This is a genomic window from Sphingomonas sp. GC_Shp_6 (genome assembly GCF_026540835.1).
Classification (GTDB): Bacteria; Pseudomonadota; Alphaproteobacteria; order Sphingomonadales; family Sphingomonadaceae; genus Sphingomonas.
In genome coordinates, this window is record NZ_JALNUO010000016.1 from 1 (window position 1) to 57,671 (window position 57,671).

Below are 57,671 nucleotides of genomic sequence, written 5' to 3' on the forward strand. Positions count from 1 at the left end.
TCCAAGGACGTCGACGTCGATAGCGGTCAATCCGCTTTCGCCCAGACCTTGCCGCTCAATATCATCCTCACTCCGCCTGATTGCAGTCGCTTAGTCGCGCGGGCATACGATGCCACGATGTTCATCGAGCGAGCCTACCTAAAGCGAGAGACACTATCCGATCGCGATTTGGGGCGGCTTCGGGCCAGCCTTATCGATCAGGTGCAGCGCTATGAAGAGGCAATACGGGGTTACTCGCCCGATAAGATGCAAACACATGGGCAGCCGTTTCTTACTGGCCTTCGCCAGAAAGTCGCTGACGTTGAAGCGACGATAGCGAGGCGTGAAAACGGCAGCTAAGCGAATATTTGGTCCGTAAGCTGCCGGACCGCTCCCCACCACGACGCGACATCCGAGATCGAGCAAGCGGACACCGGAAGCTGCCGTTCGGCAACGCCCACTTGCGGACAGAGCCGCACCTAGCTGGATTGTTCTGATGCAGTGGAAGTTCGGGACAAGATCACGATCTTATCCGGGTTATGATTGCCATGTTGCGCTTGTGCCTCGGAGCGATATCGTTCCAAGTGCTCTCGAACGTACGCAATTGCCTCGTCCCGACTTACGGAGCGACCTGCGTCCTTGGAGACGTACGGATCAGGGATGAACACGTAACGGTCTACGCCGCCCCATGTTGCGGTAAACCGGATCTCTCCATCGACAGCATCAACCGTTCGCATCGAAATCCTGCCTCCTCCTCAGGCCAGCGCATTGTTACGCTGCGTCCAACATCATGCACTGCTTAGCCCGCGCATATCGATGTCCGCGATCCACCAACTCAAGGCGGTCGGCGGCTGGTTAACGCGCGATGTGTGGCTCGTCAGGCGCCATCAACGCCTTCACCCGCGCTTTCGTTTGTTCGTAGACACAGACTACGTAGGCGTAGCCTTCGCCGGTCCCGCCGAGCGCGATTGTTTCTTTGTAGCTACACTCTGCATCCCTAAACGCGATCCACGCGCGCTCTGCGACGATCAACCGCTTTGGGATCTCGGGATTATACGGCGCGGAATGCGGCCCCGGATGGTTCAAAGTGTTCAGCGCTCCGGTATAGACGTCATTTAGCCGCCGGTTGGCCGCTGCTATCGCCGCCACGGTGCAATTCGAAACTCCCTGATTGTTGGGATTGCTGTCGGAGCACGCTTTGAGCTTGGCATCGATGGCGGAGAAGTCCGCCGGCGACTGCGCCCGCGCTGGACTGCAAGCGAGCGTTGCGGATACAGCGAGGACGGCGAGCGCAACGCGTTTCAAGGTGGTTCTCCCAAGTGAGACGAGCAAGTGGCGCTTGCTACCGCGAAGCTGAATGCTTTCTGATCGGGTTTATCAAAGGTTTCAGATTAGAATCCTTTTCGGGAACGGCAGCTATCGCCAGCTTCCTCCTGAAAGCTGCCTGTCCGTTCCCCACCACGTCACGCCGTTCCCGATCGGCGGAGCCGCCGTCAAAAGCCGCCGTCAAAAGCCGCCGGTCGGCATCCGCCCACTTCCAGTCGTCAGGCCCGTCGTGCCCGGTAGGTCGCCATAATCGCACTTGCTCCCTTCCACAGGAGGCGCGCGGCCAGAGCACAGAAGATGGCAGCCAAAGCGGGTCGGGCGAACTGGATCAATTTCACCGTGGCATCCAGGCCTGCCATGCTGGCGAAGCCGTTTTCGTGCCACCCAACAAAGAACGCAAACGCAATGCTACATGGCATTTCGAGCCAAAATCGGCGTTTGCTCGGAGTGGTTCTGCTGATCACGAGCGCAGGCAACCAGAGAAGCGGCTCGACGAACGGCATCACCACGGCACCGCCAAACGAATACCAAAACGCGAATGATGGATCGATCACGCTCGCCTCTTACAATCTTCGTCCCCGAAAGATGCGCCAGAAGCGGACGGACGGCAAACCACCAAAGCCGGATGAAGAGTGCCGATCCGCATGGGCTCCGCCCTTGCGCCATGTTCTCCATATGTTCTAATTATATCGGCGGCGAAAATGAGCGTGAGTCGGATCGATGGAGCTACCAACCTGCAACGATAACGCCCTGCGCGCCGCCGCCGAGGCCGTTTACCGTTCCTGCTATCCTACGGAAGATTGGACTCCGGTCGGCTTTGATGAAGCGGAGCGATACGAGACGGTCCATTATCGCCAAGCGATCGACGCGGCCCGATCGGTCCTTGGCTCCAACCACCTGTAACGATCGACAGATGCATGGGCGTGGCGACCAATGAGGATCAATTAATTTGGAAGGCCCTCGTCGCGTTGGACGAGGTTTGCCACCGTGCCCATGAAGGCGCGATCCAGCCGACATTCGCCCTCCGCTTCGTCCTCGCTTTCCTGTTTTCACGAAGCGACGGGGATAGGCGTTCCTATGATATGTTTTGGAAGGAATGCCGCGACCCTCGGCATGGCCAAACGCAGGCGGATTACTGTCGGGGCACGTATACGCGCACGGCATGGAACGGCATCGTTCCAAGCCTCGGCATACCGCAAACGATCGACTTCATGACCAAGGTAGCAGAGGTTCGGCGGGGCAAGCGGAAGGTCGATTGAAGGTCGCCGCCGCGTTCGCACTTGCGCTCTGCCGTGCACGCGACCTGTGAGCATCCCGGAATTTTTGGAGCAAAAATCCATAGGCATAGGTAAGCACGGCCGTCAAAAGTTCTAAGACATCGTGTCTAAAACGGCCTACAATCGCAAAGCAGTCGATCTCCTACAAAGGCCTTAGGTCTACCGATACGTAAGTGATGGCGCGCCCTATGAAACGGCAAATCGCTCGATAGTGCCGATCATCAACATCGACTTGAGCACTAACCGACGCTCTACCGTTTGGCGACGATCGGAAGTATGCTTCACCTAACGCTACGGACGGTTCATTCGGTAGCTTTATGGTGACTGCCCTTTGACAAAGCCGACCTGCGTCGTCTTCGGTTATAGGTTCAGGCATCGGCGTAGCACGAACACCGCTAGCTGCGTCCTTGGCGTGAAATTGAACGGCGAACTCACGCCCACTGGCATCTTTACAGGCCACCTGTAAGGACGGATTTGTTGAAGGCCGGTCCGACATTGAAAGCAATGTATCGGTATCTAAGTCAACGCAATTGCGGTTTGTATCCATAATATCGTTTATACTTGCGGCAACCTGTACTTTGTAGCGAGCGGCATTTTCAGCAAAGCTGAAATCCAAGTCGCTTGGCTTGATCGTTCGTTTTGCGGGTGGCGTTGTGGTAATCTTGACCGGGCGTTGAACGAGGGAGCTTTCGGCTCGGCCGGGCTTCTCACGATCGCGTGCGTCGAAATATTCGAAGGTCCGCAGCGTGCCGCCCATCAACAGGCAAATGCCAATCACCGTAAGCCCCGCCGACCGATCCACGCCTTCCCCCTCCATCAAAGCCGATGCACCGGCCGATCCATAGCCTCCAATGTCCCCATAACGGGGACGTTGGCAAGGGGGCTTAGATCAAGCGCTGCTATAACGGCGGGGCAGCGAACTTGCAGCGTAGTTGGGTCGTCTCGGCTGAATACCGCATTCTTATCGATGCATTGGCCAAGGTGCGGAGGGATCGCGGTATAAGCCAGCGCGAGTTAGCTCGTCGTTTGAGCAAGCCGCCATCGTTCATCAATAAAATAGAACTTCTAGAACGCAGACTGGATATTTTGGAATTTGTCGTCATCGCCGAGGCGATGGGTGTACCGGTTGCTGATTTATTAACGGAACTGCGGTCGAAGCTTCCGAAGACCGTGAGCCTGTGACGCTGTTTCCAGTTCCTTTCATATTGATCGGCTTGAAGCGCTAGATGCATCGTATTTGGTCGCTAGGAGCCTCAACGAGAGGTCCGGTGCTCCTTTGCCTACAAAACCAAGGCTCGTTCTGATTGGAGCTGTAGGGCACCTCATAGGGCCCTGCTACGATGCCAGTGCGCGGTAGACACTAGCCCGAGCGATGCCGAGCCGCTTAGCTATCTCGCTCGGGCTAACCCCTTCGGCCTTCATCGCATTCACGGCGACGGTATCGACCGACCGCTTCCGTCCAAGGTACTTGCCCTCGCTTTTCGCCTTGGCGATCCCTTCCATTTGTCGCTCCTTGCGCAGCGCTGTTTCGAATTCGGCAAAGACACCTAGCATTTGCAGGAAGGCAACGCCCGCTGGCGTCGAAGTGTCGATAGGCTGTTCCGTGGCACGGAGGTAAGCCCCTTTGGCCTTCAACGTCGCCACGATCGTTTCCAGATCGCGTACCGACCTTGCAAGGCGGTCGATCCGAGTCACCATGAGCGTGTCGCCGGTACGAATGAAGGAAAGAACCGTCTCCAATTCCGTTCGTCCATCTGTCGTCGTGCCCGAGCGCTTTTCCGATCGAACGATCGTGCAACCGGCAGCCTTCAATGCCGCTTCCTGGATCGAGCAATCCTGCTCTGCGCTGCTTGCCCGTGCATATCCGATGATGGTCGTCATGGTGACTGTCCCAATAGGCTCTAGGAGCCGCCTAGGTATGTCTCATAATGCTCGGAGTCAAACCCTAAAGAGACGAGTCCATTGTTTCATGACGCTGTCTCGTAGGGGTATACCGATGGGGACACAAAGAGGGCTGGATTGGTCGGAAACTGCATCGGTATCGCCTTGCCCACGCAACGCGATACGATAGCTATGTTGCCGCCTACGGGGAGGACGACGATGACATACAGGTATGCGGTACTAGCCGGCTGCGCCGCACTGTCGGCTTGCTCGCCATCGACCGATATGCCGCTGGCCTCCAAAGCAAGTGCGGAATTCCATAGCAGGCTGAATGCAGGCCAATACGCCGCGATCTATGGCGCCACCGCCCCCGCGTTCAAGGCAGCTACGCCGGAGTCGAAGTTCACGCCGATATTAGAGGCCGTGCATCGCAAGCTCGGCTTGTTTAAGGATGCGAAGGTGATTGGCTGGAACGACACGGTGAACACGAACGGGCATTCGCTGTCCATTCGGTGTGCTGCCAATTACTCGAAAGGCCCTGCCGAAGAAGCGTTCGTGTTTTCCTTCGACAAGGACAAGGCTGCCGTGGTGGCGTACAACATAAACTCGACGGCATTGATTTTGCCGTAGGGGATGGCGGTGCCGGTCGCTCGCATAGATCAGCGGTTACGACCCGCATACGGTCCATGCCAGCGACGTAGAGGCGGGACGCTGTGGGCGTTACGCTAACGGCGCGCCATGGCCCCGGTACGAATATGAAACTCGAAAACTTATCCTGCTTACCAAGAGCGAGAGCCTAATTACCGTTGCATTGGCACCGGCGCAGCGGACCTCCCCGTTCTGGGGCTGCCCAATGCTCCATTCGATTTGCTAGCATTGTACAACCAGGGATCCATCGATAGCTGCTTCTCAAAAGCATTTCTTGTGGCATAATTATCCCGCTACAAATCTAAAGGACGGCTGTATGGTTGCGAGCGAGCTTGCCATTGGGGTTATTGGAGAATTTTTAAATACTGGCTTGAAGCGTGCGATATCGGCGCCCTTTCAGCGCATATCACGTCTCCAGAAGGTCGATCACGCGGCGCGGTTGAAGGCAACGACAGACCCGCTGATCGTAGCAGCTTTAGACGACTACGTCCGTGTAATCGGTTCATACCACGGCACTTACACGACGGCCGTTGACGGGTTCCTGACGGAACTTGAGTCCAGCGGCATTGTTGAAGTCATGATTGAAAATGCCCTTATCGGCCGTTCCTCGCCGAATCTTTTAGTATCCTTTTCTCAACTACATCGGTCGCACTTTCCCGGCGAACCGGACCCAATTAGCTTATACTCTAGCATGATGGCTGCATTTACCGCGTCAATGCGGGAGTCGTCGCATGATCCTATTGCATTTGTGTTAGCAAGATCAATGCAAGCGGAACTTCGCGAGCGCCTTGATAATATCGACGCATGTCTCGCATCGTCGTTACAAGTTTCCGCTGATAAGCGCTTCGATCAAGAAAGTCACCGAGAATTGCTGCTTCGAGTAGCACGCGGACTGCAACAATCATATAAGACACTCCGTATTGAGACAAACCGAGGGCCACGCAACGTTGAAATCAACCGGATTTACGTACCGTCGAGCCTTTCATTTCGCGAGAAAGAGGCGGTAGATAATCGATTAACGAAGCTCTCCAAAATTTTCTCTCAATTCGACCCGCATCACCGGAAAGCGCAGGCCGTTACACGCCATCGCCTGGAGGAGGACGTTAAACGTTTTACCTATGGCGAATTTGCTGACATGTTTCGTCGCGCGGTGGTCCTGGGTGATCCGGGAGGTGGTAAGAGCACCCTTTGTCAAAAGTTCTGTTATGATATGGCAAAAAGTTTTTCGCTTTACCTTCAGTTTGGTGCGCAATCGACAACTTCGGCAAGTCAGAGGCGGTTGCCTATTAGGATAATTCTTCGGAAGTTTGAACAGGCCAGGTCCACAGAGCCTCAACTCACCTTGCTAAACTATATAGTCAAAGATATGCTTAATTATGTAAGCAGCGACATTTTATCTATTGAGCAGACTATAACACATCAACTTCAAGCTGGATCGGCAGTTCTTGCCTTTGACGGCCTAGACGAGATTCTCGATACCTCAATGCGGCAAGAGTTCTGCGATCTTGTTACAGCGTTATGCAATCAATTTCCCTTATGCCCCGTCCTTGTAACTTCTCGATTTGTTGGATACGACGATGCGCGGCTTGCAGATGAGTTTGAAGAGTTTGTTCTAGAAAAGTTCGATGATCCAGAAATTGAGTCATACGTTGGTAAGTTTATGATGGTCGTTGGCGGCAAGACCAAGGCGGAAGCGAATTCTTCTTCATCAAGGTTTATTGAACAAACAAAGGATGCGGGTGCTGATTTGCGACGCAATCCACTTATGTTGGGGCTGATGGGATGGTTGTTCCTGAATAATGACGATATTCCATCAAACAGGCCGGAAATTTACAAAGAGTGTGCGACACTCATGTTCGAAAGATGGGATCAAAAGCGCGGAATTATCGCCGATGACATGAGCGAATTTGACCGATCTCAACTCTTTATCCACCTCGCATCACAGATTTATGGTCACCCTAAATTAGCTGCCGGTGTTTCGAAAGAGTGGCTTCAAAACTCGCTGCGCAGCGCTTTTTTCGAGCTGTACGAGAGCAATGCGAAGGCGTTTGCATCGTCAAAGACATTTGTAAAATTCATTACTGGACGTGCGTGGATAATGTCTGAAGTGGGTGGAAGTGTTTTTGCTTTCACTCATCAAACCTTTTTAGAATACTTTTTCGCTAGATATTTAGAGGATAAGTTTGATGCAATCGCGATGCTATTGCGCGAATTGAAGCCGCGTATTATTAAGAGTGAGTGGAATGAGGTCACGCACTTGGCCTTGCAGATTAAAACATACAGAAGTTTGCGAAAACAGGAAGAGGCGCTCGGCTGGCTAACTGCCACAATTAAGTCGAGCAGGAATGCGCTACAGCGGCAGGCAATACTAAGCTTCTCGGCGCGATCATTAGAGTACCTTAATCCTGCAGAAGCCAAAATCTCTTCTTTCTTAAACGACGTATCACCGATAATTCTCGAAAGAGCATCAGAAGGTAAAGCGGAATCATTGGCGTTCTTCGGATTGGCAGCACATGCTGCAAGAGACCGTCGTTCATTTATACATCAAAAGATTACTGAATTAATCAAAGCTGCATTCATTTCGAATGCCAATGGACCACTTCATCTTGCGCTAACCCGCTACATTGGAAACCAAGCGATGTATGTTCGTCAAATGACGAGCGACAACTACGCCACTCATCTTCCCACAGATCTGCGTATTGATTTAATGGAGCAGTTGTCTTGCTACATAATCGATAAGTCTCTTCAAGATGAAGCCTATGCAAGAATAGCGTGGCAGTGGTACGCGCATGTAAGCGATACGACTATCGGTGAAAACCGGCTTTCTCTAATGTACAATAGTCCTTATCTCGGTTCATTCGGCGGAATAGACGGTCTGTCAAGCGTTGCTATTCGTGCTTCGGACGTAATGAATTACAATCAAAGGCATTCTGTCCTTAGTAAGGAGGCGGCGCGGAAGATGATGTCACAGTTAGGTGGCCAAATCGTCTCCCTACTTCCCCTAAATCCGAGTTTATTCAACACCGGAAATACACATGGCCGAGTGCATGTCGACTTTTGGAAGCAGGCGGTGTCGAATGTTGATGATGACAAGGTAGCGTTAGGGATTTGCGTTGTAGCTTTGCTAAATGCTGAACGGACGGTAGACGCCCGGCTTTCATCGAAAGCTCCAGCCAAAGCCGATGTTCGTGATTGGGTTGAAAAGTGGCTTAAAAAGTCAAATTTCGCGAATAAGCGACGTTTTCAAGAATTGGCTCGGGTACTAGACGGTGGCGATTTCCTGTTTGCGGATCGTCAGCCCGACGGTACTATCCACAACGAGGAGCCTGCATAATAGCACAAAGCCATATACTTCTCGCTAATGAGCAATGATCCGTGTTCATCGACGCCCGGATGGCGTCAAGCGCTAACGAGAACGCCTTTCGGTGCGCCATGCGATGGCAATTTGGCGCACCGGAGTGCCAAATCCGTTAACTTCGTCTTTGTGCCCGCAGCCAGCGTATGCACCGGCGGTGTGTGGTGAACCTCGATATATCCCAAGCCTAGCTCGCCGTAGGCTCCATTAAAATCGAAGCCGCATACCTCACAAGACAACGATCCCGCCGCCGCTGCCGCCTTACGCTTCTCCCTGACCAAGATTGGATCGCGTTCATAGCGCTTGTGGAGGCGCATGATGAAGCCGCCCTCTCACCCTCATAGGGATCGGCAACAGGGAGCCTGGAAATATCGTCGGCATCGGCCAACCCAGCCGCTAGGCGAATTTCCTCTGCATCGGCTGCTAAGAGCTCTCGACGCCCCGCAAATTCCGCTCATACGATCTTTTCGAGCTTGCCGCCCAATTGCATTCCCACCTTGCCCTGTATGGTGAAGGCAGGATCAAGCGCCCGCAGATTCATCATTTTAAGGTAGACGCCATTCTCATTCCGCGACGTAGGGGTGGCGCTTACCCCGTTAAGGCGATGCAGCTTGTTCAGGAGCGCCGATAGCTCGGCCACGGCGAGGCTGCTCTTGTGGGGCGGATTAGCTGGATTGGTGAGGTAAAGATCGAGAGCAAGAATGAGTTCGTCGCGCGACCAAGGTGGATTGCGAGGCGGCTTATCCATGCCACCAACGTATCGCGCGTTGAAGCATTAGGCGAGCAAATCCCACCTGCTCCTACCGCGAGACAAAACTGTGAGACAATCTCGCCCTACTCCCTGCTAAGTCATTGAAAAGCTTAGCCTGGTGACCCCTACGGGAATTGTCACCGCCAAGGGGTATAGAAGCGGCATCGAGATAAGCCGACCGGTCGCAGCAAAAAATAAATCTGGTGGATCAATCTGCTACGTTCTTATGCTACGTAGCGGATAGCCTTCCGGCACCTAAGCCTTTGAAAACAAAGGGTTTTTGTAAAATGGTCGGGGAGACAGGATTCGAACCTGCGACATCCTGCTCCCAAAGCAGGCGCGCTACCGGACTGCGCCACTCCCCGACGCGAAGCGGGGCATAGCGGCATGTGCGGCGCAAAGGAAGCGCCCGTGGCTCATCGCAGCGGGCGTTTTTCGAGCTTTCTCGCCAAGGTCCGGCGGTGCATCCCCAAGCGACGGGCGGTTTCGGAAACGTTGAAGTCGCTTTCGGCCAGCGTCTTCTGGATACGCTCCCATTCGAGCGTCTTGATCGAGGTCTGACGGTCGCCGATCGGGGTTTCCACATCACCCGCCCCGCGGCCGAACGCGGCCTCGATATCGTCGGTGTTGGCGGGCTTGGCGAGATAGGAGGTCGCGCCGAGCTTCACCGCCTCGACCGCGGTGGCGATGCTCGCATAGCCGGTGAGGACGACGATCGTGGTCTCGCCGTCGCGCTCGGCCAATGTCCGGACGCAGGTAAGGCCCGAGGCCTGGCCGAGCTTCAGATCGACCACCGCATAGGCCGGGATCTCGGCTGCCAGCAACGTTTCCAGCGCCGCCGGGTCGCTCGCCACGCCCACGCGATAGCCTCGCTTTTCGAACGAGCGTTGCAGCGTGCGTGCGAAGGCGGCGTCGTCCTCGACGATGTAGAGCAGCGGCTCAGCGGCCATGGCGGCGGTCCTCGGGCAGGGCGATGGCGGCGAGCGGCAGGCGCAGCACGACTTCGGCGCCGCCCTCCGCCCGATTGCGCGCCGTCACCGATCCACCGAGCTTGCGCATCACGCTGGTGACGAGGAACAGGCCGAGGCCTGCGCCCGCGCGCGCCTTCGTGGAATGATAGGGCGAGCCGATCCCGGCCAGGATCATGGGCTTGAAGCCCGGCCCTCGATCGGTGACGGTGATCGTCAGCACGTCGCCGTCGCGGGCGAGCACGGCCGCGATCGCGTCGGGCGACACTTCGGCGGCATTGTCGAGCACGTTGAAGACCGCCTGTTGCAGCACGGTATCCGAAACGATCGGCACGTCCTCGCCAAAATCGTCGCGATAATCGGCATGCGCGAAGCCCCGCGCGGTGCGCCAATCGGCGAATACGCCGCCGAAGAAGGAACGCACGCTCGCCGCCGCCGAGGCCTCGCCGCGCGCTTCGCCCGCCGCCAGCAGGATTCCGGTGACGATCGCCTTGCAGCGTTGCACCTCGGTGCGCATCTCCTCCACCTCTGCCGCCAATTCGGGATCGCGTGCGATCCGCGGCGAACGGCGCCAGTCGCCGAGGATTACCGCCAGCGAGGAGAGCGGCGTGCCCAGTTCGTGCGCGGCGCCTGACGCGAGCAGGCCGATGCGGACGATATGGTCCTCCTCATCCGCCTGCCGCCGCAATTCGGCCAAATGCATGTCGCGCGCGCGCAGATTGCCGTCGATCCGGCGGACGAACAGCAGCAGCAGCACCGCCACGAGCGCGAAGCACACCCACATGCCCTGTACGTGCAGGTGGAACAGCGTGTCGGTATAGCCGACCGGCAGCGCCAGCGGACGATAGGCGACCGTGAGCAGCGCGAACGAAGCGGTCGTCACCCCCACCACCACCCAGGCCGACCAGCGCCGGAGCAGCACCGCACCGAGCACGACCTGGAGCAGGAAGAGCGAGACGAAGGGGTTCGTCGCCCCGCCGCTGAGATAGAGCTGCGCCGAGAGCGCGCCGATATCGAGCAGCAGCGCGACAAGCAGTTCGGTGTTGGCGATGCCGTGCCGCCAGTGCAGCCACATGATGCTGATCGCGTTGAGCGCGGCTAGCCCGGTCAGAACGCTGAGCATCGCGGTCATCGGCAACGCGACGCCGAACGCGAAGCGGGTGAGCAGGATCGTGCCGAGCTGCCCCGCGATCGCCAGCCAGCGCAACTGCATAAGCTGCAGCATGTTGCGCGACCCCGCCTCGCCGGGAGGAAGCGGCGCGGTCATCGCGGTCGGCGAAGCGCGAACAGGGCGGCGAGCGCGGACATGATGGCAAGACCATACCATGTCAGCGCGTAAACGAGATGGTTGTTGGTGAAGCGGATCACGGTGAGGCCGCCGACCGGCTGGCCCGGCCGTTCGGGGCCGGCATCGGCGTCGACGAAATAGGGGGCTGCGGGCGCGATGCCGCGCATGTGGGCGACCGCGGCGACGTCGCGCGAGAACCAGCGATCATGCGCGGGATCGTTGCTGCGCAGGAAACCGCCGCCGGGCTCGGTGATGCGGAGCAGGCCGGTGACGCTGGTCGGGCCGGCCGGAGAGGGTGGCGCCCCGTGCCCCGCGACGAAGCCGCGGTTGACGAGGACCACGAACCCGGAGGGGGTGCGGAGCGGGGTCATCACCCACCAGCCGGGGCCGCGATCGGTGCTCGCCTGGACGAGCGTCTGGCGCGTGCCGTCATAGATGCCGTCGACGCGAACGTGACGATAGGCGTCATGCGCCGCGTCGATCGCGGGCCACGCGGCAGGGCCGGGCGCCGCGGCGGGCGGCGCGTGCACCCGCGTCTCGACTGCCGCGATCAGCGCCAGCTTCCACGTCCGCCGGTGCACCTGCCAGGTGCCGAGCGCGACGAACCCCGCCAGCGCCAGAAGCGCAAGCGATGCGGCGACGATGCGCCGCACCGGGCTCACTCGATATGGTCCATCACCTGCGCCGTCGGCATCATGTTGGCGTTCATGTGGTACATCACCCACAGCGAACCCGAGAGCGAGATGCCGACCACGACGAGCGTGAAGAGCAGCGCCATCATCGACCAGCCCCCCTCCGCCCGGCGGTTCATGTGCAGGAAGAAGATCATGTGGACGATCACCTGGACGATCGCGAAGCCCATGATGACGAGAGCGGTGGCCGCGTTCGACAGCGGATGGGTCATCACCAGCCAGAACGGGATCGCGGTCAGGATCGCGGCGAGGACGAAGCCGATCCAGTAACCCTTGCGCGAGCCGTGCGCCTCTTCGTCGTCATGATGGCCATGCGCATCGACATGGCCCGGGTTGGTGTCGTGATGCGCGCTCATCGCAGCATTCCCATCAGGTAGACGAAGGTGAAGACGCCGATCCAGATCACGTCGAGAAAATGCCAGAACAGGCTGAGGCACATCAGTCGCCGCCGGTTGGCGGGGATCAGGCCCTTCATCTGCACCTGCACCATCAGCGTCACCAGCCAGATGATGCCGAAGGTGACGTGCAGCCCGTGCGTGCCGACCAGGGTGAAGAAGGACGACAGGAACGCGCTGCGCTGCGGCCCGGCGCCTTCGTGGATCAGGCCGTGGAATTCGTACATCTCGATCGAGAGGAAGGCGAGGCCGAACAGCGCCGTCACCGCAAGCCAGCACTGCGTGGCGCCGCGCTTGCCGTCGGTCATCGCCAGCATCGCGAACCCATAAGTGATCGACGACAGCAGCAGCATCGTGGTGTTGACTGCCACCAGCGGCAGCTCGAACAGCTCGCGGGGGCCGGGGCCACCCGCATAGCTGGTGCCGAGTACGCCATAGGTGGCGAACAGCATCGCGAAGATGAGGCAATCGCTCATCAGATAGATCCAGAAGCCGAGCATCGTGCTCGCGCCCTCGGGATGGTCGTGCTCCTCCACCAGATGGAACACGTCGCGGCGTTCCTCCGCCGTCGAGCCCGTCGTGTCGGCTACGGTCGCGCTCATGCGATCGCTCCCGCCGTCAGCAGGCGGGTGCGCGCACCCTCCGTGGCGATCACCTCGTCGACCGGGATGTGGTAATCACGCTTATAGTTGAACGTGTGGCCGATCGCGGTGGCGAGCAGCCCGACGAAGCTGATCGCGACGAGCCACCACACATACCAGATCATGCCGACGCCGAACGCCACGCTGAAGCCCGCCAGGATCATGCCCGCGCCGGTGTTGCGCGGCATGTGGATCGGCTTGAAGCCCGAGGTCGGCCGAACATAGCCGCGCGCCTTCATGTCCGCCCAGGCATCGCCGTCATGCACGACGGGCGAGAAGGCGAAGTTGTAGTCGGGCGGCGGCGACGAGGTCGCCCATTCGAGCGTGCGGCCATTCCAAGGATCGCCCGTCACGTCGCGCAGGCTCTCGCGGTCGCGGATGCTGACATAGAATTGCATGAGCATCGCCCCGATTCCCACCGCCACCAGAAACGCCCCGAACGCGGCGATCACGAACCAGATCTGGAGCGAGGGATCGTCGAAGGTGCGCAGTCTGCGGGTGACGCCCATCAGCCCCAGCACGTAGAGCGGCATGAACGCGAAGTAGAAGCCCGACACCCAGCTCCAGAACGACACCTTGCCCCAGAATTCGTTGAGCTTGAAGCCGAACGCCTTGGGCCACCAATAGTTGATCCCGGCGAAGATGCCGAACAGCACGCCGCCGATGATGACGTTGTGGAAATGCGCCACCAGGAACAGCGAATTGTGGAGCACGAAGTCGGCAGGCGGCACGGCGAGCAGCACGCCTGTCATGCCGCCGATCACGAACGTGACCATGAAGGCTATCGTCCACATCATCGGCAGTTCGAACCGGATCCGCCCACGGTACATGGTGAACAGCCAGTTGAAGATCTTCGCCCCCGTGGGGATCGAGATCACCATCGTGGTGATGCCGAAGAACGAGTTGACGCTGGCACCCGATCCCATGGTGAAGAAATGGTGCAGCCATACGACATAGGCGAGAAGCGTGATGACGAAGGTGGCATAGACCATCGATGTATAGCCGAAGAGGCGCTTGCTGCAGAAGGTCGAGGTGACCTCGCTGAAGATGCCGAACGCGGGCAGGATCAGGATGTACACCTCCGGGTGACCCCAGATCCAGATCAGGTTCACGTACATCATCGGGTTGCCGCCCAGCGTGTTCGTGAAGAAGTTGGTGCCGGCATAGCGGTCGAGCGTCAACAGCGCGAGCACCGCGGTGAGCACCGGAAACGCGGCCACGATCAGCACGTTGGTGCACAAGGACGTCCAGCAGAAGATCGGCATCTTCATCATGGTCATGCCGGGTGCACGCATCTTCACGATCGTCGCGATCAGGTTGACCCCCGACAGCAAGGTGCCGACGCCCGCGATCTGGAGCGCCCAGATATAATAATCGACACCGACGCCGGGGCTGTAGCTGATCCCCGACAAGGGCGGCATCGCGAGCCAGCCGGTCTGCGCGAATTCGCCGACGAACAGACTCATCATCACGATCACCGCGCCGCCCGCGGTCATCCAGAAGCTGAAATTATTGAGGAACGGGAACGAGACGTCGCGCGCGCCGATCTGGAGCGGCACGACATAGTTCATCAACCCGGTGACGAACGGCATCGCCACGAAGAAGATCATGATGACGCCGTGCGCGGTGAACACCTGATCGTAATGGTGAGCGTTGAGATAGCCCTCGGATCCGCCGAACGCCATCGCCTGCTGCGCGCGCATCATGATCGCGTCGGAAAAGCCGCGCAGCAGCATCACGACGCCGAGGATCATGTACATGATCCCGATGCGCTTATGGTCCACGGTCGTGAACCATTCCTTCCAGAGATAGCCCCAGAGCTTGAAATAGGTGAGCGCCGCCAGCAGCGCGGCGCCGCCGAGCGCCACCGCAACGAACGTGCCGACCACGATCGGTTCGTGAAGCGGCAGCGATTCCAGCGTGAAGCGGCCGAAGATCGGGCTGACGGAAAACGGGGAGGGTTGCATCGGGGTGGCCATCTGGAGGACGATCAGTTCGGAGTGCCGGCGCGCGGCGCCGTGGATTGGGGCGTACCCGAGCGAGCCGGCGAGGAGGGCCCGCGCTGGCGGATGTCGGTCGGATCGGCGGGCGGCGGGCCGCCGGCATCGGTGGTGGTCAGCGGCGACTTGGCGTCCTTGCCCTCGGGCCGGCCCTTGCCTTCATGCGCCACGCCTGCGGTATCGCCCGGCGCCATCTTCATCATCTCGGTCATGCACGTGGTACCCGGCTTCACGCACTGGCCGACGATCGCGTTGAACAGGCCCGGATCGATCCGGCCGAAGCGGAGCACGGGCACCTTCTCGGTGGGCTGCGACAGCACTTCGTAGCGGCTGCGGTCGAGCGTGCCCGCCGCGGCCTTGTTGCGCGCGACCCAGGCCGCGAAGCCGGCGTCAGTCATCCCGTAGAAGCGGAAGCGCATGTGCGAGAAGCCCGCGCCGCTATAGTTGGACGAGAAGCCTTCGTAATCGCCCGCCTTGTTGATGACGGCGTGGAGCTTCGTCTCCATCGACGGCATCGTGTAGACCATGCCGGCGAGCGTCGGGATGTAGAAGGCGTTCATCACCGATGACGAGGTGAGCCGGAACGCGATCGGGCGATCGACCGGCGCGGCCACTTCGTTCACCGTCGCGAAGCCATATTCGGGATAGATGAACAGCCACTTCCAGTCGAGCGCCACCACCTGCACCTCGAGCGGCTTGGTGTTGGCAGCGATGCCGCGGCCGGGTGCCACGCGATCGATCGGGCGATAGGGATCGAGCAGGTGGCTGCCCGTCCATGTCACCGCGCCGAGACAGATGATGATGAGCAGCGGCGCCGCCCAGATCACCAGCTCCAGCTGGGTCGAATGGTCCCATTCGGGATCGTAGCGCGCCTCGGTGTTGGCGGCGCGGTAGCGCCACGCGAACACGCCGACGAGCGCGATGACGGGCACCACGATCAACAGCATCAGCACCGTCGCGATGATCACGAGATTCTTCTGCTGGACCGCCACGTCGCCCATCGGGTTCATCACGACGAGATCGCACCCGCCGAGCAGGGCGAGCGCGCCGGTTGCGGCCAGGGTGCGGAGCAGGCGGGCAGGCTGGAACATGGTCGGGGCGCTACCCTTTTGCGCTGCGCTGCAACAGTGGACATTTTGTCCAATCCACAATCGCGGTGCGATGCGGCATAACCATCGCGGGTCCCGCCCGGGATCCGTCGTCGCCGTTGCCAGGAAGAAGTCATGACCGTCCAGATCGCCCCGACGTCCGGCACGGCCGAGCGCGATGCCCGCGCGATCAACACGCGCCACAGCGAGATCGCGCCGGGCGAGATCGCGATCGGCGTCATCATCGGGCGCACGTCGGAATTCTTCGACTTCTTCGTCTATGCGATCGCGTCGGTGCTGGTCTTCCCCAGCCTCGTCTTCCCGTATGTCGATCGCCTGACGGGCACGCTCTATGCCTTCGCGATCTTCTCGCTGGCGTTCATCGCGCGGCCGTTCGGGTCGCTGATCTTCCTCGGCATCGATCGCGCGCTGGGCCGCGGCACGAAGCTGACCATCGCGCTGTTCCTGCTCGGCGGATCGACCGCGGCGGTGGCGTTCCTGCCGGGTTACGAGACGATCGGCGTGTGGTCGGCGATCCTGCTCGCGCTGTTCCGGATCGGGCAGGGGGCCGCGCTCGGCGGCGCGTGGGATGGCCTTGCCTCGCTGCTCGCGCTGAACGCGCCCGAGCACAAGCGCGGCTGGTACGCGATGATCCCGCAGCTCGGCGCGCCGCTGGGGTTGATGGTGGCGAGCGGCCTGTTTGCCTTCTTCGTCACCACGCTGTCGAGCGCGGATTTCCTCGATTGGGGCTGGCGCTATCCCTTTTTCGTCGCGTTCGCGATCAACGTGGTGGCGCTGTTCGCGCGCCTGCGGATCGTGTCGACGCCGGATTACACCACGTTGTTCGAAAGCCGCGAGCTGCAGCCCTCGCGAGTCGTCGATACGGTGCGCAGCGACTGGCGCACGATCGTCATCGGCGCCTTCGCGCCGCTCGCGAGCTTCGCGCTGTTCCACATGGTCACGGTCTTCCCGCTCTCCTGGGTCTATTTGTTCGCGCATGAGAGTGCGGCGCGGTTCCTCGGCATCGAGGTGATCGCGGGCATCTTCGGCTTCTTCGCGGTGGTGGCATCGGGGCTCATCGCCGACCGGGTCGGGCGGCGCACGCTGCTCGGCGCGTCGGCCGCCGCGATCGCGGCGTTCAGCGGCTTCGCGCCGCAGTTGCTCAACGGCGGCACGGCGGGCGAGCTGGTGTTCATGATCGCGGGCTTCGTGCTGCTCGGGCTGGCATTCGGCCAGTCGTCGGGCGCGGTGACGGCGAACTTCGCCACCAGCCGCCGCTACACCGGCGCCGCGCTCACCTCGGACCTCGCCTGGCTGGTCGGCGCCGCCTTCGCGCCGCTGATCGCACTCGAACTCGCCAGCCATTACGGGCTGCTCGCGGCGGGCGGCTATCTGCTGTCGGGCTCGGCGGGGACGCTGATCGCGCTGTACATCAACAAGGAGCTCGCGCGCCGCTGATCGGCGGCCGTAGCCAAAAAGGGTGCGCGGGCTGCGCCCCCCGAGGACCTTCTTCCCGTCCGCGCGTTGAGCGCTCGCAACCTGCACGTCGCGAGGAACCATCATGCGTTACAAGACCCTTGGCCGCACCGGCCTGTTCGTGTCCGAACTCTGCCTTGGCACGATGACGTTCGGCGGCAAGGGCGAGATGTGGAGCAAGATCGGCACGCTCGGCCAGGATCAGGCCGACGCGCTGGTGAAGTCCGCTATCGATGGCGGCATCAACTTCCTCGACACCGCGAACGTCTATTCGGAAGGGGCGTCGGAGGAGATCACCGGGCAGGCGCTGAGGAATCTCGGCATCTCCCGGAACGAGATCGTGGTGGCCACCAAGGCGTTCGGCCAGATGGCGCCGGGCCAGAACGGCCGCGGGTCCAGCCGCTATCACTTGATCGACGCCTGCAAGGCGAGCCTCAAGCGGCTCCAGCTCGATCATATCGATCTCTACCAGCTCCACGGCTTCGACGATGCGACTCCAATCGAGGAGACGCTGCGGGCGCTCGATACGCTCGTCGAACATGGTCATGTCCGCTATATTGGCGTCTCCAACTGGGCGGCGTGGCAGATTACCAAGGCGCTGGGCATCTCCGAACGGCTGGGTCTTCACCGCTTCGCTTCGCTCCAGGCCTATTACACCATCGCCGGGCGCGATCTGGAGCGCGAACTCGTGCCGATGATGGCGTCCGAAGGCGTCGGCCTGATGGTCTGGAGCCCGCTCGCGGGCGGCTTCCTCTCGGGCAAATATGCGCGCGATCAGCAGGGCGGGGAAGGGCGTCGCGCGGCGTTCGACTTCCCGCCGGTGAACAAGGATCGCGGCTTCGATGTGATCGACGCGATCCGTCCCATCGCAGAGGCGCACGGCGCTTCGGTGGCGCAGGTGGCGCTGGCCTGGCTGCTCCATCAGAAGGCGGTGACGAGCGTGATCGTGGGCGCGAACAAGCCCGAGCAGCTCGTCGACAATCTGGGCGCGGTTGATCTGGTCCTCTCGGCGGACGATCTGGCCACGCTCGACGCGGTGAGCGCGTTGCCACCCGAATATCCCGGCTGGATGTTCGAGCGGCAGGGTCAGGGCCGCCGCGATCAGCTCGCGACCGGACGCCGCGACTGAACCATCCGTTTCGATCCGCCTCATTCCTGCAGGAGCGCGCATGCCCGGCACCGACATCATGACCCATCTCGAAGTGATCCTTCGCCCCGATCCGTCGCGCACGGTGCTTCGGCCGTTCGATCTGTCCGATCCGGACGGCTTCCGCGTGGAGGGGCATAGCCGTGCCCAGCGGATCGTCGATCGCGTCATGACGCTGGACGCGGCGGATCTGGCGTTCGAGCTCGAGCGAGTCGTGGGGGCGCTCAACAGCCGCCATCGCCATGTCGAGGCGGTGTTGCTTCGCCGCTTCGACGAGGTGCAGGGGCTGACGATCGATCCCGACACGCTCGACCGCGATCACAAGCTGCTGATCGGCGCCTATTTCACCGAGGAATATTCGTTCGAAGCGGCGGCGCTGTTCAACCCGAGCATCGTTCCCGCCACCGACCAGTCCGGCGTTCCCGAGGGCGCTCTTCGCTTTGCGATGTCGCTGCGCGGGATCGGCGAGGGCCATGTCTCATCGGTCACCTTCCGCACGGGTGTCTGGTCGGCCGACGGAACGGTGACGATCGACCGTGTCAGCGACACGGTCGTCGCGCCGCAGATCCTGGCGGCGAACGGCGATGGCGAGGATACCGTCGTCTGCATCCGCTGCGAGGGCAGCGAGGATCCGTCGGAGACGGTGTTGTTCCCGGTGACGCCGAGCCAGCGGCAGGGGATCGAGGATCTGCGCATGGTCCGCTTCGTGGAGGATGACGGCGAGGTCCATTATCTCGGCACCTACACCGCGTTCAGCGGCAGCGCGGCGCGGTCCGAAATGCTGCACGCGCAGGATTTCCGCAATTTCGAGATGCGGGCGCTGAAGGGTGCCGCCGCGCAGTCCAAGGGCATGGCGCTGTTTCCGCGCAAGATCGGTGGTCGCTATGCGATGCTGGGGCGGCAGGACAACGAGAATGTCTGGCTGCTCATGTCCGACGATCTCTACACCTGGGAAACGGGCGAGAAGCTCATCACGCCCAAATGGCCTTGGGAGTTCGTCCAGATGGGCAATTGCGGTTCGCCGATCGAGATCGAAGAGGGCTGGCTGGTGCTCACCCACGGCGTCGGCACGGTGCGCACCTATTGCATGGGGGCGGCACTGCTCGACAAGGACGATCCGTCCAAGGTGCTGAAGCGGATGACGCTGCCCCTGGTCCATCCCAGCCCCAAGGAACGCGACGGCTATGTGCCGAACGTCGTCTATAGCTGCGGCGCGCTGGTTCACGATCGCACGCTGCTGCTCCCTTATGGCGTCGCCGACAATTTCGCGACCTTCGCGAGTGTGAAGCTCGACGCGCTACTCGACGCCATGGCGTGATCCGGAACGCTCAGGCCGGTTCGGCCGTTCGGCGCGACATGGATCAACACAGGATGGCGATAATGAAAAGCATCTTTCTTCTCGGCCTGGCATCGGCCGCCCTACTCTCCACCGGCGCGATCGCGCGGCAGGTCAGCGACACCGACAATACGGGTCATGCCCAGCCCGCCGGCGCGCCCGGCGTGGCAGCGGCCAATGCCGTCTCCGCGGCGCAGAGCCAGCAACAGGCCGCCGCGACGGACGCGGTCAACGCCGCCGTCCAGGGCAGCGCGGATCAGGACATGGCGGCATACCGCCAGGCAGTGATGGCGAACCATCGCATCGCCGCCAACGACGCACGCGTCTATGCGCACCAGCAGCGCGCCTATGCCGATGCCATGATGGCTTGGCGCGCGCAGGTCGAGGCTTGCCACAAGGGCCATCCGGCGGCGTGCAACGCGCCGAGCCCGAACCCTGCGGACTTCTGGTAAGCGATCAGGGCGCGAGCCGGCTTTCGGCCCGCGCCCATGCCGCATCGCGCGCCGCGACCAGCGCTGCCTCCGTCGTGGCCGACAGGTCGTAGCGAAGCTCGTGCATGTCGAGCCCCGAGCGATAACCGCCGGGCCAGACGCTGCTCAGTTCGAACCCACAATGCTGGAAAAAGGGCGACACGAGTGGCGACGTATCGACCGTGACGTAGCGGGTGCGCGGTGAGTCCTCGCGCGCGATCCGCAGCAGACGTTCGAAGAGCAATAGGCGGCCAAGCCCGCTCTTGTGATGCGCTCGCGCCGCCATGCCCCAGCAGAGCAGCGCCTTGTCATAATAGTCCCAGATTTCATACCCGCCGAACGCGGCAGGCGTGCCGTCCACGGTGACGAGGAAGGCGGGGCCGTCGAGCTCGTCGAGCGAATCGCCGAACCATTCGCGTTCGCCCGGTCCGAAATATTCGGGGAGATTGGAATCAAAGATCGCGAGCGCGGCCGCGCGATCGGACTCGACATAGGGGCGGATATGGATGCGGGTCATGTCGCGCCATTAGGCGATGCCGGGCCGCCACGCACCTCATCCTGCCAGATCGCGACGGTTTCCATCCCATCATACGCGATCCGCGTCCAGCTCTCGGACCGCCCCTCGAACGTCGCGCCGCCATGGCCGGCTTGGTCGACATGCGTCGCGACCGCCTCGGGAGCGATTCGCCGTGGTTCGCCGACGAGCTTGGCGTGCGCTTCCTTGATCGTCCAGCGGGTCAGCCAGGCCGCGGACTGTGAACCTGGCGGAAGCGCCTGAAGCGACGCCGCCTCGTCGGGCGTCAACATGTCCCATGGGACGTCACCACCGGCCAGCGGTTCGCGATCGACGCCGACCGGCACGCGGGCGACGCCGATCACGGCCCGATCACTGCGCCCGGACAGGCTCACGTACCAGCCGGCGGGCGCGACGACGATGGGTGCGCCATGCGCGTCGCGGCGGATCGTCACGGCATCCGACGCACACCCGGCGACGTGCCTCACCAGTGCGCGTGCCAGCAGTCGCCTGGCGAGCCGCCCGGCGCCGTCCGTCGCCCGCGCCGCGTCGGACAGATCCTCGGCGCTGGGCACGATGCCCGGATCGGTACGCGTTGCCACGCTCCAGACCACGAGGCCGCTACCGGGAACGAGCGTGGCGAGCGGCCCGTCATGCCAGACGGGGATCACCCCGCAGCGGCGATCTGCGCGGGGCTGCCCTCCCAGCTCGTGCCCGCCGGCAGCGTCTCGCCCTTCATAACCACCGACAGATCGCCGAGCTGCGCGTCCGCGCCCAGCTCCGCGTCGTAGAGGACGATCGCAAGCGATCCGATCGTCGCTCGGTCGCCGATCCGGATCGCACCGACCTTCATCACGCGGTCTTCGAACAGATGCGTCTGCAGCCCGGCGAAGTCGTTCAGCGCCACGTCGTCGCCGACATGGACGAGATCATGTTCGGTCAGATCGGTGGTATCGATATAGCAGCGCTTGCCGATCTTCGCGCCCATCAGCCGCAGATAGAGCGGCAGCCAGGGCGTGCCGCGCAGCGGTTCCAGCAGGTTCGGCACCGCCAGATTCTCATAAGTCGCGGTTACCAGCTCGGTGCGCCACACGAAGGTGCTCCACAGCGGCGCCGTGGTGACGCGGTAGCGGCCCATGACGATCCATTTCAGCGCCAGCACGAACGCACCGCACGCCAGCGCGAATCCGACATAGAGGAACGGGAAGCTCGCCACGATCAGCAGCCCGCCATGATCCATGTCGCTGATATCGCCCACCACCGAGAGCAACAGGCTGAACAGCGCGAGGAAGACGGTGAGCGACAGCGTCATCCGCACCGCCTCGATCGCCAGCCGCGTGGCGATCAGCCGGCGCGAAGGATTGAACCGCGCGCCCTCGTCGAACATCGTGCTCACCTGGCGCACGGGCAGTTGGAGCGGCGGTGATCCGAACCAGGTGCTGCCGGGCTCGAGCGCCTGGGCCGGGTCGGCGGGCGGCTTGGAGAGCACGCCGATCAGCACCTCGTCGCCGATCGCGGTGCCGGTGGGCAGCAGGGCGGAATTGCCGATGAAGCTGCGCCGGCCGATCCGGGTATGCGCGAGATTGATCGTGCCGCGGCCGATCCGCGCCGCGCCGAAGATCACCGAATCGGCGATGAAGCTCTCCGCCCCGATCTCGACCAGATCGGGCACGATCGCGCTTGCCGTCGAGATCTCCGCACGCCGCCCGATCTTCACGCCCAGCGCGCGATACCAGGGGATCACGTAAAGCGTGGCGAAGATCGGGTGAAGCAGGCGGAGCGCCAGATCGTTGACCTGCTGCACGAACCAGTAGCGGACATAGAACCAGCTTCGCAGCGGATAGGCGCCGGGCCGCACCTTGCCGAGGATCAGCCGTTTCGCCGCCACCGTCAGCACGCACATCATGATGACATAGGTGGCCGCCAGCAGTGGCGCGAGCAGCTCATAGGTATAGCCCGCCGTCGCCCAGTCGATCTCGATCAGCGCGATCAGCCCGGGCGCGATCGGCAGGATAGCGACGAGCGGCAGCAGCAGCGCGCCGACGAACAGCCCGATCGCCGGACCGATCCCGCGCGCGCCGGCGGGCGGCGTGTCGGCATGGTTCGGCGCATGATCGCTCCGGTGCGCGGGCGATCCGGCCCAGCGTTCGCCCGCCGGGATCGTGGCGCCGGCGGCGAGCGACGACAACTCGTCGAGCGCCGCGCCGTCGCCCAGCGCCGCATCGCGTCCGATTACCGCCATCGATCCGACGAACGCGCCCGCGCCGATCGTCGCGGTGCCGAGCCGCAGCAGCCCGCGCTCCACCGCGCTCGTCGCCAGCACCGCCTGATCGCTGATGATCGACTCGTCACCCGCTGAGATGAGGTCCGCCGCATCGATGATGCCCGTGCCGATATGGACTCCGCGCCCGATCTTCGCACCCAGCATCCGGTAATAGCCGCGGATCATCGGCGTGCCCGCCAGATAAGGCGTGGCGGTGGCGCCGATCACGCGGCGCACCAGCCACCAGCGGAAGTAATAGCCGCCCCAAAGCGGATAATCGCCCGCCTTGTAGCGACCGATCACGATCCACTTGATCGCGATCGACAGCAGCATCGCCGCGATCGGGATCAGCACGAACGACAGCCCGCTGATCGCCAGCGCCTCCAGCCGCGGCATGGTCGCCGCCAGCCAGGTATAGGCGACATAGGGGAAGAACCATTGCAGCCCCGCCAGCGCGAAGATCGGCAGCAGCGCGACGGTCTGCGCGGCGACGCACAGCCGCCGCGTCCAGGCGCCGACGCGCGGGAAGCTCGTCTCGTCCAGCACCGCGACGGGCGCCGCACCACCGATCCGCAGCGCCAGCGCGCGGATCGTGGGGGCGGCGTAGAGATCCTCCAGCGACAGGCCTTCCAGGCCCGACACCTTGCGCGCCGACGATACGAGCCGCGCGGCCTTCAGCGAATGGCCGCCCAGATCGTCGAACAGATCGTCCGTCACCGAGACGGGTTGCGGCGCAAAGGCGGCGGCCCAGATCGTGTGGAGCTTCGCCTCCATCGGTGTGGAGGGCGCGACCACGACATGATCGGCGCTCGCCTCCACCTGCGGGCGGACGAGCGCCTTGCGATCGACCTTGCCCGAGGCGGGCAGGGTGGGGAACGCCTGGAGGAGCTGATAGGCGGCGGGGCGCATATAGCCCGGTAGGCGCTCCTTCACGCGGTCGCGCAGTCCGGCGAGATCGATCGCCTCGTCGCCGCGCGGCAGCAGGAAGGCGGCCAGGAATTCGGCGCCGTCATCGTCGCGGAACAGCTGGACGACCGTCTGCGCGACGCCAGGCCATTCGCCGATGACCGACTCGATCTCGGCGAGTTCGACGCGGAAGCCGCGGATCTTCACCTGCGTGTCGATCCGGCCGACGAAATCGATGTCGCCCGCGGCATCGAGCCGGACGAGATCGCCCGATCGATAGACCGGCTCGGGCACGCCCGACAGGCCATCGAACGGCGTCATGACGAACTTTTCGGCGGTGAGGTCGGGCCGGTTGACATAGCCGGCGCCCACGCCGGGGCCGCCGAGGATCAACTCGCCCTCCTGGCCCGCCGGTACCGGCTGCAGCGCCTCGTCGACGATCCACGCGGTATAGCCGGGAAGCGGCTTGCCGATCGTGATCCGCTGGCCGGGCTGGAGCTCGGTCCAGGTCGCGGTGACCGTCGTCTCGGTCGGGCCATAGGTGTTGAGCAGCCGGAGCCCGGGCCGGGCGAGGCGCCGCGGCAGTTCGGGCGGGCAGGCCTCGCCGCCCATGTTCAGCAAGCGGAGGCTGGGCAAGGGATGCTCGACCAGCGCGAGCAGCGAGGGCACGACGTGCCAGATGGTAACGCCCGCGGCGTCCAGTGCGACGGCGATGTCGGGCCCGCTGCTGGCCAGCGCCTCGGTCGGCACGATCACGCGCGCGCCGACGAAGAACGCGGTCCACATCGTCTCGACCGACATGTCGAAGGCAAGGCTGAACCCGCCGAAGCAGATGTCGCTCGGCTCCAGCGCCAGGATCGCGCTTTCGCAGCGGACGAGATGGCATGCGTTGCGGTGCCGGATCATCACCCCCTTGGGGCGGCCGGTCGTGCCCGAGGTGTAGATGATGTACGCCAAATCGTCCGGTTCCGACCCGGTGTCGGCCCGCGTCAGCCCCTCGGGCAGTTCCGCTGCGATATCGCCGAGTGCGGCGTCGATCGCGAGCGTCGCACCGGGGATCGTGGCCACGCGATCGGACAGCGTGAGCGTCAACGCCGCGCCACTGTCGCCCACGATATAATCGATCCGGTCGGCGGGGTAGCCCCAGTCGACCGGCACATAGGCCGCCCCCGTCCACAACACGCCGAGGATTGCCATATATTGATCGAGCCCGCGCGGCAGGCAGATGACGACGCGGTCGCCGCGCCCGATGCCGAGCCCGCGCAGGTGATGCGCGAGCCCCAGGCTGCGCTGGCGAAGGTCCCCATAGGTCCAGTGATCCCGGCGGCCATATTCGTCGTCCGCGCCGAGCAACTGGAGTGCGACCGACGCGTGGTTCGCGCGCGCCACGCCATCGAAGATCTCGTGGAGCAGTTCGTCGCGCGCATAAGGCTCCTGCGGGCGGAGCGCAGGTGCGGCGGCGATCGAGGCCTCGCGCTTGGTATCGGGGGCTGCGTGCTGCTGCACGTCGGCGAAATCGGTGGCGGTCATGAGGCTCCTGTGCCCGTTCAACGCGCCACGCGCCATGGGGTGCCGGCGTTGCGAACTCTTGTGGTCATGCGGCCCAGGCAGCGACGTCGTTCTGCTCGCCGATCAGCGCGAGGCCATGCGCCACCGACGTGAGTTCGCCACCGCTCGCGAGGCGTTCCTCACCGAACCGCTCGGCGAACAGGCGGCGCAACCGCGGCGTGAGCGAGGTGCCGCCGGTTAGGAACACCCGGTCGATCGCCGCGGCCTCGATGCCCGCCGATTCGAGCGCGCGGTCCACCGCCGCCTCGATCCGTGCCACGTCGGGCGCGATCCACGCCTCGAACTGCGCGCGAGTCACCCCGGCCTCGATCGAAAGACCGCCGCCTTCGAACGCGAAGCGTGCGTCCTCGCCCATCGAAAGCGCGCGTTTGGCCGCACTCACCGCATCGTAGAGCGCATAGCCCTGTTCGCCCTCGATCACCGCGATCATCCGCCCGATCGCGGCAGGATCGATCGCGGCGCGGCGCAGCGTCTCCAGTTCGGCCAGCGTCCGCCGGTTGCGCATCAGCGCGAGCCGCGACCAGTCGCCGAAATCGGCATACCAGCCGCCGGGGATCTCCAGCACCTTGTCGAACGAGCGATAGCCGCCGCCCTTGCCGAGCAGCGGCAGGACGAGCTGGTCCATCAGCCGATAGTCGAACCGGTCGCCTGCGATGCCGACGCCGGCCGAGCCCAGCGGGATGCAGCGCCGCGCCGCGCCCGGCTTGGCGATGTGCACGACCGAGAAGTCACTGGTGCCGCCGCCGAAATCGGCGACCAGGATCGTGGCGGGTTCGGTGATGCGCGCGGCATAGCTGAACGCCGCGCCGATTGGTTCGTAGACATAATGGATCTCGGCGCCGAGTCCCGCCATCATCGCCCCATAGCGTTCGCGCGCCAGCGCTTCGTCGGGGCGATGGCCGGCATAGGTCACCGGCCGCCCGACGATGACGCGCGCCGCGCCGCCGTCGAGCGGACCGCCAGCGCGCGCCGCCATCTTGTCGAGGAACAGCCGCCCGAGCTCCTCGAACCGGTAGCGGCGTTCGAACACGCTCGCATGTTCGAACGAGGCGTTGGCGGCGACCGACTTGAACGATTGCAGGAATCGGCTGCTGCCCGGATCGGCGAGATATTCCGCGATCGCCCAGGGGCCGCCTTCCGCCGCGATCCCGCCGCGGGTGTCGTCATCCTGCCAGAAGCAGAGCGCCGAGCGGAAGACCGGTTCTGGCTCGCCATCCGGCCCGGTCAGCGCCACGAGTTCGGCCACCCCGCCGCGCGCGACCGCGGCGACGGTGTTGGTGGTGCCGAAATCCAGTCCGAGCGCGAAGGGGGGAGGGTTCGTCATGCCGCGCGCCCTACACGCCCCGTCGGGGTCCACAAGCCGCCGGGTGGCACATGCATCGTCACCCGGCGGATGCGTGTCAGTGGTTGTCGCGCGGCAGGCCCATCGTCTGGGCGATGCGCTGGTATTTCTCGGCGCCTTCGAGGATCGCGCCGTCCTGCATCTGGCCGACCACACTGCGCTGGATCTCTTGCCACGGCGTCTGCGAGGCGGGATAGGCATAGCCGCCCGTCGCGGTCAGCGCCCGCCGCCGCTCGGCCAGTTCGTCATCGGGAATCAGCACGTCGGCGCTGCCGCGACCCAGATCGATGCGGACCCGGTCGCCGGTGCGGATGAGCGCCAAGCCGCCCATCGCCGCCGCTTCGGGACTGGCGTTCAGAATCGACGGGCTGCCCGACGTGCCCGATTGCCGGCCATCGCCGATGCAGGGCAGCGCATGCACCCCCTCGCGGATCAGATAGGCGGGCGGCCGCATGTTCACGACTTCGGCCGCGCCCGGATAGCCGATCGGCCCCGCGCCGCGCATGAAGAGCAACGTATCGGTGGTGATGCCGAGCGACGGATCGTCAATCCGGTGATGATAATCCTCCGGCCCGTCGAACACGACCGCAGGCCCTTCGAATGCATCGGGATCGTCCGGATTGGAAAGATAGCGGGCGCGGAATTCGGGGCTGATGACGCTCGTCTTCATGATCGCGCTGTCGAACAGATTGCCGCGCAGCACGATGAAGCCCGCTTCCTCCTTCAACGGCTCGGCGAAGCGGTGGATCACCTTTTCGTCTTCGATCGTCGCTTCGCGGCAATTGTCGCCGATGCTCTTGCCGTTGGCGGTGATCGCATCCTCGTGGATCAGACCCTGGCGCATGAGTTCGCTCACCACCGCGGGAACGCCGCCCGCGCGGTAGAAATCCTCGCCCAGATATTCGCCTGCGGGCTGCAGGTTCACCATCAGCGGCACCTTGTGGCCATGCGTCTGCCAGTCATCGATCGGCAGGTCGACGCCGATGTGACGCGCGATCGCGGCCAGATGGATCGGCGCGTTGGTCGATCCGCCGATCGCCGAATTGACGACGATGGCGTTGCGGAACGCCTCTTTCGTCAGGATGTCGCTGGGTTTCAGATCCTCGTGTACCATTTCCACGATCCGCCGACCGGTGTGATAGGCCACCTCCTGCCGATCGCGATACGGCGCGGGGATCGCGGCCGAGCCCGGCAACTGCATGCCCAGCGCTTCCGCCAGGCTGTTCATCGTGGTGGCCGTGCCCATCGTGTTGCAATAGCCGGTGGACGGCGCGGACGAGGCGACGAGCTTGATGAAACCCGCCTCGTCGATCTCGCCCGTCGCGAGCAGCTCGCGCGCCTTCCACACGATCGTGCCCGAGCCGGTGCGCTCGCCCTTGTGCCAACCGTTGAGCATCGGCCCGACGGACAGCGCGATCGCCGGAATGTTCACGGTGGCCGCGGCCATCAGGCAGGCGGGCGTCGTCTTGTCGCAACCGATCGTCAGCACCACCGCATCGAGCGGATAGCCGTAGAGCGTTTCGACCAGCCCCATATAGGCGAGGTTGCGATCCAGCCCCGCGGTCGGACGCTTGCCCGTTTCCTGGATCGGGTGGACGGGGAATTCGAGCGCGATGCCGCCCATCTCGCGGATGCCCTCGCGCACGCGTTCGGCCAGCACGAGATGGTGGCGGTTGCACGGCGAAAGGTCGCTGCCCGTCTGGGCGATGCCGATGATCGGCCGGCCCGACCGAAGCTCCTCCAGACTGAGCCCGAAATTCAGATAACGCTCCAGATACAGCGCCGTCATGTCGATATTGTCGGGATTGTCGAACCACGCACGGCTGCGCAGACGGGGAGCATCGTTCATCGAAGTGTCTTTCAGCGGGTCGTGGAGAGGCGGTAGATCATGACATGCCGGTAAGGCTTGCCGGGATCGACGCGTGCCGAAACGAAGTTCGGCTGATTGGGCGCGTCGGGAAATTTCTGGGGCTCGAGCGCGATGCCGTCGCCCATCCGATAGAGATGGCCATGTTTGCCAAGATAGGTGCCATCGAGAAAATTGCCGGTATAGAATTGCACGCCGGGCTCGGTGCTCAGCACTTCGAGCACGCGGCCCGATTGCGGGTCCTCCAGTCGCGCCGCCAGTTCGGGTGTCGCGGTCAGGCCCTTGTCGAGCGCGAAATTGTGATCGTAGCCCTGGCCGTAGCGGATCTGCTGATCGCGGCCGTCGCGGATGCCGTCGGCGACTCGGCGGGGCGTGCGGAAATCGAACACCGTGCCAGCGACCGGACGCAGCGCGCCCGTCGGGATCAGGCGGGCGTCCACCGGCGTGATCGCGCGCGCCGGGATCGTAAGCCGATGCCCGGTGGCGCCATTCGGCGAGCCTTCGCCCGCTAGGTCGAAGATGCCGTGGTTGGTCATGTTGACGATCGTCGGCTTGTCGGTCTTGGCCTCGAACGCGATGGTCAGCGCGCCGGCTTCGTCGAGCGAATAGGTGACGCTGACGTCCAGATTGCCCGGATAGCCGGACTCGCCATCGGGGCTGCGATGCGTGAGCACGACGCTGGCGTTCGCCCCGCTCTTCACCGACGCGATCCGCCACAGCGTTTTGTCGAAACCCTTGCCGCCGCCGTGCAGCGAGTTCGTCTTGTCGTTCAGCGGCAACTGATACGTCTTGCCGCCGAGCGTGAAGTGGCCGCCGGCGATGCGATTCGCGTAGCGGCCGACGGTCACGCCGAAGAAATTGGGATGCTCGGCATAAGAGGACGCATCGTCATAGCCCAGCATGACGTCGGCGACCCGGCCCTGGCGATCGGGCGCCATCAGCGCCTGCAGCGTGGCGCCGTAGGTCAGGATCCGCGCGCTGACGCCGTGGGCGTTGGCGAGCGTGACGGCCTCGACCGCCGCACCGTCCTTCAGCGTTCCCGCCGGTTCGCGCCGGGCCTCGGCGGCATCGGCGATCCCGTGCGCCGCAATCGACGAGACCAAGGCGATCATCGCCGATCCCAGCTTGCTCATTCTTCGCATGCACCCCACCCTTGCTGACCATCGGCCCCGTTGACGGGCCGTTCGATCCTATATAGTCCGACAAGAACAACGAGGGCAAGCTGTGCGGCAGACCTTTGGGTGCCGATACGGTATAGAAAAAGAGGATCAGGGCATGGCAACACCGATCGGGCTTACCGGCGCGGCGACGAGCGAAGCGGCGGCCGGCCCAAGCTATCGCTCGGCGCTGACGCTGCTGGCCAGCCTGTTCTTCATGTGGGGCTTCATCACGGTCATCAACAACACGCTGCTGCCGCATCTGCGCAGCGTGTTCGACCTGAGCTACACGCAGACCACGCTGATCGAGAGCGTGTGGTTCATCGCCTATTTCTTCGCCTCCATCCCCTCGGCCAAGCTGATCGAGCGGATCGGCTATCAACGATCGATGGTGTTCGGCCTCGCGCTGATGGCTGGGGGGGCGCTGCTGATGGTGCCCGCCGCGCGCATCCCCTCCTATGGCGTGACGCTCGTCGCGTTGTTCGTGATAGCCAGCGGCATCACGCTGCTTCAGGTCGCGGCCAACCCCTATGTCGCGGTGGTGGGGCCGCCCGAGACCGCGTCGTCGCGGTTGAACCTCGTCCAGGCGTTCAACTCGGCGGGTGCGACGCTGGCGCCGCTGTTCGGCGGCTATCTGATCCTCGGCCGATCGACGTCGGGCACGGCGGTGGCGGGCGCTGCCGCGCTGACGCCGGCCGAGCGGCTGGCCGACGCGCAATCGGTCGTGCTGCCCTATCTCATCGTAGCCGGCATTCTCGTCGTGCTCGCGGTCGTGATCGCCCGCTTTCCGCTGCCGGCGATGGGCGCGGCGACCGAGCGTGCGGCCAAGGCGGAGCGGCGCGGCCAGTCGCTCTGGGCGCACCGCAATCTGGTGTTCGGCATCCCAGCGATCTTCATATACCTGATCGCCGAGATCGGCGTGGCGAACCTGTTCATCAATTTCGTCAGCCAGCCGCAGATCGGCAACCTCACCCACGAACAGGCATCGCATTATCTGTTCATCCTGTGGGGCGGGATGATGGTGGGGCGTCTGCTCGGCAGCTATGTGATGCGCACCGTGCCCGCCGAGCGCGTGCTGGCGCTGGCCAGCGTGGGCGCGTGCGCGGTGATGCTGGTCGCCAGCTTCGCCACCGGCCATGTCGCGATGTGGGCGCTGATCTCGGTCGGGCTGTTCCACTCGATCATGTTCCCGACGATCTTCACGCTGGGCATCCGGGGTCTGGGACCGCTGACGGAAGAGGGCGCCGGGCTGCTCATCATGGCGATCGCCGGAGGTTCGCTGGTGATCGTACAGGGCTGGCTCGCGGACCATTACGGTCTCCAGGCGTCGTTCCTGCTGACCGCGGCGTGCGAGCTGTACGTGCTGTTCTACGCGGTCTGGGGCGCCAAGCCCACCGCCGCATTGCCCGAGCGGCAGATCTAGAACGGCATGACGTTAAATTGATCCAGTTTCTCTTCTGTTCGTGCTGAGCTTAGCGAACCGCGCTCTCCGCACGCGCCCTCGCAGTCTGAACAGGTCCCCTTCGGGGGAGCTCAGGACAGGCTTCGACAAGCTCGGGGCGAACGGGTCCAGGTAACGTCTCCCGCGCTAGGCGCGCCCACGCTCAGCCGGCGGCGCGCTTCGCCGGCTGGACGTGGGCGACGATCCGCTCCAGCGCCTGCTGCTCGATCTCGCCCAATTCGCCCAACGTCTGGAGCAGTGCGCTCTGTTGCTTCTCCAGCTCGCCGATGCGCAGGCGGCAGCGCTCCGCCAGCGCGCGCATCTGTTCGACATGCTGCGGATCGGCCTCGTACAGATCGAGGAACTCGCGGATGTCGCGCAGCGAAAATCCCAGCCGCTTGCCGCGCAGGATCAATTGCATCCGCGCCATCTCGCGCCGGGTATAGACACGCGCGGTGCCGATCCGGTGCGGCGCGATCAGCCCGCGATCCTCGTAGAAGCGCAGCGTCCGCGTCGTGATGCCCAACGCATCCGCCGTTTCCTGGATGCCGCGCAATTCGGTCTCGGCCTGGTCCAATCCATTCTCCCCTCGTGTCAGCCGCCTGCCGCTCTTGCGGTCTCTTCTTCGACCAGCTCCTTCTTGGAAAGCTTGCCGATCAACGTCTTGGGGAGACTGTCGCGGATTTCGACGCTGCGGGGAAGCTCGATCTTGCTGACCTTGTCACGCAAAAAATCGCGCAGCGCTTCACCCGTCACCGTGCCAGCGGCATGGAGCGTCACGAACGCCTTGGGCGATTGGCCGCGATAGGGGTCGGGAACGCCGATCACGACGGCTTCGGCGACCGCGGGGTGCTCGTAGAGCGCCTCCTCGATCACGCGCGGATAGACGTTGTAGCCGCCGCACAGGATCAGATCCTTGATCCGGTCCACGATGAACAGATAGCCGTCGGCATCGAGATGGCCCACGTCGCCGGTGCGCAGCGCGCCGTCGACGAAGGCGCCTTCGGTTTCGGCGGGCTGGTGCCAATAGCCGCTCATGACTTGCGGCCCGCGCGCGCAGATCTCGCCATTTTCCCCGCGCGGCAGCAGCATCTGGGGATAGGTGCGGTCGCGGATCTCGATCGTGGTGCCGGGGAAGGGGAGGCCCGCCGATCCCGGCCGGTTCGCGCCGTCGATCGGATTGCAGGTGATGATCGGCGAGGCTTCTGACAGGCCATAGCCCTCCACCAGCCGCGCGCCGGTGCGCGCCTCGAACGCGCTTCGTACCTCGGCGGGCAGCGCCGCGCCGCCCGAGATGCAGGCGCGGATCGCCGACAAGTCGATCGGCTGCGTCTCGGCGGCCTCGGCGATCGCGGCATAGATCGTTGGTACGGCGGGAAAATAGGTCGGCTGGCGCCGGGCGATCAGCGCGAGCGTGGCTTTCAGATCATAGCGCGGCAACAGCAGCATCTCGGCGCCGGCACGGATCGCGAAGGTGAGCACCGTGGTGAGCGCGAAGACGTGGAACAGCGGCAACACTCCCAGCACCCGGTCCGGCTCCGCCCGCTCGCCGCCGACAAAGGCGACCATGGCGTCGGCATTGGCGACGAGATTGGCGTGGCTCAGCATCGCCGCCTTGGGCAGCCCCGTGGTGCCGCCGGTATATTGGAGGACGGCCACCGCCTCGGGCGACACCACGACCGGCGCCGCCTTGGCGTCCCCTGCCAGCAGATCGGCGAACAGCGCGTGCCGTGCGTCGCGGCGAACCCGCGCGATCTCGCGCCGTTTGAACAGGCGATAGGCGATCGATTTGAGCGGCGGCAGCGCGTCCGCGATCGGGCAGGTCACGACATGGGCGACGCCTACCTCCGCCGCCACCTTGGTGACACGCGCATGGAGTTCGGGAATGTCGCAGGTGGCGATCACCGACGCACCCGAATCGACCAGCAAATGGCGCAGCTCGCGTTCGACATAGAGCGGATTGACGTTCACCACCGTGCCGCCTGCGCGCAACGTCGCGAAGAACAGGATCGGATAATAAGGCAGGTTGGGCAAGCACAGCGCCACGCGCGTGCCCCTCGTCACGCCCAGCGCCTGAAGCCCTGCGGTGGCGCGATCCACCGCTTCACCCAGCTCGCGATAGCGGGTGATCCGGCCGAGAAAGTCGATCGCGGCGCGTTCGGGAAAGCGCGCGACCGTATGGTCGAGCAGGTCGGTCAGCAGCCGCGGCACGAAGGCGAGTGGAATGCCCGTCGCCGATCCGTCCTGCCCATGGCCCGTTGCCGGCTCGCCGATCCCGTCATTCATGCTCGCTCTCCCGGTCATGTCGCGTCCGGCCATCTTGATGAGGCCCGGCGCTTTCCCTATACGGGAACTAGTGCACCTTTACGGCACATCGCAAGGCCCAGAGGCCGGCGTGCCAATCGAGAGGATCTTATGACCGACGTCGTGATCGCAGGCTATGCCCGCTCGCCCTTCCACCTCGCCGGCAAGGGCGATCTCGCCCGCGTGCGGCCCGACGACCTCGCCGCGCAGGTGATCCGCGGCCTGATCGAGCGCACCGGCGTCGATCCCGCCGAGATCGAGGATATCGTGCTCGGCTGCGCCTTCCCGGAAGGCGAGCAGGGGCTGAACGTGGCGCGGATGATCGGCCTGCTCGCCGATCTGCCGCTGTCGGTCGGCGGCATGACGGTGAACCGCTTCTGCGGATCGTCGATGAGCGCGATCCACATCGCGATGGGCCAGATCCGGATCGGTGCGGGCGAGGCGTTCATCTGCGCCGGCCTCGAATCGATGAGCCGCGTGCCGATGGGCGGCTATAATCCGTTGCCCAACCCGGCGCTCGCGAAGAAGAACGCCGGGGCCTATATGGGCATGGGCGAGACGGCCGAGAACGTCGCGCGCAACTATCAGATCACGCGCGCCGAGCAGGAGGCGTTCGCGGTGACGAGCCAGCACAAGGCCGCGGCGGCGCGCAGCGACGGACGCCTGGCGGACGAGATCGTGCCGATCACGACCAAGGCCGGCGTGGTGAGCGAGGACGGCACGATCCGCCCCGACACCAGCGCGGAGGGGCTGGCGGGGCTCAAGCCCGCCTTCGACCAGGAGGGCACGGTGACCGCCGGCACGTCGTCGCCGCTGACCGACGGCGCATCGGCGGTGCTCGTCACCTCGGAGGATTTCGCGAAGCGCCACGGCCTGAAGATCCTCGCGCGGATCGTCGCGGTCGGCGTGTCGGGCATCGCGCCCGAGACGATGGGGCTGGGGCCGATCAGCGCCTCGCAAAAGGCGCTGGCGCGCGCCGGCATCGCGACCGGCGATCTGGACATCGTCGAGATCAACGAGGCCTTTGCCAGCCAGGCGATCGCCTGCATCCGCGATCTCGGCCTTAAGGACGGCACGATCAACCTGGATGGCGGTGCGATCGCGATCGGCCATCCGCTCGGCGCCACCGGTGCGCGGATCGTCGGAAAGGCCGCCGCCCTGCTGGAGCGTGAGGGCGGCCGCTATGCGCTCGCCACCCAGTGCATTGGCGGCGGGCAGGGCATCGCCACCGTGCTGGAGCGCGTGTGATGGCCGATGTCATCAAGAAGGTCTGCGTGATCGGCGCCGGCGTCATGGGCGCAGGGATCGCGGCCCAGGTGGCCAATGCCGGCGTGCCCGTGCTGCTGCTCGATATCCCGGCGAAGGACGGTCCGGATCGCGACGCGGTCGCCAAGGGCTCGGTCGCCCGAATGCTCAAGACCGAGCCCGCACCGTTCATGTCCAAGGCCGCGGCGAAGCTCGTGGAGACGGGCAATATCGACGATCATCTGGACCGCGTCGCCGAATGCGACTGGATCGTGGAGGCGATCGTCGAGCGGCTCGACATCAAACAGGCGCTCTATGCGCGGCTGGAGACGCTGAAGCGTCCGGGCACGGCGGTCTCGTCCAACACCTCGACCATCCCGCTCGGCCATCTGGTCGAGGGGCGCTCGGATCAGTTCCGGCGCGACTTCCTCATCACCCATTTCTTCAATCCGCCGCGCTATATGCGCCTGATCGAGATCGTCCGCGGCGCGGACACCGATCCGGTGGTGGCGGGCAGGGTGGAGGCGTTCGTCGATCGCGCGATGGGCAAGCGCATCGTTCCTGCCAAGGATACGCCGGGTTTCATCGCCAACCGCATCGGCACTTATTGGCTGGCGGTCGCGATCAATGCGGCGATGGACCAAGGGCTGAGCGTCGAGGAGGCGGACCAGATCGGCGGCCGGCCGATGGGCGTGCCCAAGACCGGAATCTTCGGGCTGGTCGATCTCGTCGGCGTCGATCTGATGCCGCTGCTGTCGAAGAGCCTGTCGTCCACGCTGCCCGCGGGCGATCCCTATTTCGAGACGGTGCGGCCGATGCCGCTCGTCGACCGGATGATCGCGGACGGCTTCACGGGTCGCAAGGGCAAGGGCGGTTTCTACCGGCTCGACAAACAGGCGGACGGCCGCCGCGTGAAGCAGGCGCTCGACCTCGCATCGGGCGATTACCGCGCGCAGGCGGAGCCGGCGGCCTTGCCGCCCGCGGCGGAAAAGAACCTGGCGGCCCTGATCGACGCACCCGGCAAGGTCGGGCAGTTCGCCTGGGAGGTGCTCGGCAAGACGCTCGCCTATGCCGCGATGCTCGTCGGTGAGGCGGCGGACGATATCGTTGCGATCGATGACGCGATGAAGCTCGGCTACAACTGGAAATATGGGCCGTTCGAGCTGATCGACCGGCTGGGCGGCGGCATGCTCGCCACGCGGTTGCGCGCCGAGGGCAGGGCGGTGCCGTCGATTCTCGATACCGCGGGCACGCGCCCGTTCTACCGCGTGCAGGATGGTCGCCGCCAATATCTGACGACCGGCGGCGACTATGCCGATCTGCGCCGCGCGGACGGCGTGTTGCTGCTGGAGGACGTGAAGCTGCGCGAACAGCCGCTGCTGAAGAACGGCTCGGCGGCGCTGTGGGACGTGGGGGACGGCGTCGCGGCACTCGAATTCACCACCAAGATGAACGCGCTCGACGGCGAGATCATGGCGCTGATCGGCGAAGCGATCCCACTCGTCGCGGCGCGGTTCCGCGCCCTGGTGATCTACAACGAGGGGACGAACTTCTCGGCCGGCGCCAATCTCGGCGTCGCGATGTTCGCGGTGGCGGGCGGCCTGTGGGACATGATCGAGCAATCGGTCGCCGGTGGCCAGCAGGCGATGAAGGCGCTGAAATACGCGCCCTTTCCGGTGGTGGCGGCGCCCGCTGGACTGGCGCTGGGCGGCGGATGTGAGGTGCTGCTCCATGCCGATGCGATCCAGGCGCATGCCGAAACCTATGCGGGCCTTGTCGAGTGCGGCGTGGGGCTGATCCCCGGATGGGGCGGCAATGGCGAGATGCTCGACCGGTTCGCGCGTTCGCCGATGATGCCCAAGGGGCCGATGCCCGCGGTCGCCAAGGTGTTCGAGATGGTGTCGACCGCCAAGGTCGCCAAATCCGCCGCCGAAGCGCGCGAGATGATGATCCTGCGCGGCGGCGACGGCGTCACCATGAACCGCGACCGGCTGCTGGCGGACGCCAAGGCCAAGGCGCTGTCGCTGGTGGAAGGCTATGCGCCACCCGCCAGGCCCGGCTATCGTCTGCCCGGCGAAAGCGGTCGCGTCGGGATCGCCGACGTGGTCCGCGGCTTCCAGGCGCGGGGCATCGCGACCGCCTATGACGGCGTGGTCGGCGAACGACTCGCACAGGTGCTGACCGGCGGCGACGCCGATCTGGTCGATACGGTGAGCGAGGAGGCGTTGCTCGATCTGGAACGCGCGCAGTTCATGGCGAGCATCCATGACGAGCGCACCCAGGCCCGGATCAAGCAGATGCTCACGACGGGCAAGCCGCTGCGCAACTGACACCCATCGACGCCGGCATCACCGGGCATCCGCGCGGATGCCCGGTGATCCCAAGACACAAGGCGCTTGACGCGAGCGGTTCGCGGATTACTTGCTTGCCGCATAGGTCAGCCAACGCACGCTTTGGTCTAATGGCTGACGCAGATCGCGACCGTACAGATACGGCGCTTCACCATCCCGCCCGGTTTGGGTGGGGGAAGAAGGAGAGGATGATGATCGGATCCGTCATGATCGGCCTGATGCTGGCCGCCGCGCCACCCGCCGGTGCCGATACCGCGATTGGCCATTGGAAGACCGAGACTCACAACGCGATCGTCGAGATCACGCATTGCGGCCCGTCGCTCTGTGGCCGCATCGTCACCTCCGATCTGCTGCGGGCCCAGCCTGACCTGCGCGATGCCAAGAATGCGAACGCCGCGCTGCGCAACCGCCCGATCAAGGGCCTGCAATTCCTCAGCGGCTTCACGCGCGACGGCGACGCCTGGAGCGGCGGATCGATCTACAACGCCGATGACGGCAAGACCTACGGCGCCAAGGTGACGCCGCTCGGCGCCGACCAGTTGAAGGTGCGCGGCTGCGTCTTCGTGCCCTTCTGCAAGACCCAGACCTGGACGCGCGTGCGCTGATTCGTCGCCGTTTCCCCTTTCACCTATCCCGCAAACAGGATCGCCCCATGTCCCCCACCAAGCTCGTTCTGCTCGGCGCCACTGCCGCCTCCGCCTTCGCCATGTCGGGCGCGGCACATGCGCAGGCCTTCTACCTCCAGGAACAGTCCGCCCGCGCCGCCGGCCGCGCCTTTTCGGGCGAAGTGGCCGACACCGGCGCCTCGTCGCTGTGGTGGAACCCCGCCGCTATCGCCGGGCAGACCGATGCCGAAGTGGCGCTCAGCGCCGCGGCGATCCTGCCGCACGGCGACGTGGTCGACCGCGGCACGCTGATCCGCCGTCCAGGCCAAAGCTTCGCGCCCATCGGCGGCGACACGATTTCGCGCAACCCGATCAGCAACGGCGTGCTGCCTTCGGGCGCGATCGCTTTCCCGCTCGGCGACCGGGTCGCGATCGGGCTCGCGATCACGTCGCCGTTCAGCTTCACCACGGACTACAAGGCGTCAAGCTGGGCGCGCTACACCGCCGATCGCACCAAGCTGCTCACCTTCGACATCCAGCCTTCGATCGGCATCGCGCCCACCGACTGGCTGCGGATCGGCGGCGGCGTGAATGTCGAGCATAGCTATGCCAGCCTCAGCAATGCGCTGCCCAACGTGCTCGCCTCGCTACCCGATGGCGAGCAGCAATTGGAAGGCGCGGGCTGGGACGTGGGCTGGACGGCCGGCGCGCAGATGCACAACGACGTCGTTACGATCGGCTTCAGCTACAAATCCTCCATCCGCCACACGCTGAAGGGCGATCTGACCATTTCCGGTCTGGTCGGCCCGCTCGCCGCGTCGAACGCCAGCCTGTCCGGTATTGAAGCGCGCTTCAGCACGCCCGCGCAGGTGATCCTCGGCGGCCGGCTGCGCGCCACCAACCGGCTGACGCTCAACGCCCAATATATCCATTACACCTGGGACAAGTTCGACACGATCGCGCTCGGTGCGCCGATCAACCAGGCGATCCCGGAAAATTATCGCAACAGCTGGAGCATGGCCGGCGGGTTCGATTATGCCGTGACGCCGCGCCTGACCTGGCGTGCGGGCGTGCAGCGCGCGATCACGCCGACGCAGGACGGCCTGCGCGACGCCCGCGTGCCCGATGCCAACCGTTGGAACTACGGCACCGGTGCTTCCTATCAGTTGACGCGCCGCTTCACCGTCGATGCGGCCGCCAATTATGTCGATTTTTCGAATGCGTCGATCGACCGCGTGACGGCGGCCTATCCCGGAACCGCCGCCCAGACGCCGATCCTCACCAATGGCGAACTGCAGAACGCGCATGCCGTCGTCCTGTCGCTCGGCGGCCGCATGACGTTCTGATGCCCGCGCGGCCACGTCTCGCCCGGCGAGCGTGGCCGCGACAGGTTTATTGCGCTGGGGCCGATCCCGGCCGCAGATGGGCGAACATATGCGCGGCATAGTCCGCCTTGCCCAGTTCCACGCCTTGCGCACGCAGGATCGCATAGGCGGCCATGACGTGGAAATAGAATTGCGGCAGCGCCCAATCGCGTGAGTATTGCTCGGCCGTCAGGTCGAAGATCAGGCCTTGTGGCAAGGCGAGCTCGACCGCCGCCGCGGGATCGATCCATCGGCCGTGATCGATCGACGCCACCTTCACCTCCGCGAGCGTCTCCGCGATCCGTGATTGCGCCTCGGCGATCGTTCCCGGCCGCTCGGCCGCATTCCGTCCCTCGTCGCGCAGCACCGCCGCCGTGTCGGGCAGAGGTTCGCCGCGCAGCCGGAACACGCCCTCGAGCGCCTGCACGCACGCGAAGCGGATCTGGGTGGAAAGCGGAAACATGTCGGGCGCCAGACGCGCGACGAGCAGCGCTTCGGCTTCGCCGCCGGGCCGTTGCGCTTCGGCCTTGCCGAGCCAGGCGGACAGCGCCCCCAACATCTGCGCATAGGTGGGGACCAGAACGTCGGACAGGTTCACGATGGTTTCTCCTCGGGTGCGCGACGGTATAGGGCGCGACGCCCGTCGAGGCGATATGTCCGCCCCATCGTCGAAGCCCGTTTCTTCCCGCGATCATCGTTCGGCTATCCGCGCGGCTGCGACGATCAGGTCTCTCGCGCGTTGGCGAACGTATCGAAGGAGCCTGGCATGAAGACAATGGCGTTGCGCACACCGATCGGTCTGGATCGGCTGCTGGCGGAGGACCGCGCCGATCCGGGAAGCCCCGGCGCGGGCGAGATCAGGGTGGCGTTGCATGGCAGTTCGCTCAATTTCCACGATCTCGGCGTGGCGACCGGGAAGATGGGCGCCGCCGAGGGGCGCATCCCGATGGCCGACGGCGCGGGGATCGTCGAGGCGGTAGGCGCGGGGGTGACGGAGTTCGCGTGCGGCGACCTGGTGGTGTCGTGCTTCTTCCCCGATTGGCAGGACGGCAAGCCGACCGTCGGGGATTTCGCCCGCACGCCCGGCGACGGCATCGACGGCTTCGCGCAGGAATTCGTCGTGCGGCCGGCGACCGCGTTCACGCATGCACCCAAGGGCTATGATGCCGTGGAGGCGGCGACGATCACGACGGCGGGCCTGACGGCGTGGCGCGCGCTGATCGTCGATGGCCGGCTGAAGGCGGGCGACACGGTGCTGCTGCTGGGAACCGGCGGTGTGTCGATATGGGCGCTGCAGATCGCCAAGCTGATGGGCGCGACCGTGGCGATCACCTCCTCATCGGACGAAAAGCTGGAACGCGCCCGCGTTCTGGGCGCCGATCATGTGCTCAACTACCGCACGCAACCGGACTGGGGCGCCGCGGTGTACGACTGGACGGGCGGCCGCGGCGTCGACCATGTCGTCGAGGTCGGCGGCCCGGGCACGCTCGCGCAGTCGATTGCGGCGGTGCGCGTGGGTGGTCACATCTCGCTGATCGGTGTGCTGACGGGCGCGAGCGGCGAGGTGCCGACCGCCGCCCTGATGGGGAAACAGGCCCGTCTGCAGGGCCTCATCGTCGGCAGCCGGCGCGAGCAGCAGGATTTCGTGCGCGCGCTCGACGGTGCTACGATCCGGCCCGTGGTCGACCACCGCTTCCCGCTAGAACGCCTCGCCGATGCGTTCCGCTACGAAATGAGCGCGGCGCATTTCGGCAAGATCGGCATTGAATGGTGAGCGGCGGGTAGAGGAGGGGCCTGTGATCAAGCGGATCGTGTTCGCGGCGATCATGGTGGCGTCTCCGCCGGCATCGGCCCAGCGCGCCGAGCTGCCGGTTCGGCTGGTCGCGCTTCCGAACGGCGATCGGCGGTTCGCGACCACGCTGACGATCGACGGTCGATCGGTGGAGGTCGGCATCGACACCGGGTCGACGGGTCTGCGCGTGCTCCCGCGGGGACTGGGTGGCAGGACCGATACGCCGGCAGGCCCGAAGGTCATCTATCGCTACGATGTGGGAACCGCGATCGAGGGGGAGGCGGTCGTCGTGCCCGTCGCCGCCGGGCCGATCGCTGGCCCCGTTAAGCTGATGCGGATCGCCGCCATCGGTTGCACGCCCGATCACCCCGACTGTCCGGCAGCTCGCGCGATCCTGTCCACCTATGGCATCCAGAGCGACGGTATTGCCGGCCAGGGCTTCGCCGCGATCCTGGGCATCCGGCTGAAACACGAGGAGATCGACAATCCCTTCGCGCAACTCGGCATCCGGCGCTGGATCGTCGAGCTGCCGCGTTCGGCGACCGAGCAGGGGCGCATCGTGCTGAACCCGACCGACGCCGAGATCGCAGGGTATGCGCGGATCGCGGTGGACCGTGACGGCACGACGCCCGGCTGCCTGGTGGGCCCGCAAAGGATTTGCGGACGCGCCTTTTTCGACAGCGGAGCGGCCGGCCTGCGCGTGCTGCGCGACGCGCCGTTCCGCCCATGGGCGAACGGCACGCCGGCCACGATCAGCGTGGGATCGGGTGCCGCGACACGGAGCATCACGGTGACGATCGGCCGCCGCGACCAGGCAAGCGGCCTTTTCTATGCTCGACGGGACGGGGACACGCGCCTGTCGCTCGGCTTCGCGCCCTATTTTCGATGGTCTGTCCTCTACGACACGGACGAGCGGGAGGTCGGGGTGAAGCCGCGTTAGGCAAGCGCGCGGCACGGGCCTGGAGTACGTCCGCACCACGTACGCGGCAGGCTTTAGTGAAAGAATGGTGGCCGCACTTGGGCTCGAATCAAGGAACCGCCGATTAACAGGTCCCGTTCTGTTCTTCCCAAACGAGCCGCTTTCCTCCGCTTGCATCGGCGACCTTCCCAAGGGCCGGCCAGACGATGTTAAGCGAGAGTTTCGACAGAGAGGAATGGGCGGAACGTCAGCGCTGTTGCCACGCGCTGAAGGTCTCGGCATGGCTATCGCCTGCCTGGTGGCCGAGACGAAGGACGCCAGATCGCGGGAGCGTCCATCAAAGCACCGCCCTCGGCGGCTCGGCTGTTCGGGGCGCAGGTTTTTCCAGGCGCGGTCATTCAGATTTCGTTTGGAACGGCTCGGACGAACAAATGATCGAGACGGCGCTGCCGTGATCGGCGAAAGCGAGCCCGAACCCGTGCAGATCGGCGATCGCCTTGACGAGGCTGAGGCCGAGGCCCGCGCCTGCGCGATCGTGGCGTGCGCGGTAGTAGCGCTGGGTGACGAGCGGACGTTCGGCCAGAGGTACGCCTTCGCCCTGATCGGCAACCGTGATGATGGGCGCGGGTCCGATGCATCGCAGCAGCAGCTTGACCTCTCCCGCGGGCGGACCGAATTTCAACGCGTTGTCGAGCAGGTTGGAGACCGCCTCGATCAGCAGATCCGCGTCTCCTTCGACCATGGGGGCGCCCTCGATTTCACACCTCAGGTCGATACCGCGGTCCTCGGCGCTCGGCCGGTGCAGGTCGCAGGCGTCCTCGACCAGACGCGCGAGGTCGACGGCGCCGAAGCGACTACGGCGGGCGTCGTCGCCCAACTCCCGGATGCGCAGCAGCGCCGCCACCACGGAGAGCAGCGCGTCGACCTCGGCCAGCGCATTGTCGGCCACCTCCCGAAACGAGGCGAGCTCATCGGCGTCTCGCAGGCCACGTTCGAGCCGCGCGCGCAGTCTGGTCAGCGGCGTCCGCAGCTGGTGGGCGATGTCGTCGCCGATGCCGCGGACCTCCGCGATCAGCAGCTGCAGTCGGTCGAGCATGAGATTGATCTGCTCGCACAGGAGGCCGAAGCTATCGGGGCGCCGGCCGACCGGCAGGCGCTGGTCGAGATCTCCGACGATGATCTTGCTTGCGAGCTGCCGCACCGCATCGACCTGCCGCGCCGCGCGCGTGCCGGCGAGCAGGCCGAACGCCATCGCGAGGAGCAGCCCGGGTATGAGCGCGATGGCGAGGGCGCGCTCGACGATCTGGTTGGCGTGCTCGGCGTCGTCCAGATCGACGCCGGTCAAAAGACGCTCGCCATCGCCCATGGGGCATAGGACGAGCCGTGCGACGTCGATCCGTTTGCCCGGCAGCCGGGTCGGGACCACCGTCATCACCGCCGAGCCGTGGATCGGCGCCCCGTCCGGCAGCTTCGCGACGTTGCCGTCCACGAGGTGGCCTTCGCGATCGAACAGCGCGAGAAAGCGCTGACGGTGGATGTCGCGACCCAGCGCCTCCTCCACTTCTTCGATGCGGTGCGCGGCCGGCATGCCGGCCAGCGAGCGGCAGTCGGCGCGAAAATCTGCCTCGGCGTCGCGGACATGGGAGTCGAGTGCCAGCCACCAGAAAAGTCCGGCGAGAAGAACCGACTGGACGATGAGAAGCGCAGCGATTGCACCGCCCCAACGCCATGTCGAGCGCGCGATCGGATCAGACCGGAACATCGAAGACATAGCCCTGGCCGCGCACGTTTCGCAGGAGCGGCGGTTCATCCTCCGCGTCGACCTTGCGTCGCAGTCGACCCATATGGACGTCCACGACATTGCTGTTGGGCTCGAAGGTGTAACCCCAGACGTCGCGCAGCAGCATTGAGCGCGTGACGACCTGCCCCGGCCGGCGCACCATGTAATCGAGCAGTTTCAGCTCGCGTGGAAGCAGATCGAGCGGTCGCTCGGTGCGGGTGGCGGTGCCCTCGAGCAAGTCGAGGATGAGCGGTCCGACGATCAGTCGGGTGACACGGGCATCGTCCGGGCGGCGAAGCAGCGCCTGCACGCGCGCCACGAGTTCGACGAGCGCGAAAGGCTTCGGAAGATAGTCGTCTCCACCCGCACGCAGGCCGCGGACGCGATCGTCGAGCGTGCCGAGTGCGCTCAGCACCAGCGCCGGCGTCCGCCGACCCTCGCCACGCAGCCTGGAAATCAGGTCGAGCCCCTCGCCATCGGGCAACTGGCGGTCGACGATCATCAGGTCGACCGTCTGGTCCTGCATGACCGCGGCGCCTCCGCCGAGAGACATATGGTGAGATGTGCGATGGCCTTCTCGCGCAAGCTCGAGCATGATCTCCTCAGCGGTTCCGGGGTCGTCCTCGATCAACAGGATGTGCGCCATCAGTGGTTCGCCCGCAACCGGCGAGAACGGCAGGCGAGGGGTGGTTCCTCTTCGGGCCCGACCATCACCGCGACGATTCCCTGCGCTCTTTCCGACGTTCGACCCATGCATAGAGGGACGGCAGCAGCATCAACGTCAGCAGGGTCGACGTGACGATGCCACCGATCACGACGGTTGCGAGCGGCCGTTGCACCTCCGCACCGGGGCCGCTCGCTATCGCCATGGGAATGAAGCCGATGCTCGCCACGAGCGCGGTGGCCAACACCGGACGAAGCCGATCGAGCGCGCCGTGATGAACCGCGTCGTCGAGATTCTGGCCATCCTCGCGCAGCATGTTGAAGTGCGACAGCAGAACGAGGCCGTTCAGCATCGCGACGCCGAGCAGCGCGATGAAGCCGATCGCCGCCGTGATGCTGAACGGCATGCCGCGAAGAACGAGCGCATAGACGCCGCCGGTGACGGCGAACGGGATACCGGTGAAGACGACGGCCGCCTGCCGCCAGCTGCCCAGGGCGAAGACCACCAGGACGAAGATGAACGCGAGCGCGGCGGGCACGACGAGCGCCAGGCGCGCGCGGGCGGTCTCGAGATTCTGGAACTGCCCCTGGAATTCGACGCGGTAGCCCTCGGGCATCTTCACCTGCCTGGCCAGCTGCGCCTTGGCCTTGTTCACGAACCCCTCGACGTCGTTCTGGCCGAGGCTGACCATCAGCGAGGTTCGCCGGTCCGAATCGTCGCGCATGATGGGATCGACCGTCTTCTCGACCTTCAGCGACGCCACTCGGCCGAGCGGGATCAGCCCATCCGTGCCCACCCGGATCGGCAGCTGCAGAATGGCGGTGTCGCTGGCGCGCTCGGGCTCGGTCATCCGAACCACGACGTCATGACTATGCCCTTCGCTGAACAGCGATCCGACCGTCTGGCCCGCCAGCGCGGCGTTCACCGCGTCGTTCACCGCCTGCACCGACAGGTTGTATCGCACGAGCGCGGCCCGATCGAGAACGATGGACAGGGTGTCGACGCGGCCGTGCGTCTCGGGCTCGACGCTGTCGACGCCAGGCTGTTTGCTGAGGACGGCCGAGATCTGGTCGGTCAACTTGTCCAGCCTGTCATAGTCCTGGCCGAAGATCTTGACCGCCACGTCGGACCGCGTCCCCTGCAGCATCTCGTTGAAGCGCGTCTCGATCGGCTGCGAGAATTCGAACGTCTGCCCCGGCACCTGCTTGTCCAGGACATCCTGAATGCCTTTTATCAAGGCCTGCTTGTCCTTGGGCTGGCCGTCGCCCTTGGGCCATTGATCCTTGGGCTTGTAGAAGATGTACAGGTCGTTCTGGTTCGGCGGCATCGGGTCGGTCGCGACCTCGCTCGTGCCGATGCGCGAGAAGGTCGTGGTGACCGCCGGAAAGCGCCGTATGATGACGCGCTCGGTCTTCAGTTCGGTCGCGAGCGAGTCTGGCAGGCTCATGTTGACCGGCTTGTAGACCATCGTGGCGATCGAGCCCTCGTCGAGCTTCGGCACGAACTCCGCGCCCAGGCCGGAGAACAGGAAGCCCGCTCCGACCGCCAGTGCGAGTGCCACACTGCCGATGAGCAACGTGTGCGCAAGCGCGAAGTCGAGCGCTGGGCGGTAGATCGCCGTTGCCCGGCGGATGACCCAGCTCTTGCGATCGGGCTCGTCGACCTTTCCGGTCGGACGCAGCACCCATGCCGTCAGCATCGGCACGAGCGTCAACGCCATGAGCAGCGCGCCGACCAGTGCCAGCATCACCGTGATCGCCATCGGGTGGAACGTCTTGCCCTCGACGCCTGTGAGCGAGAGGATGGGCACATAGACGAGTGTGATGATGACGACGCCGAACACCATCGGCCCCACGACCTCCTTCGATGCGTCGACGACGGCGCGGCGGCGTTCCTCGGCATCGAGGTCTTCGCCCTTGTCCGCGCGACGCAGGCCCATCAGCCGGAGCGAGTTCTCGACGATGACGATCGCGCCGTCGACGATCATCCCGAAATCCAGCGCGCCCAGGCTCATCAGGTTGCCCGAGACGCCCGCGATCCGCATGCCGCCGACAGCGAAGAGGAACGCGGTCGGGATGACGATGGCGACGAGCAACGCGGCGCGCCAGCTGCCCAGCACGAAGAGCAGGACGAGGCACACCAGCAGCGCGCCGATCGAAAGATTGTCCCGCACGGTGCCGACCGTCGCATCGACGAGCGTCGCCCGGCTGTACGCGACGTTCAACCGCATTCCCGGCGGCAGCGCCTGCCGGATCGCGGGCAGCGCGGCGGACACGCGGTTCGCGACATCGCGACTGTTCGCACCGACCAGCATCATCACCGTGCCGAGCACGACTTGGTGACCGTTGGACGAAGCCGCTCCCATGCGGATGCGCGAACCCATATCGACGGTCGCCAGATCGGTGACCGTGATCGGCAGCACGCCGTCGGCGAACTTGATCGGCAGCGCTGCAATCTGCGGCACGGTCGCGACATGGCCGGTGGTGCGGACCGTCAACCGGTCGGGCCCGCGCGAGATCATGCCGCCACCGGTATCCTGCACATTCTCGCCGACCCGCTTGGCCAGCTCGTCGAAGGTCATGCCCGATGCGGCGAGACGATCGGGACGCGGCTGGATCAGATACTGTGCCTCGAGGCCGCCGTTGCTGTTCACCTCCGCGACGCCCGGGACCTTGCGCAGCGCGATCTTCACGCCGTATTCCTGGGTCTCGTAGAGCTCCTCCAGCGCCTCCTGCGGATCGGCGGGGCGGGATTTGGCTCCCGGCGCCCAGTCGAGCGTGTAGTAGAGGATCTCACCCAGGCCCGGCGAGATCGGCGTCATCGTCGGCTGCGCGCCGAACGACAGCGATCCCGCCAGCTGCTGCAGCCGCTCGGACACGAGCGCGCGTGCGCGCAGGTCGTCGGTGCCGTCCTTGAACTCGAGCGTCAGCTGCGACAGGCCGAACTTGGTCAGCGAGCGCATCTTGGTCATGCCCGGCACGCCCATCATGCCCCGCTCGAGCGGGATCGTGATCCGCTGTTCGATGACGTCGGGCGGCATGGCCGGCACCGGCGTGTTGACCTCGACCTGCACGCCCGTGATGTCGGGCACGGCCTCCATCGGCAGCGAGTAGAGCGCGTACCCCCCGGCGCAGAGCAGCAGCGCGAGCATCAGCAGCACGACCCCGCGCGCGCGGGTCGCCCAGTCGACGAGACCACCGATCATCGCGAACCGTGCCCGTCGAGGCTGCCCCCGGCCAGCGCGCGCAGACCGAGCAGCGCTTCCAGCGCCTCGCGTCTGGTATCGAGCACGGCGGTGAGGGCACTCAGATAGGACGATTGTATCTGGGTGTAGGTCGCGAGCGGGATGGCTCCCAGGCGGAAGTTGCGGTCGGCTTCCCGGGCCGCTTCGGCGAACCGCTGCGGCGTGTCTCCGCTCCACTGGCCGAGCACGATGCGCTTCGCTTCGTACTGTGCGGTTTGATCGTATGTCTCGCGTTCGATCCGGCGCTGCGCCTCGATGAGCGTCGCATCCGCTTGCGCCTGCCGGCCCTGCTCCTCCGCGACCTGCACCGCCTGCCGGTTCCAGACCGGCAGCGTCGTCGAGAGGCGCAAGCCATAGTTGGTCTGGCCATCGGCCCGGCTGCGGTCGTAATAGGGTCCGACCGACACGATCGGAATGCGCGCCTTGCGCGCGAGATCGACGCGCAGCCCTTGCTGCTCGAATTGGACGCGGAGCGCGCGCAGTTCGAAGTTGCCGGCCTCGACCCGCGTCGCGACTACGGTGGCCGGCGGGAGCGCGGGCAAGGCCATGTCGGGCCGGATGACGCGGATGCGGGCCGCGAAGGGCGCACCGCGAAGTTGGTTGAGTTCATACAGCGACGAGTTGGCTTGTGCGTCCGCGCTTGCCGCGTCGCGCTCGGCGGTGATCGCCTGCGCTTGCAGAGAGGCCGCCTCCAGCGTCGGCGCGGGACCGGCGAGATCGCGGCTGACGATCACCCTGGCGAGGTCGCGCATTCTCGCGGCGACCTCGCGTGCCGCTTGCGCCTTCTCGTCGGCGGCGAACAGCTGGTAGCCGAGAGAGCGGGCACGCGCCGCCAGCGTGGCGTCGAACTGAGCGAGGCCGATGCGCGCGAGGTCGAGCTGTCGCTCGGCGATGGCGCGCCGAAGCGCGATCCGTCCCCCGAACTCGATCGGTTGGACCACCGACGCGGCGTAGGCCGGCGCGTCGCCCGTTCGCACGCCCGACACCGGATCGGTGATCTTCCGTTCACCGAATTCGACGACGACCTCGGGATCGGCGAGGCGGCCGGCGGCCGCGCGCGCGACACCGGCCGTGTCGATCTGCTTCTGGTAGAAGCGCCGTTCGGGATTGTTGGCCACCACGTCGGCCGCCAATGCGTCGAGCGATATCGCGGGACCGGTCTGGGCCTGCGCGGCGATTGGAACGAGCATCGCACCGATGGCCGTCCAAAGCAGAATGACACGCATGTAGTCGCCTCGATGGAGAAGGAGCCGTGCCTAGACCGATACTCTCTTCATCGTCGTCTAAATCCGCGTTCAGAAAGGGATAGGAGGTGAACTTTCCAGCGATAGCGACCATAGATTTCGGGGAAGAACCCGAAGACGGCGAGGTTGCGGCCGGCTTGAACCCCCGTCTAGGAGCCGCTCCGGTTGTAGACGTCCGCGAAGTGGAATTCAGTGGGTGCGACGCACGCCAGCTCGCGCAGTGCAGTCAGGCACTGCCGTACGCTGGAACCAATCTCCTCCACCTGGGCATCCGGGAACTCCACCGCCACGTAGGTTCGCCGGGCACCGGTTACGTACCTCGACGGCTCCGCGTCCACGGGCCCGAAGGTGTCAAGCCGACCATCGTACGGCAACGGTCCGCGTTCAGGATGATCGCCCGTCCGGCCTGCACCTCGATCAGACCCTCGCGCCGGAGCGCGCCGAGTGTCCGATTGACGTGAACGCTAGTCAGGCCCAGCGCGTCCCCGATCATTTCCTGCGTTAGTGGCAGGTGCATCGTGTTGCCCGCGCTCAGTCCGGCTGTGTCGAGCCGCGCGTGAAGCTCCAGCAGCCAGTCGGCCAATCGGCCCAGCGCGTCTAGCCGGCCGAGGCGAACAATGTGCCTGCGCAGAGATTGCTCCTTGATCACTTCAACGGCCGAAAGCGCTTCGTTCAACCCCGTTCCCGGCGCGACGCAGGCGGCATGGAGCGAGCACCACGTTACCGCCGTGATCGCGCCTATGCTATCCGACGAGCACTGATCGGTTGGCTGGCCCGATATGATGTCGCCGGGCAGAAACAGCTCGGTGATCTGCCGTCGGCCATCGGACAGCAGGCAGGCACGCAAAGCCCATCCATCGAGGATGAGGACGGGGCCGGCCGCGGCGGCGAGGCTTGCCGTGAAATCGCGCTTCGCGGGTACCGCGCGGGGAGCGTGCGCCGCAGCCTTCAGTGCCTCCAGGTCCGTGGCGTCCAACGGCGCGAGGCTTGCGAGCTGCCGAAAAGCGGGAGGGAGTTGTTCCAGCAGGATCGCGACAATTTCCATAACGGCTCAACGGCTTAACTGAGGAAAGGTTCGTCTGTTGTACGGTCGCTAACCTCAAATGCTATGCGGCAGATCAAACCGCCAGGAACAAACTCGAAACGTGTATCGGCATTGAGCTGGTACGGCAGAGCGTTCTCGATGAAGTCGCGTCCGAAGCCGCTGCCGATCGGCGCTGACGCTACGATCGGGACACCGCTTTCCGCCCATTCCAACTGCACCGACTGGCCCTTATTCTCCCAACGGACGCGTAGCCGCCCGCCCGCTGACGGATGGCCGACGACGCCGAACTTGACCGAATTGGTGGCGAGCTCATGCAGCGCCAACCCGATCAGGCCAGCCACCCGTTGCTGTAGCAGCACCTCGGGGCCCGTCATCTCGATGCGTTCATCCAATCCCAGCGCCATGGAGAGCAGCTCGTCCCAGATCATCGTCTCGAGGTCGAAGCGGGGCTGGCTGCTGATGGCCAGCCGAGCGTTGTAGCGGGCCAGGGTGTCGAGCCGCCCGACGAAGTGATCGCGTGCATGCTCGACCGTTTCGGCGTTGTCCATGGTGCGCAGGAACACCGAGCGGGTAATCGCCAGCGTATTTCTGACCCGGTGCGCCAATTCGGTGCGAAGCGCCGCCTCTCGCGCTCGGGCGGCATCAAGGGCGAGGTGTGCGGCCGCCAGCTGGCCCGCCATGTCGGTAGACTCGGGGGACGAGTCCGGCAGGGAACCTATGCTCATCACGCTTCACTCGTTTGGCTGCCCATTGAAGCAGTAACGTTCAACGGGTCCGCGCGTGCCGTGGCGCCCCGCAATCTGCCCAAATTACTGCGCGATCTCTGCTTGGTGTGCGTTCCACTCCCGATTACGGTGGCGCCGCGCCACCCTGCGCACCACCGAAAGCTCCGATGACCGACAAGACACCGCTCGATCCGCCGTTCGAGGCCCTGTTGCAACACATCCAGGAAAGCCGCGGGCTCGACTTCCGCGGCTACAAGCGCACCAGCCTGAAGCGCCGGATCACGTTGCGCATGGAAGCGGTCGGCGTGGACAGCTTCGAGAGCTACCAATCGCACCTCGAGGCCGATCCCGGCGAGTTCGAGAACCTGCTCAACACCGTGCTCATCAACGTCACCTCGTTCTTCCGCGACGAGGAGGCTTGGGAGGTGATGAGGGACGAGGTGATCCCCAAGGTGATCGCGCGCAGCGAGCCCGACCAGCCGATCCGCGTGTGGAGCGTCGGCTGCGCCTCGGGCGAGGAGCCCTATTCGGTCGCGATGATGCTCGCCGAAGCGCTCGGCAAGGTCGATTTCTGCAAACGGGTGAAGATCTACGCCACCGACCTCGACGAGGATGCGTTGAAGGTCGCCCGCCTCGCGACATATTCGTCGCGCGACGTCGAGAATGTCCCGGCCAAGCTGCTGGAACGCTATTTTGAGCGCACCACCAACCACTACGTGTTCGAACGCGACGTGCGCAAATGCGTGATCTTCGGCCGCCACAACGTCGTCCACGACGCGCCGATATCGCGCATCAACCTGCTGATCTGCCGCAACCTGCTGATCTATCTGGAGGGGGAGACGCAGGGACTCGTCCTACCGCGCCTGCATTATGCGCTCAACAACGACGGCTTCCTATTCCTCGGCAAGGCGGAGACGCAGCTTGCTCGCTCGCCGCTGTTCCGCGCCGTCGATACCAAGCATCGCATTTTTGCCAAGGTCGCGCAGGAGTGGCGCCGGCCGATCGCCAGCGGGTTCCGCGAAGCTCGCCTGCGCCGCGCCGACATGCCGCTGCCCAACGCGCTGCTGCTCGAATCGGCGCTCAACGAGGCGGGCACCGCGATGCTGGTGGTGGACGAGACGGGGACGGTGGCGCTCGCCACAAACCCGGCGCGTCACCTGCTAGGCGTGGGCGACGCCGATATCGGCCGCCCGTTTCAGGACCTGCCGATCTCCTATCGCCCGATCGAGCTGCGCGGCCCGATCGAGGAGGTGTTCCGCACCCGCCGGTCGGTCCGGCTGGAGGATCAGGAACACAGACTTAACCAGTCGGAGGTGATCCGCCTGACCGTCGACGCGCGCCCGCTCGCCCGGCCGGACGGCAGCGTTCATGCGGTGCTGCTCGCCTTCAACGACACCACCCTGCTGCACACCATGCGGATCGAGCTGGAGGCGGTGCAGGAGACGCTGGAGAACACCATCGAGGAACTCCAGTCCGCCAACGAGGAGCTGGAAACCACCAACGAGGAGCTTCAGTCCACCAACGAGGAGCTGGAGACCACCAACGAGGAGCTGCAATCCACCAACGAGGAACTGGAGACGCTCAACGAGGAGGCGCGCTCCAGCAACGAGGAGATGGAATCGGTCAACGAAGAGCTGCGCATCCAGGCCGAGCAGGCGACCAGCTTTCGGCTCTACCTGGAGGCGGTGCTGCGCAGCATGAACGGCGGCATCGTCGTCGTCGACGATAACCTCGACATCCAGAGCTGGAACCGGTGGAGCGAGAACACCTGGGGCTTGCGCGCGGACGAGGTGGTCGGAACCAGCTTCGACGCGCTGGACATCGGCGTGCCGGTGCATCTCCTCCGCGACGCCATGGCCACGGTTCGATCGGGCGGCGAGGCGCAGGTCGAGCAGGCGCTGGAAGGCATCGACCGTCGTGGCCGGCGCATCCTGTGCAACGTCACCTTGTCCGGGCTGATGGACGAGAACGGGCGCAATCGCGGGCTGGTGCTGCTGTTCCAGGACGTCACCGGCGAAAACCGTCGCGACGAATTCAGCCGCTATCTCGGCCGGATCATGGGCCGGGCGCTGAACGAGATCTATTTCCTCGATCCGGTGACGCTGCACTTCACGCTAGCCAACGACGGCGCGGAGAAGAAGCTCGGCTATTCGGCGCAGCAGTTGGAGCTGGTGGCGTTTCCCGACGTGCTGGCGGGTGTTTCGACCGACGACGTTCGCGCATTGCTGGCGCCGCTGTTCAACAAGACCAAGCCGGAGATCGTGTTCGAGGCCGTGATCCGCGCGGCGGACGGTCACGAATATCCGGCCGAGCTCTGCATGCAGCTTTTCGCCGACGAGCATCCCCCGATCCTCGTCGTGATGGTGCACGAAACCAGCGAGCGCCAGCAACTACCGGCCGGCTGATCCCGTTATCAGCGGCGACTAGCTACGCCTCGCCCTCGCTCGGCTGCCGGCGCAGGCTGGTCATCGCGCGTTCCAGCACGGCAATCATGTCCTCCGACTCGCGCGATGCCTCCAGCCACCGCCCTTCGGCATGGGGCAGCCCGCGGGCATGGGCACTGTCGCGCATTTGCCCGAACAGCCGCACCCGGTCGCGGTGGGTGCGCGCGGCGACCGACAGCGCGCGCTCCAGCTCGTCCGTCTGCGCCGCCGCAAGCCCGAGCGGGGTGAAGGCGTGGCCGACCTGGCAGCGGAAGCGCAGCTCGTTCTCCACCGTGATCTCGTTGAGCACACCACCGCAATCGGGGCAGGAGATGTGGCTCGGCTCGCCGGGCGTGATCATGTTGCTGTCCATGACGGAAAACTCCTGCGCGGCCATCTCATCCTCGACTGCGTATTCGTGGGGAAGCGGAATGCCGACGCCCGCCTCTTCGCGCACTAGCCGGGCGAGCAGCGCGCCCAGCTCGCCCAGCGGCAGCTTGTGGTCGACATGATCGCGCTTCAGCGCGTTCTGCGGCATGGACGGCCATTCGGCGTCCTTGGGATCCTGGATCACCGACAGCCCGCCGGCGGCCTTGATCGCGATCAGCCCGTCGGTGCCGTCGTCGAGCAGCCCGGTCAGCACCACCCCGATCACACGTCCCCCATAGGCAAGCGCGGCCGATCGGAACAACGCGTTCACCGCCGGGCGGGTGCGGTTCTCATGCGGGCCGCGCCGCATCAGCACCTTGCCGGGGCGCAGCAGCATGTGGAGATCGGGCGCGCCGACATAGATGCGGCCGGGCTCGATCGCGTCGCCGTCCTGCGGCGAATGGGCGGGGAGCGGCCCCGCGCGGCTCAGCAGTTGCGGCAACAGGCTGCGCGTCGCCGGTGACAAATGCTGGACCACGAATATGGCCGCCGGGAAGTCCGCCGGCAATTGCGCACACAGCCGTTGCAGTGCGTCAACGCCGCCTGCCGACGCACCGATCACCACGATATCCTTGAGCGCCATCATAATCCTTCACTAACGGGCAACGATTTGCGCGCTTTGGCGGGCGCATGCACGGGAAAAGAAACCGATCAGGCCGGTGCTTTTCCGCTGCCGGTGCGTTGCACGGTCGAGGAACACCCTATGGCGGCGTCGACATCCGGTCTTCACAAAGACGAGCGCTCCAGGCTGCTAGACGAGAACGAGCAGCTGCGGACATCGCTCGAGTCGGCGCTGGAGGAGAATAGCCGGACCGTCGAGGATCGCGACCGCCTGCTGCGGCGGGTGACCGTGCTGGCGCGCGAGTTGCAGGCGGCGGATACGGCTCAAGGCGTGCTTGCCGCGGTTACGACCGCACCGGGTCGTTCCGCCGACGAAAGCGAGTTCAAGCAGAGCCAAGCGCACGAAGAGCTTCACGTGGCGTTCGAGGAGTTGCAGGTCCTCTCCGAAGAGCTGGAGGTGGCCAACACCAATCTGGAACGGGCCAACGAGGATCTGGAGGCCCGTATCCGGGCGCGCACCCGCGAGATCACCGCGACCAACGCGGCGCTACGCCGGACGGAACTGCGCCTCACCACCCTGATCGAGGGAATGCCGCAGCTGGTCTGGCGTGCGGCCGATGGCGGTGAATGGACCTGGGCCAGCTCGCAATGGACCGGCTACACCGGCCTGTCGGACGAGGACAGTCGCGGCATGGGCTGGCTGGAGGCCTTTCACCCGGATGATCGGCAGGCGGCATTCGACGCCTGGAGCCGCGCCGAGAAGCATGACGGGCTGAGCTTCGAAGCCCGATTGTGTCAGGCCGGCAAGGGCTATCGCCATTTCCAGACCAGGGCCACGCCGGTGCGCACGCCGGACGGTGCCGTGCTGGAATGGCTCGGCACGTCCACCGACGTCGACGACATCATCCGGCTCCAGGAGCAGCAGTCGGTGCTGATGAACGAGCTTCAGCACCGCACCCGCAACCTGATGGCGGTAGTGCAGGCGGTGATGTTGCGCACCTTGCGCGGCAGCAGCTCGCTGGAGGAGTTCCGCCGCTGCATCGATGATCGCATGAGCGCGCTCGCGCGGGTTCAGGGTCTTTTGTCCCGGCGCGGCGCGCATCGAGTGGCGTTCGATGCGTTGCTTCGCGAAGAGCTCGGCGCGCATCTTGATCTCGATGCCGACGGCAATGCGCCGCAGATGACTCTGAGCGGACCGCGTGGCGTGCCGCTCGAAAGTTCGCTGGTGCAGACCTTCGCGCTCGCGCTCCACGAGCTGGCGACCAATGCCGCCAAATACGGCGCGCTGGCGACGCCGGCCGGCCACCTCACCGTGCGATGGGAAGTCGTCGCCAACGACAAGGGCGAGGACCAGCTCCACGTCGACTGGCGCGAAACCGGGGTGGCAGACCTGCCCGCGCCCGGCGACAAGCCGCGCGGCGGCGGCTATGGCCGGGAGCTGATCGAACGCGCGCTGCCCTATCAAATGGGCGCCAAGACAAGTTTCGCCTTTACCGGCGATGGCGTTCATTGCACGGTAAGGGTCGAGGTGCCGCGGGATAGTACGCGCCGGGAGGCCCACCATGTCCGAACACCAGCTTGACGGTCGCCGCATTCTCGTCGTCGAGGACGAGTATCTGATCGCCAACGACCTGCGGGGCGCGCTGCTCGATGCGGGGGCAGACGTGCTCGGCCCGGTGCCGACGCTCGATGCCGCGATGTCTCTGGTGGCGGCCGAGTCCCGGCTAGACGCGGCGCTGCTCGACATCAATCTCCGTGGTACTATGGTGTTCGATCTGGCCGACACGCTGACAAGCCGCGCAGTGCCTTTCGTGTTCGCCACTGGCTATGACGATTCTGCCATCCCCGACCGGTTCGCCGATGTCCCGCGGCTGGAAAAGCCGGTGAAGCCCCGCAAAATGCTTGCCGCACTCGGCCCTTTGTTGGGCGGCCAGGCTAGTCGTTGATCCAGGCCGCCTCGAGACTATGGGGAGGACCCACTCGTGAACGAGGCGGGAATATTGGCGCGTGCTCATGTGGCTCATGTAATCGTTCCGACTGGGGAAGACATAGTCGCCCAGCGCGCCGCCGCGCCGCTCTAACACTACTTTGGCAGGTTGAAGGAACCGGAAGGAATCGTCGTTGATTCCTGAGCCATGATGGGCTGACCGGGACGATGCGCGATGGTGGCAATTCAGCTTCGATGTCGGATGATTGCCGGAGACTGCTGGTTCGGCGTGACCGGTTTACCCTCTGCCCAAACCGAAGCGGCATGCAAGCCGTAGTAGAGGGACATTAAGACCGTCAGGGTCGCGACATAGCGGACTAGCACCGCGCCGCCTGTCGCCCACGAGCCCGAAGCTGGACCGCGAAAGGCTTGCTGCAGGCGGGTTTCGCCCTGGAGCAGGGTCGCGACGAGGATGATGAGCACCGGAATATGGCCCACGATATCGACCATGCCGAACTCCGGCATCGCCATGACGAAAACGCCGGCAAGTAGGACCGCGGCGACGCGGACGAGAACCGCGCGACCTACGAGAAGGTAAAACGACAGGCTGAACTCGACGAAGCCGGCGATCGTGGTGACCGAGGTAAACGGGAATCCCGCCGTGATGGCTGGATGGTGCAGCAGGACGGCGATCGTCCACTGCGGAAACAGGAACTTCTCGACCGCAGTCCACATCAAGCTGAGGCTGAGGCTGGCGGTGAGGATCGAGACCCGCCACGACGCGAGCCGAAGGTGGCGCCGCAACGCTGGCTGCCCCAGCGCCACATAAGCTGCAAGCCCGACGAAGAATGTATAATCGATCATGTAGAACGCGCCGAACCGCGCCACGCCGATCGCAAAAAGCGTGAGGAGCCCAACTGCGGCCAGCAGCGATAGCCGCGGCACCAGAACCATGCCCGCGATCGCGAGCTGGAGCAGGCCAATCCCGTAGGCCCGGTCTACCATCTCCGGCGTCAGAACCGACCCGGTCGCGTCGTCGGCCCAGAGTACCACCGCCAGATCGCGCCACAGGCACACCGCATAGACCGCCAGGCCGACCCGGATGACGATATCCACCACAACGCCTCGTCGGTCGCCTTCGCGCGATGCGGGCACGTACCGGGCAAGGAGTGCATCGAAGCTGCTACCCGACGCTACCAAGGTCGCGAATCCGGCCAGGCACGCGAAGAACAAAGGGGAGAGCACCTGCTGCAGCGCTGCAGGCGGGACCGA

The 57,671-nt window shown here is 64.8% G+C and carries 48 protein-coding genes, 1 tRNA gene and 1 pseudogene (1 of these 50 running past the window's edge); 19 read left to right on the forward strand and 31 right to left on the reverse strand.

From position 1 onward, the window contains the following. On the forward strand, positions 1-339 hold a 339-nt coding region (locus tag OXQ95_RS15225), incomplete at its 5' end, for a hypothetical protein (protein ID WP_267382302.1). Between the two features lie 495 nt (positions 340-834). Here the strand turns inward: OXQ95_RS15225 and OXQ95_RS15230 are convergent. Then, positions 835-1,284 (reverse strand): lysozyme inhibitor LprI family protein, encoded by a 450-nt coding sequence (locus OXQ95_RS15230; protein WP_267382304.1) that lies wholly within the window; start codon positions 1,282-1,284, stop codon positions 835-837. A gap of 239 nt (positions 1,285-1,523) precedes the next feature. Continuing rightward, on the reverse strand, positions 1,524-1,859 hold the full coding sequence (locus tag OXQ95_RS15235) for a hypothetical protein (RefSeq protein ID WP_267382306.1): 336 nt from the start codon (positions 1,857-1,859) through the stop codon (positions 1,524-1,526). A 363-nt stretch (positions 1,860-2,222) separates the two neighbouring features. Between OXQ95_RS15235 and OXQ95_RS15245 the strand changes: the two genes are divergently transcribed. After that, entirely contained in the window at positions 2,223-2,564 is a 342-nt protein-coding gene (locus OXQ95_RS15245) for a hypothetical protein (RefSeq protein WP_267382310.1), read from the forward strand. 160 nt (positions 2,565-2,724) lie between these two features. On the opposite strand, the gene OXQ95_RS15250 is transcribed toward OXQ95_RS15245, so the two are convergent. After that, a complete protein-coding gene (locus tag OXQ95_RS15250) occupies positions 2,725-3,384 on the reverse strand; it encodes a hypothetical protein (RefSeq protein ID WP_267382311.1) in 660 nt (219 codons plus the stop codon). A gap of 119 nt (positions 3,385-3,503) precedes the next feature. Between OXQ95_RS15250 and OXQ95_RS15255 the strand changes: the two genes are divergently transcribed. Next, positions 3,504-3,764, forward strand: coding sequence for a helix-turn-helix transcriptional regulator (locus tag OXQ95_RS15255; RefSeq protein WP_267382312.1), 261 nt, complete (start codon positions 3,504-3,506; stop codon positions 3,762-3,764). 153 nt (positions 3,765-3,917) lie between these two features. Here OXQ95_RS15255 and OXQ95_RS15260 read toward each other — a convergent pair whose 3' ends face one another. Then, a complete protein-coding gene (locus OXQ95_RS15260) occupies positions 3,918-4,463 on the reverse strand; it encodes a recombinase family protein (protein ID WP_267382314.1) in 546 nt (181 codons plus the stop codon). Positions 4,464-4,682: 219 nt separating this feature from the next. Here OXQ95_RS15260 and OXQ95_RS15265 point away from each other — a divergent pair, with 219 nt between their 5' ends. Both OXQ95_RS15265 and OXQ95_RS15270 read left to right on the forward strand, forming a co-directional pair. Further along, on the forward strand, positions 4,683-5,093 hold the full coding sequence (locus OXQ95_RS15265) for a hypothetical protein (protein ID WP_267382316.1): 411 nt from the start codon (positions 4,683-4,685) through the stop codon (positions 5,091-5,093). Between the two features lie 334 nt (positions 5,094-5,427). Further along, positions 5,428-8,445, forward strand: coding sequence for an NACHT domain-containing protein (locus OXQ95_RS15270; protein WP_267382318.1), 3,018 nt, complete (start codon positions 5,428-5,430; stop codon positions 8,443-8,445). Positions 8,446-8,920: 475 nt separating this feature from the next. On the opposite strand, the gene OXQ95_RS15275 is transcribed toward OXQ95_RS15270, so the two are convergent. The 9 genes from OXQ95_RS15275 to cyoA all read right to left on the reverse strand — a co-directional run bounded on the left by OXQ95_RS15275 (position 8,921) and on the right by cyoA (position 16,292). Further along, positions 8,921-9,214 carry a hypothetical protein gene (locus OXQ95_RS15275; RefSeq protein WP_267382320.1) on the reverse strand — a complete coding sequence of 98 codons (294 nt, stop codon included), beginning with the start codon at positions 9,212-9,214 and terminating at the stop codon, positions 8,921-8,923. Between the two features lie 291 nt (positions 9,215-9,505). Further along, positions 9,506-9,582: transfer RNA gene (locus OXQ95_RS15280), tRNA-Pro, on the reverse strand. A 51-nt stretch (positions 9,583-9,633) separates the two neighbouring features. After that, complete coding sequence (locus OXQ95_RS15285) at positions 9,634-10,167, reverse strand: response regulator transcription factor (protein ID WP_267382322.1); 534 nt, start codon at positions 10,165-10,167, stop codon at positions 9,634-9,636. Further along, positions 10,157-11,452, reverse strand: a complete 1,296-nt coding sequence (locus OXQ95_RS15290) for an ATP-binding protein (protein WP_267382324.1) — start codon at positions 11,450-11,452, stop codon at positions 10,157-10,159. Before OXQ95_RS15290 ends, OXQ95_RS15285 begins: the two co-directional genes overlap by 11 nt. Continuing rightward, on the reverse strand, positions 11,449-12,126 hold the full coding sequence (locus OXQ95_RS15295) for an SURF1 family protein (protein ID WP_267382326.1): 678 nt from the start codon (positions 12,124-12,126) through the stop codon (positions 11,449-11,451). The genes OXQ95_RS15290 and OXQ95_RS15295 overlap by 4 nt, the downstream gene beginning before the upstream one ends. A gap of 5 nt (positions 12,127-12,131) precedes the next feature. Continuing rightward, positions 12,132-12,521: a cytochrome o ubiquinol oxidase subunit IV gene (gene cyoD, locus OXQ95_RS15300; RefSeq protein WP_267382328.1), complete on the reverse strand. Its 390-nt coding sequence runs from the start codon at positions 12,519-12,521 to the stop codon at positions 12,132-12,134. Next, positions 12,518-13,162, reverse strand: coding sequence for a cytochrome o ubiquinol oxidase subunit III (cyoC, locus tag OXQ95_RS15305; RefSeq protein WP_267382330.1), 645 nt, complete (start codon positions 13,160-13,162; stop codon positions 12,518-12,520). Before cyoC ends, cyoD begins: the two co-directional genes overlap by 4 nt. Beyond that, on the reverse strand, positions 13,159-15,168 hold the full coding sequence (gene cyoB / locus OXQ95_RS15310; RefSeq protein WP_267382332.1) for a cytochrome o ubiquinol oxidase subunit I: 2,010 nt from the start codon (positions 15,166-15,168) through the stop codon (positions 13,159-13,161). The genes cyoC and cyoB overlap by 4 nt, the downstream gene beginning before the upstream one ends. A 23-nt stretch (positions 15,169-15,191) precedes the next feature. Beyond that, on the reverse strand, positions 15,192-16,292 hold the full coding sequence (gene cyoA, locus OXQ95_RS15315) for a ubiquinol oxidase subunit II (protein WP_267382334.1): 1,101 nt from the start codon (positions 16,290-16,292) through the stop codon (positions 15,192-15,194). Positions 16,293-16,424: 132 nt separating this feature from the next. Between cyoA and OXQ95_RS15320 the strand changes: the two genes are divergently transcribed. From OXQ95_RS15320 to OXQ95_RS15335, 4 genes are all read left to right on the forward strand, one after another. Further along, positions 16,425-17,747, forward strand: a complete 1,323-nt coding sequence (locus OXQ95_RS15320; protein ID WP_242095772.1) for an MFS transporter — start codon at positions 16,425-16,427, stop codon at positions 17,745-17,747. Positions 17,748-17,850: 103 nt separating this feature from the next. Beyond that, positions 17,851-18,894 carry an aldo/keto reductase gene (locus OXQ95_RS15325; protein ID WP_267382336.1) on the forward strand — a complete coding sequence of 348 codons (1,044 nt, stop codon included), beginning with the start codon at positions 17,851-17,853 and terminating at the stop codon, positions 18,892-18,894. Positions 18,895-18,934: 40 nt separating this feature from the next. Next, the gene (locus tag OXQ95_RS15330; protein WP_267382338.1) at positions 18,935-20,230 is read left to right on the forward strand and encodes a glycoside hydrolase family 130 protein; all 1,296 of its coding nucleotides are present in this window, start codon (positions 18,935-18,937) and stop codon (positions 20,228-20,230) included. Positions 20,231-20,292: 62 nt separating this feature from the next. Continuing rightward, a complete protein-coding gene (locus tag OXQ95_RS15335) occupies positions 20,293-20,700 on the forward strand; it encodes a hypothetical protein (protein ID WP_267382340.1) in 408 nt (135 codons plus the stop codon). A 4-nt stretch (positions 20,701-20,704) separates the two neighbouring features. On the opposite strand, the gene OXQ95_RS15340 is transcribed toward OXQ95_RS15335, so the two are convergent. The 6 genes from OXQ95_RS15340 to OXQ95_RS15365 form a co-directional block, all read right to left on the reverse strand. Then, complete coding sequence (locus tag OXQ95_RS15340; RefSeq protein WP_267382342.1) at positions 20,705-21,235, reverse strand: GNAT family N-acetyltransferase; 531 nt, start codon at positions 21,233-21,235, stop codon at positions 20,705-20,707. Beyond that, positions 21,232-21,903 carry a 4'-phosphopantetheinyl transferase superfamily protein gene (locus OXQ95_RS18830; protein WP_267382344.1) on the reverse strand — a complete coding sequence of 224 codons (672 nt, stop codon included), beginning with the start codon at positions 21,901-21,903 and terminating at the stop codon, positions 21,232-21,234. The genes OXQ95_RS15340 and OXQ95_RS18830 overlap by 4 nt, the downstream gene beginning before the upstream one ends. Continuing rightward, entirely contained in the window at positions 21,900-25,931 is a 4,032-nt protein-coding gene (locus OXQ95_RS15350; protein ID WP_267382346.1) for a Pls/PosA family non-ribosomal peptide synthetase, read from the reverse strand. Before OXQ95_RS15350 ends, OXQ95_RS18830 begins: the two co-directional genes overlap by 4 nt. 64 nt (positions 25,932-25,995) lie before the next feature. Then, positions 25,996-27,294, reverse strand: a complete 1,299-nt coding sequence (locus tag OXQ95_RS15355; RefSeq protein ID WP_267382348.1) for an Hsp70 family protein — start codon at positions 27,292-27,294, stop codon at positions 25,996-25,998. A 76-nt stretch (positions 27,295-27,370) separates the two neighbouring features. Next, positions 27,371-29,161 carry an IlvD/Edd family dehydratase gene (locus OXQ95_RS15360; RefSeq protein ID WP_242095764.1) on the reverse strand — a complete coding sequence of 597 codons (1,791 nt, stop codon included), beginning with the start codon at positions 29,159-29,161 and terminating at the stop codon, positions 27,371-27,373. 11 nt (positions 29,162-29,172) lie between these two features. After that, positions 29,173-30,321, reverse strand: a complete 1,149-nt coding sequence (locus tag OXQ95_RS15365) for an aldose epimerase family protein (protein WP_267382350.1) — start codon at positions 30,319-30,321, stop codon at positions 29,173-29,175. Positions 30,322-30,454: 133 nt separating this feature from the next. Between OXQ95_RS15365 and OXQ95_RS15370 the strand changes: the two genes are divergently transcribed. After that, entirely contained in the window at positions 30,455-31,759 is a 1,305-nt protein-coding gene (locus tag OXQ95_RS15370; RefSeq protein WP_267382352.1) for a sugar MFS transporter, read from the forward strand. Between the two features lie 181 nt (positions 31,760-31,940). Here the strand turns inward: OXQ95_RS15370 and OXQ95_RS15375 are convergent, their stop codons facing one another. Both OXQ95_RS15375 and OXQ95_RS15380 read right to left on the reverse strand, forming a co-directional pair. Beyond that, on the reverse strand, positions 31,941-32,354 hold the full coding sequence (locus tag OXQ95_RS15375; RefSeq protein ID WP_242095761.1) for a MerR family DNA-binding transcriptional regulator: 414 nt from the start codon (positions 32,352-32,354) through the stop codon (positions 31,941-31,943). Between the two features lie 17 nt (positions 32,355-32,371). Further along, entirely contained in the window at positions 32,372-34,063 is a 1,692-nt protein-coding gene (locus OXQ95_RS15380; RefSeq protein WP_267382355.1) for a long-chain fatty acid--CoA ligase, read from the reverse strand. Between the two features lie 129 nt (positions 34,064-34,192). On the opposite strand from OXQ95_RS15380, the gene OXQ95_RS15385 reads away from it, so the two are divergent. The 4 genes from OXQ95_RS15385 (at position 34,193) to OXQ95_RS15400 (ending at position 39,628) form a co-directional block, all read left to right on the forward strand. Continuing rightward, positions 34,193-35,329 (forward strand): thiolase family protein, encoded by a 1,137-nt coding sequence (locus OXQ95_RS15385; protein ID WP_242095759.1) that lies wholly within the window; start codon positions 34,193-34,195, stop codon positions 35,327-35,329. Beyond that, positions 35,329-37,656: a 3-hydroxyacyl-CoA dehydrogenase/enoyl-CoA hydratase family protein gene (locus OXQ95_RS15390; protein WP_267382357.1), complete on the forward strand. Its 2,328-nt coding sequence runs from the start codon at positions 35,329-35,331 to the stop codon at positions 37,654-37,656. The genes OXQ95_RS15385 and OXQ95_RS15390 overlap by 1 nt, the downstream gene beginning before the upstream one ends. A gap of 215 nt (positions 37,657-37,871) precedes the next feature. Continuing rightward, positions 37,872-38,282, forward strand: a complete 411-nt coding sequence (locus tag OXQ95_RS15395) for a DUF2147 domain-containing protein (RefSeq protein ID WP_267382390.1) — start codon at positions 37,872-37,874, stop codon at positions 38,280-38,282. A gap of 47 nt (positions 38,283-38,329) precedes the next feature. Next, the gene (locus OXQ95_RS15400; RefSeq protein WP_242095757.1) at positions 38,330-39,628 is read left to right on the forward strand and encodes an outer membrane protein transport protein; all 1,299 of its coding nucleotides are present in this window, start codon (positions 38,330-38,332) and stop codon (positions 39,626-39,628) included. Positions 39,629-39,674: 46 nt separating this feature from the next. Here OXQ95_RS15400 and OXQ95_RS15405 read toward each other — a convergent pair whose 3' ends face one another. Continuing rightward, complete coding sequence (locus OXQ95_RS15405; protein ID WP_267382360.1) at positions 39,675-40,244, reverse strand: DUF1993 domain-containing protein; 570 nt, start codon at positions 40,242-40,244, stop codon at positions 39,675-39,677. A gap of 168 nt (positions 40,245-40,412) precedes the next feature. On the opposite strand from OXQ95_RS15405, the gene OXQ95_RS15410 reads away from it, so the two are divergent. Both OXQ95_RS15410 and OXQ95_RS15415 read left to right on the forward strand, forming a co-directional pair. Beyond that, positions 40,413-41,420 carry an NAD(P)-dependent alcohol dehydrogenase gene (locus OXQ95_RS15410; protein ID WP_267382362.1) on the forward strand — a complete coding sequence of 336 codons (1,008 nt, stop codon included), beginning with the start codon at positions 40,413-40,415 and terminating at the stop codon, positions 41,418-41,420. Between the two features lie 22 nt (positions 41,421-41,442). Beyond that, the gene (locus OXQ95_RS15415; RefSeq protein WP_267382364.1) at positions 41,443-42,378 is read left to right on the forward strand and encodes a hypothetical protein; all 936 of its coding nucleotides are present in this window, start codon (positions 41,443-41,445) and stop codon (positions 42,376-42,378) included. 373 nt (positions 42,379-42,751) lie between these two features. On the opposite strand, the gene OXQ95_RS15420 is transcribed toward OXQ95_RS15415, so the two are convergent. The 6 genes from OXQ95_RS15420 to OXQ95_RS15445 all read right to left on the reverse strand — a co-directional run bounded on the left by OXQ95_RS15420 (position 42,752) and on the right by OXQ95_RS15445 (position 51,014). Then, positions 42,752-44,119 (reverse strand): HAMP domain-containing sensor histidine kinase, encoded by a 1,368-nt coding sequence (locus OXQ95_RS15420; protein WP_242095753.1) that lies wholly within the window; start codon positions 44,117-44,119, stop codon positions 42,752-42,754. Next, on the reverse strand, positions 44,106-44,783 hold the full coding sequence (locus tag OXQ95_RS15425) for a response regulator transcription factor (RefSeq protein WP_267382366.1): 678 nt from the start codon (positions 44,781-44,783) through the stop codon (positions 44,106-44,108). Before OXQ95_RS15425 ends, OXQ95_RS15420 begins: the two co-directional genes overlap by 14 nt. A 64-nt stretch (positions 44,784-44,847) precedes the next feature. Next, a complete protein-coding gene (locus OXQ95_RS15430) occupies positions 44,848-48,006 on the reverse strand; it encodes a CusA/CzcA family heavy metal efflux RND transporter (RefSeq protein ID WP_267382368.1) in 3,159 nt (1,052 codons plus the stop codon). Further along, positions 48,003-49,271 carry a TolC family protein gene (locus OXQ95_RS15435; protein WP_242095751.1) on the reverse strand — a complete coding sequence of 423 codons (1,269 nt, stop codon included), beginning with the start codon at positions 49,269-49,271 and terminating at the stop codon, positions 48,003-48,005. Before OXQ95_RS15435 ends, OXQ95_RS15430 begins: the two co-directional genes overlap by 4 nt. A 328-nt stretch (positions 49,272-49,599) precedes the next feature. Then, entirely contained in the window at positions 49,600-50,334 is a 735-nt protein-coding gene (locus tag OXQ95_RS15440; RefSeq protein ID WP_267382371.1) for a Crp/Fnr family transcriptional regulator, read from the reverse strand. 14 nt (positions 50,335-50,348) lie between these two features. After that, positions 50,349-51,014: a sensor histidine kinase gene (locus OXQ95_RS15445; RefSeq protein WP_267382372.1), complete on the reverse strand. Its 666-nt coding sequence runs from the start codon at positions 51,012-51,014 to the stop codon at positions 50,349-50,351. Positions 51,015-51,226: 212 nt separating this feature from the next. On the opposite strand from OXQ95_RS15445, the gene OXQ95_RS15450 reads away from it, so the two are divergent. After that, positions 51,227-53,464 (forward strand): CheR family methyltransferase, encoded by a 2,238-nt coding sequence (locus OXQ95_RS15450; protein ID WP_267382373.1) that lies wholly within the window; start codon positions 51,227-51,229, stop codon positions 53,462-53,464. A 22-nt stretch (positions 53,465-53,486) separates the two neighbouring features. On the opposite strand, the gene OXQ95_RS15455 is transcribed toward OXQ95_RS15450, so the two are convergent. Beyond that, positions 53,487-54,494: a chemotaxis protein CheB gene (locus OXQ95_RS15455; RefSeq protein ID WP_267382375.1), complete on the reverse strand. Its 1,008-nt coding sequence runs from the start codon at positions 54,492-54,494 to the stop codon at positions 53,487-53,489. 120 nt (positions 54,495-54,614) lie between these two features. Between OXQ95_RS15455 and OXQ95_RS15460 the strand changes: the two genes are divergently transcribed. Next, positions 54,615-56,054, forward strand: coding sequence for an HWE histidine kinase domain-containing protein (locus tag OXQ95_RS15460; RefSeq protein WP_267382377.1), 1,440 nt, complete (start codon positions 54,615-54,617; stop codon positions 56,052-56,054). After that, on the forward strand, positions 56,035-56,418 hold the full coding sequence (locus OXQ95_RS15465) for a response regulator (protein WP_267382379.1): 384 nt from the start codon (positions 56,035-56,037) through the stop codon (positions 56,416-56,418). The genes OXQ95_RS15460 and OXQ95_RS15465 overlap by 20 nt, the downstream gene beginning before the upstream one ends. A gap of 27 nt (positions 56,419-56,445) precedes the next feature. Here OXQ95_RS15465 and OXQ95_RS15470 read toward each other — a convergent pair. Both OXQ95_RS15470 and OXQ95_RS15475 read right to left on the reverse strand, forming a co-directional pair. Then, positions 56,446-56,553 (reverse strand): annotated as a pseudogene (locus OXQ95_RS15470) (integrase); the annotation flags it as partial. A gap of 92 nt (positions 56,554-56,645) precedes the next feature. Beyond that, positions 56,646-57,671: the 3' portion of a hypothetical protein gene (locus tag OXQ95_RS15475; RefSeq protein WP_267382380.1), read on the reverse strand. The gene runs 117 nt beyond the window's last position; 1,026 of the gene's 1,143 nt are visible here — the last part of the coding sequence; its start codon lies beyond the right edge, outside the window — the gene reads right to left on this strand; it ends in the stop codon at positions 56,646-56,648.

Excerpts from the sequence above, each read along its gene's own strand:
- OXQ95_RS15245 (WP_267382310.1), top strand. The coding sequence starts at position 2,223 with ATGGGCGTGGCGACCAATGAGGATCAATTAATTTGGAAGGCCCTCGTC.
- OXQ95_RS15260 (WP_267382314.1), bottom strand. The coding sequence starts at position 4,463 with ATGACGACCATCATCGGATATGCACGGGCAAGCAGCGCAGAGCAGGAT.
- OXQ95_RS15265 (WP_267382316.1), top strand. The coding sequence starts at position 4,683 with ATGACATACAGGTATGCGGTACTAGCCGGCTGCGCCGCACTGTCGGCT.
- OXQ95_RS15270 (WP_267382318.1), top strand. The coding sequence starts at position 5,428 with ATGGTTGCGAGCGAGCTTGCCATTGGGGTTATTGGAGAATTTTTAAAT.
- OXQ95_RS15275 (WP_267382320.1), bottom strand. The coding sequence starts at position 9,214 with ATGGATAAGCCGCCTCGCAATCCACCTTGGTCGCGCGACGAACTCATT.
- OXQ95_RS15285 (WP_267382322.1), bottom strand. The coding sequence starts at position 10,167 with ATGGCCGCTGAGCCGCTGCTCTACATCGTCGAGGACGACGCCGCCTTC.
- OXQ95_RS15290 (WP_267382324.1), bottom strand. The coding sequence starts at position 11,452 with ATGACCGCGCCGCTTCCTCCCGGCGAGGCGGGGTCGCGCAACATGCTG.
- cyoD (WP_267382328.1), bottom strand. The coding sequence starts at position 12,521 with ATGAGCGCGCATCACGACACCAACCCGGGCCATGTCGATGCGCATGGC.
- cyoC (WP_267382330.1), bottom strand. The coding sequence starts at position 13,162 with ATGAGCGCGACCGTAGCCGACACGACGGGCTCGACGGCGGAGGAACGC.
- cyoB (WP_267382332.1), bottom strand. The coding sequence starts at position 15,168 with ATGCAACCCTCCCCGTTTTCCGTCAGCCCGATCTTCGGCCGCTTCACG.
- cyoA (WP_267382334.1), bottom strand. The coding sequence starts at position 16,292 with ATGTTCCAGCCTGCCCGCCTGCTCCGCACCCTGGCCGCAACCGGCGCG.
- OXQ95_RS15320 (WP_242095772.1), top strand. The coding sequence starts at position 16,425 with ATGACCGTCCAGATCGCCCCGACGTCCGGCACGGCCGAGCGCGATGCC.
- OXQ95_RS15325 (WP_267382336.1), top strand. The coding sequence starts at position 17,851 with ATGCGTTACAAGACCCTTGGCCGCACCGGCCTGTTCGTGTCCGAACTC.
- OXQ95_RS15330 (WP_267382338.1), top strand. The coding sequence starts at position 18,935 with ATGCCCGGCACCGACATCATGACCCATCTCGAAGTGATCCTTCGCCCC.
- OXQ95_RS15335 (WP_267382340.1), top strand. The coding sequence starts at position 20,293 with ATGAAAAGCATCTTTCTTCTCGGCCTGGCATCGGCCGCCCTACTCTCC.
- OXQ95_RS15340 (WP_267382342.1), bottom strand. The coding sequence starts at position 21,235 with ATGACCCGCATCCATATCCGCCCCTATGTCGAGTCCGATCGCGCGGCC.
- OXQ95_RS15350 (WP_267382346.1), bottom strand. The coding sequence starts at position 25,931 with ATGACCGCCACCGATTTCGCCGACGTGCAGCAGCACGCAGCCCCCGAT.
- OXQ95_RS15355 (WP_267382348.1), bottom strand. The coding sequence starts at position 27,294 with ATGACGAACCCTCCCCCCTTCGCGCTCGGACTGGATTTCGGCACCACC.
- OXQ95_RS15360 (WP_242095764.1), bottom strand. The coding sequence starts at position 29,161 with ATGAACGATGCTCCCCGTCTGCGCAGCCGTGCGTGGTTCGACAATCCC.
- OXQ95_RS15365 (WP_267382350.1), bottom strand. The coding sequence starts at position 30,321 with ATGCGAAGAATGAGCAAGCTGGGATCGGCGATGATCGCCTTGGTCTCG.
- OXQ95_RS15370 (WP_267382352.1), top strand. The coding sequence starts at position 30,455 with ATGGCAACACCGATCGGGCTTACCGGCGCGGCGACGAGCGAAGCGGCG.
- OXQ95_RS15380 (WP_267382355.1), bottom strand. The coding sequence starts at position 34,063 with ATGAATGACGGGATCGGCGAGCCGGCAACGGGCCATGGGCAGGACGGA.
- OXQ95_RS15385 (WP_242095759.1), top strand. The coding sequence starts at position 34,193 with ATGACCGACGTCGTGATCGCAGGCTATGCCCGCTCGCCCTTCCACCTC.
- OXQ95_RS15390 (WP_267382357.1), top strand. The coding sequence starts at position 35,329 with ATGGCCGATGTCATCAAGAAGGTCTGCGTGATCGGCGCCGGCGTCATG.
- OXQ95_RS15400 (WP_242095757.1), top strand. The coding sequence starts at position 38,330 with ATGTCCCCCACCAAGCTCGTTCTGCTCGGCGCCACTGCCGCCTCCGCC.
- OXQ95_RS15410 (WP_267382362.1), top strand. The coding sequence starts at position 40,413 with ATGAAGACAATGGCGTTGCGCACACCGATCGGTCTGGATCGGCTGCTG.
- OXQ95_RS15420 (WP_242095753.1), bottom strand. The coding sequence starts at position 44,119 with ATGTTCCGGTCTGATCCGATCGCGCGCTCGACATGGCGTTGGGGCGGT.
- OXQ95_RS15425 (WP_267382366.1), bottom strand. The coding sequence starts at position 44,783 with ATGGCGCACATCCTGTTGATCGAGGACGACCCCGGAACCGCTGAGGAG.
- OXQ95_RS15430 (WP_267382368.1), bottom strand. The coding sequence starts at position 48,006 with ATGATCGGTGGTCTCGTCGACTGGGCGACCCGCGCGCGCGGGGTCGTG.
- OXQ95_RS15435 (WP_242095751.1), bottom strand. The coding sequence starts at position 49,271 with ATGCGTGTCATTCTGCTTTGGACGGCCATCGGTGCGATGCTCGTTCCA.
- OXQ95_RS15440 (WP_267382371.1), bottom strand. The coding sequence starts at position 50,334 with ATGGAAATTGTCGCGATCCTGCTGGAACAACTCCCTCCCGCTTTTCGG.
- OXQ95_RS15445 (WP_267382372.1), bottom strand. The coding sequence starts at position 51,014 with ATGGCGGGCCAGCTGGCGGCCGCACACCTCGCCCTTGATGCCGCCCGA.
- OXQ95_RS15450 (WP_267382373.1), top strand. The coding sequence starts at position 51,227 with ATGACCGACAAGACACCGCTCGATCCGCCGTTCGAGGCCCTGTTGCAA.
- OXQ95_RS15455 (WP_267382375.1), bottom strand. The coding sequence starts at position 54,494 with ATGGCGCTCAAGGATATCGTGGTGATCGGTGCGTCGGCAGGCGGCGTT.
- OXQ95_RS15460 (WP_267382377.1), top strand. The coding sequence starts at position 54,615 with ATGGCGGCGTCGACATCCGGTCTTCACAAAGACGAGCGCTCCAGGCTG.
- OXQ95_RS15465 (WP_267382379.1), top strand. The coding sequence starts at position 56,035 with ATGTCCGAACACCAGCTTGACGGTCGCCGCATTCTCGTCGTCGAGGAC.